The 54475-nt window shown below is 70.1% G+C and carries 63 protein-coding genes and 1 riboswitch (2 of these 64 only partly in view); of the genes, 21 read left to right on the forward strand and 42 right to left on the reverse strand.

Annotated features, from left to right (window positions below; genetic code table 11):
- The 6 genes from EDF55_RS06495 to gcvT all read right to left on the reverse strand — a co-directional run.
- On the reverse strand, positions 1 to 502 hold the 5' portion of the coding sequence (locus EDF55_RS06495; RefSeq protein ID WP_123654125.1) for an ABC transporter permease. It extends 449 nt beyond the left edge of the window; 502 of the gene's 951 nt are visible here — the first part of the coding sequence; the start codon lies at positions 500 to 502; its stop codon lies off the left edge, out of view.
- Positions 492 to 1421 carry an ABC transporter permease gene (locus tag EDF55_RS06500; RefSeq protein ID WP_123654126.1) on the reverse strand — a complete coding sequence of 310 codons (930 nt, stop codon included), beginning with the start codon at positions 1419 to 1421 and terminating at the stop codon, positions 492 to 494. The genes EDF55_RS06495 and EDF55_RS06500 overlap by 11 nt, the downstream gene beginning before the upstream one ends.
- Before the next feature lie 213 nt (positions 1422 to 1634).
- On the reverse strand, positions 1635 to 3272 hold the full coding sequence (locus EDF55_RS06505; protein ID WP_185017189.1) for an ABC transporter substrate-binding protein: 1638 nt from the start codon (positions 3270 to 3272) through the stop codon (positions 1635 to 1637).
- Positions 3273 to 3940: 668 nt separating this feature from the next.
- Positions 3941 to 6859 carry an aminomethyl-transferring glycine dehydrogenase gene (gene gcvP / locus EDF55_RS06510; RefSeq protein WP_123654128.1) on the reverse strand — a complete coding sequence of 973 codons (2919 nt, stop codon included), beginning with the start codon at positions 6857 to 6859 and terminating at the stop codon, positions 3941 to 3943.
- Positions 6856 to 7233, reverse strand: a complete 378-nt coding sequence (gene gcvH / locus EDF55_RS06515; RefSeq protein ID WP_123654129.1) for a glycine cleavage system protein GcvH — start codon at positions 7231 to 7233, stop codon at positions 6856 to 6858. The genes gcvP and gcvH overlap by 4 nt, the downstream gene beginning before the upstream one ends.
- A gap of 5 nt (positions 7234 to 7238) precedes the next feature.
- Complete coding sequence (gene gcvT / locus EDF55_RS06520; RefSeq protein WP_123654130.1) at positions 7239 to 8354, reverse strand: glycine cleavage system aminomethyltransferase GcvT; 1116 nt, start codon at positions 8352 to 8354, stop codon at positions 7239 to 7241.
- Between the two features lie 187 nt (positions 8355 to 8541).
- Positions 8542 to 8647: riboswitch (glycine riboswitch) on the reverse strand.
- Positions 8648 to 8744: 97 nt separating this feature from the next.
- On the opposite strand from gcvT, the gene EDF55_RS06525 reads away from it, so the two are divergent.
- From EDF55_RS06525 to EDF55_RS06540, 4 genes are read left to right on the forward strand one after another with little or no spacing between them, the layout of a single operon-like run.
- The gene (locus EDF55_RS06525) at positions 8745 to 9119 is read left to right on the forward strand and encodes a BlaI/MecI/CopY family transcriptional regulator (RefSeq protein WP_123654131.1); all 375 of its coding nucleotides are present in this window, start codon (positions 8745 to 8747) and stop codon (positions 9117 to 9119) included.
- 13 nt (positions 9120 to 9132) lie between these two features.
- On the forward strand, positions 9133 to 9870 hold the full coding sequence (locus EDF55_RS06530) for a M56 family metallopeptidase (RefSeq protein ID WP_123654132.1): 738 nt from the start codon (positions 9133 to 9135) through the stop codon (positions 9868 to 9870).
- 40 nt (positions 9871 to 9910) lie between these two features.
- A complete protein-coding gene (locus EDF55_RS06535; protein ID WP_123654133.1) occupies positions 9911 to 10393 on the forward strand; it encodes an FBP domain-containing protein in 483 nt (160 codons plus the stop codon).
- Positions 10390 to 10644 (forward strand): hypothetical protein, encoded by a 255-nt coding sequence (locus EDF55_RS06540; protein ID WP_123654134.1) that lies wholly within the window; start codon positions 10390 to 10392, stop codon positions 10642 to 10644. Before EDF55_RS06535 ends, EDF55_RS06540 begins: the two co-directional genes overlap by 4 nt.
- 37 nt (positions 10645 to 10681) lie before the next feature.
- Here the strand turns inward: EDF55_RS06540 and EDF55_RS06545 are convergent, their stop codons facing one another.
- The gene (locus EDF55_RS06545; protein ID WP_123654135.1) at positions 10682 to 11563 is read right to left on the reverse strand and encodes a LysR substrate-binding domain-containing protein; all 882 of its coding nucleotides are present in this window, start codon (positions 11561 to 11563) and stop codon (positions 10682 to 10684) included.
- A 68-nt stretch (positions 11564 to 11631) separates the two neighbouring features.
- On the opposite strand from EDF55_RS06545, the gene EDF55_RS06550 reads away from it, so the two are divergent.
- From EDF55_RS06550 to EDF55_RS06565, 4 genes are all read left to right on the forward strand, one after another.
- Positions 11632 to 12114: a GNAT family N-acetyltransferase gene (locus EDF55_RS06550; protein ID WP_123654136.1), complete on the forward strand. Its 483-nt coding sequence runs from the start codon at positions 11632 to 11634 to the stop codon at positions 12112 to 12114.
- 70 nt (positions 12115 to 12184) lie between these two features.
- Positions 12185 to 12529: a hypothetical protein gene (locus EDF55_RS06555; protein ID WP_123654137.1), complete on the forward strand. Its 345-nt coding sequence runs from the start codon at positions 12185 to 12187 to the stop codon at positions 12527 to 12529.
- Positions 12530 to 12533: 4 nt separating this feature from the next.
- Entirely contained in the window at positions 12534 to 12989 is a 456-nt protein-coding gene (locus EDF55_RS06560; RefSeq protein ID WP_123654138.1) for a GNAT family N-acetyltransferase, read from the forward strand.
- Between the two features lie 33 nt (positions 12990 to 13022).
- Complete coding sequence (locus EDF55_RS06565) at positions 13023 to 13226, forward strand: hypothetical protein (RefSeq protein WP_123654139.1); 204 nt, start codon at positions 13023 to 13025, stop codon at positions 13224 to 13226.
- A 29-nt stretch (positions 13227 to 13255) separates the two neighbouring features.
- On the opposite strand, the gene EDF55_RS06570 is transcribed toward EDF55_RS06565, so the two are convergent.
- Entirely contained in the window at positions 13256 to 14443 is a 1188-nt protein-coding gene (locus tag EDF55_RS06570) for a MalY/PatB family protein (RefSeq protein ID WP_123654140.1), read from the reverse strand.
- 111 nt (positions 14444 to 14554) lie between these two features.
- Between EDF55_RS06570 and EDF55_RS06575 the strand changes: the two genes are divergently transcribed.
- From EDF55_RS06575 to EDF55_RS06585, 3 genes are all read left to right on the forward strand, one after another.
- Entirely contained in the window at positions 14555 to 15346 is a 792-nt protein-coding gene (locus EDF55_RS06575) for an isocitrate lyase/phosphoenolpyruvate mutase family protein (RefSeq protein WP_123654141.1), read from the forward strand.
- A 77-nt stretch (positions 15347 to 15423) separates the two neighbouring features.
- Positions 15424 to 16041 (forward strand): HD domain-containing protein, encoded by a 618-nt coding sequence (locus EDF55_RS18715; protein ID WP_185017191.1) that lies wholly within the window; start codon positions 15424 to 15426, stop codon positions 16039 to 16041.
- 240 nt (positions 16042 to 16281) lie between these two features.
- Positions 16282 to 16569, forward strand: a complete 288-nt coding sequence (locus EDF55_RS06585) for a hypothetical protein (RefSeq protein WP_123654142.1) — start codon at positions 16282 to 16284, stop codon at positions 16567 to 16569.
- Between the two features lie 138 nt (positions 16570 to 16707).
- Here the strand turns inward: EDF55_RS06585 and EDF55_RS06590 are convergent, their stop codons facing one another.
- Positions 16708 to 17052: a hypothetical protein gene (locus EDF55_RS06590; protein ID WP_148079025.1), complete on the reverse strand. Its 345-nt coding sequence runs from the start codon at positions 17050 to 17052 to the stop codon at positions 16708 to 16710.
- Positions 17053 to 17416: 364 nt separating this feature from the next.
- On the opposite strand from EDF55_RS06590, the gene EDF55_RS06595 reads away from it, so the two are divergent.
- Positions 17417 to 17881, forward strand: a complete 465-nt coding sequence (locus EDF55_RS06595) for a helix-turn-helix domain-containing protein (protein ID WP_123654144.1) — start codon at positions 17417 to 17419, stop codon at positions 17879 to 17881.
- Between the two features lie 86 nt (positions 17882 to 17967).
- Positions 17968 to 18258 carry a HepT-like ribonuclease domain-containing protein gene (locus EDF55_RS06600; RefSeq protein WP_123654145.1) on the forward strand — a complete coding sequence of 97 codons (291 nt, stop codon included), beginning with the start codon at positions 17968 to 17970 and terminating at the stop codon, positions 18256 to 18258.
- Positions 18259 to 18261: 3 nt separating this feature from the next.
- On the opposite strand, the gene EDF55_RS06605 is transcribed toward EDF55_RS06600, so the two are convergent.
- Positions 18262 to 18528 carry a helix-turn-helix domain-containing protein gene (locus tag EDF55_RS06605; protein WP_123654146.1) on the reverse strand — a complete coding sequence of 89 codons (267 nt, stop codon included), beginning with the start codon at positions 18526 to 18528 and terminating at the stop codon, positions 18262 to 18264.
- Positions 18529 to 18596: 68 nt separating this feature from the next.
- Here EDF55_RS06605 and map point away from each other — a divergent pair, with 68 nt between their 5' ends.
- The gene (gene map / locus EDF55_RS06610) at positions 18597 to 19367 is read left to right on the forward strand and encodes a type I methionyl aminopeptidase (RefSeq protein ID WP_123654147.1); all 771 of its coding nucleotides are present in this window, start codon (positions 18597 to 18599) and stop codon (positions 19365 to 19367) included.
- Between the two features lie 18 nt (positions 19368 to 19385).
- Here map and EDF55_RS06615 read toward each other — a convergent pair whose 3' ends face one another.
- On the reverse strand, positions 19386 to 19847 hold the full coding sequence (locus EDF55_RS06615) for a phage tail protein (RefSeq protein ID WP_123654148.1): 462 nt from the start codon (positions 19845 to 19847) through the stop codon (positions 19386 to 19388).
- A 352-nt stretch (positions 19848 to 20199) separates the two neighbouring features.
- Here EDF55_RS06615 and EDF55_RS06620 point away from each other — a divergent pair, with 352 nt between their 5' ends.
- A complete protein-coding gene (locus tag EDF55_RS06620; RefSeq protein ID WP_123654149.1) occupies positions 20200 to 20517 on the forward strand; it encodes a hypothetical protein in 318 nt (105 codons plus the stop codon).
- On the opposite strand, the gene EDF55_RS06625 is transcribed toward EDF55_RS06620, so the two are convergent.
- The 20 genes from EDF55_RS06625 to EDF55_RS06715 all read right to left on the reverse strand — a co-directional run bounded on the left by EDF55_RS06625 (position 20514) and on the right by EDF55_RS06715 (position 37996).
- Positions 20514 to 20906, reverse strand: a complete 393-nt coding sequence (locus EDF55_RS06625; RefSeq protein WP_123654150.1) for a DUF2746 domain-containing protein — start codon at positions 20904 to 20906, stop codon at positions 20514 to 20516. The genes EDF55_RS06620 and EDF55_RS06625 overlap by 4 nt on opposite strands.
- 2 nt (positions 20907 to 20908) lie before the next feature.
- Positions 20909 to 21526, reverse strand: a complete 618-nt coding sequence (locus EDF55_RS06630; protein ID WP_123654151.1) for a hypothetical protein — start codon at positions 21524 to 21526, stop codon at positions 20909 to 20911.
- A 9-nt stretch (positions 21527 to 21535) separates the two neighbouring features.
- The gene (locus EDF55_RS06635; protein ID WP_123654152.1) at positions 21536 to 23281 is read right to left on the reverse strand and encodes a hypothetical protein; all 1746 of its coding nucleotides are present in this window, start codon (positions 23279 to 23281) and stop codon (positions 21536 to 21538) included.
- On the reverse strand, positions 23278 to 24237 hold the full coding sequence (locus EDF55_RS18720) for a carbohydrate binding domain-containing protein (protein ID WP_185017193.1): 960 nt from the start codon (positions 24235 to 24237) through the stop codon (positions 23278 to 23280). Before EDF55_RS18720 ends, EDF55_RS06635 begins: the two co-directional genes overlap by 4 nt.
- On the reverse strand, positions 24234 to 25784 hold the full coding sequence (locus tag EDF55_RS18725) for a hypothetical protein (protein WP_185017195.1): 1551 nt from the start codon (positions 25782 to 25784) through the stop codon (positions 24234 to 24236). The genes EDF55_RS18720 and EDF55_RS18725 overlap by 4 nt, the downstream gene beginning before the upstream one ends.
- Before the next feature lie 2 nt (positions 25785 to 25786).
- Entirely contained in the window at positions 25787 to 26299 is a 513-nt protein-coding gene (locus tag EDF55_RS06645; protein ID WP_123654153.1) for a hypothetical protein, read from the reverse strand.
- Entirely contained in the window at positions 26299 to 26688 is a 390-nt protein-coding gene (locus EDF55_RS06650) for a hypothetical protein (RefSeq protein ID WP_123654154.1), read from the reverse strand. Before EDF55_RS06650 ends, EDF55_RS06645 begins: the two co-directional genes overlap by 1 nt.
- Before the next feature lie 3 nt (positions 26689 to 26691).
- Positions 26692 to 27069, reverse strand: a complete 378-nt coding sequence (locus EDF55_RS06655) for a hypothetical protein (protein ID WP_123654155.1) — start codon at positions 27067 to 27069, stop codon at positions 26692 to 26694.
- A complete protein-coding gene (locus tag EDF55_RS06660) occupies positions 27069 to 27674 on the reverse strand; it encodes a hypothetical protein (protein WP_123654156.1) in 606 nt (201 codons plus the stop codon). The genes EDF55_RS06655 and EDF55_RS06660 overlap by 1 nt, the downstream gene beginning before the upstream one ends.
- A 34-nt stretch (positions 27675 to 27708) precedes the next feature.
- Entirely contained in the window at positions 27709 to 29397 is a 1689-nt protein-coding gene (locus EDF55_RS06665; RefSeq protein ID WP_123654157.1) for a hypothetical protein, read from the reverse strand.
- A gap of 2 nt (positions 29398 to 29399) precedes the next feature.
- Positions 29400 to 30425: a phage portal protein gene (locus tag EDF55_RS06670; RefSeq protein WP_123654158.1), complete on the reverse strand. Its 1026-nt coding sequence runs from the start codon at positions 30423 to 30425 to the stop codon at positions 29400 to 29402.
- Positions 30426 to 30529: 104 nt separating this feature from the next.
- Positions 30530 to 31846, reverse strand: a complete 1317-nt coding sequence (locus EDF55_RS06675; protein WP_123654159.1) for a hypothetical protein — start codon at positions 31844 to 31846, stop codon at positions 30530 to 30532.
- A 185-nt stretch (positions 31847 to 32031) separates the two neighbouring features.
- Positions 32032 to 32334 (reverse strand): hypothetical protein, encoded by a 303-nt coding sequence (locus tag EDF55_RS06680; RefSeq protein WP_123654160.1) that lies wholly within the window; start codon positions 32332 to 32334, stop codon positions 32032 to 32034.
- Positions 32331 to 32669 (reverse strand): hypothetical protein, encoded by a 339-nt coding sequence (locus EDF55_RS06685; protein WP_123654161.1) that lies wholly within the window; start codon positions 32667 to 32669, stop codon positions 32331 to 32333. Before EDF55_RS06685 ends, EDF55_RS06680 begins: the two co-directional genes overlap by 4 nt.
- A gap of 355 nt (positions 32670 to 33024) precedes the next feature.
- Positions 33025 to 34287 carry an AAA family ATPase gene (locus EDF55_RS06690; protein WP_123654162.1) on the reverse strand — a complete coding sequence of 421 codons (1263 nt, stop codon included), beginning with the start codon at positions 34285 to 34287 and terminating at the stop codon, positions 33025 to 33027.
- Complete coding sequence (locus tag EDF55_RS06695; RefSeq protein ID WP_123654163.1) at positions 34284 to 34550, reverse strand: hypothetical protein; 267 nt, start codon at positions 34548 to 34550, stop codon at positions 34284 to 34286. The genes EDF55_RS06690 and EDF55_RS06695 overlap by 4 nt, the downstream gene beginning before the upstream one ends.
- Positions 34547 to 34891, reverse strand: coding sequence for a hypothetical protein (locus tag EDF55_RS06700; RefSeq protein WP_123654164.1), 345 nt, complete (start codon positions 34889 to 34891; stop codon positions 34547 to 34549). Before EDF55_RS06700 ends, EDF55_RS06695 begins: the two co-directional genes overlap by 4 nt.
- A gap of 195 nt (positions 34892 to 35086) precedes the next feature.
- The gene (locus EDF55_RS06705) at positions 35087 to 36355 is read right to left on the reverse strand and encodes a recombinase family protein (protein WP_185017197.1); all 1269 of its coding nucleotides are present in this window, start codon (positions 36353 to 36355) and stop codon (positions 35087 to 35089) included.
- 16 nt (positions 36356 to 36371) lie between these two features.
- Positions 36372 to 37442, reverse strand: a complete 1071-nt coding sequence (gene ychF, locus EDF55_RS06710; RefSeq protein WP_123654166.1) for a redox-regulated ATPase YchF — start codon at positions 37440 to 37442, stop codon at positions 36372 to 36374.
- Positions 37443 to 37453: 11 nt separating this feature from the next.
- Positions 37454 to 37996: a hypothetical protein gene (locus EDF55_RS06715; protein ID WP_123654167.1), complete on the reverse strand. Its 543-nt coding sequence runs from the start codon at positions 37994 to 37996 to the stop codon at positions 37454 to 37456.
- A gap of 29 nt (positions 37997 to 38025) precedes the next feature.
- Here EDF55_RS06715 and EDF55_RS06720 point away from each other — a divergent pair, with 29 nt between their 5' ends.
- From EDF55_RS06720 to EDF55_RS06735, 4 genes are all read left to right on the forward strand, one after another.
- Entirely contained in the window at positions 38026 to 38487 is a 462-nt protein-coding gene (locus tag EDF55_RS06720) for a hypothetical protein (protein WP_123654168.1), read from the forward strand.
- An 82-nt stretch (positions 38488 to 38569) separates the two neighbouring features.
- Positions 38570 to 39205 carry an exonuclease domain-containing protein gene (locus EDF55_RS06725; RefSeq protein ID WP_243698304.1) on the forward strand — a complete coding sequence of 212 codons (636 nt, stop codon included), beginning with the start codon at positions 38570 to 38572 and terminating at the stop codon, positions 39203 to 39205.
- 94 nt (positions 39206 to 39299) lie between these two features.
- Positions 39300 to 39776, forward strand: a complete 477-nt coding sequence (locus EDF55_RS06730; RefSeq protein ID WP_123654170.1) for an SRPBCC family protein — start codon at positions 39300 to 39302, stop codon at positions 39774 to 39776.
- Between the two features lie 80 nt (positions 39777 to 39856).
- A complete protein-coding gene (locus EDF55_RS06735) occupies positions 39857 to 40615 on the forward strand; it encodes a GntR family transcriptional regulator (protein WP_123654171.1) in 759 nt (252 codons plus the stop codon).
- Positions 40616 to 40633: 18 nt separating this feature from the next.
- On the opposite strand, the gene EDF55_RS06740 is transcribed toward EDF55_RS06735, so the two are convergent.
- The 10 genes from EDF55_RS06740 to iolC form a co-directional block, all read right to left on the reverse strand.
- Positions 40634 to 41041: a tautomerase family protein gene (locus tag EDF55_RS06740; RefSeq protein WP_123654172.1), complete on the reverse strand. Its 408-nt coding sequence runs from the start codon at positions 41039 to 41041 to the stop codon at positions 40634 to 40636.
- A gap of 137 nt (positions 41042 to 41178) precedes the next feature.
- A complete protein-coding gene (locus EDF55_RS06745) occupies positions 41179 to 42291 on the reverse strand; it encodes a transaldolase family protein (RefSeq protein ID WP_221180730.1) in 1113 nt (370 codons plus the stop codon).
- Positions 42288 to 43157: a sugar phosphate isomerase/epimerase gene (locus EDF55_RS06750; protein WP_123654173.1), complete on the reverse strand. Its 870-nt coding sequence runs from the start codon at positions 43155 to 43157 to the stop codon at positions 42288 to 42290. Before EDF55_RS06750 ends, EDF55_RS06745 begins: the two co-directional genes overlap by 4 nt.
- On the reverse strand, positions 43157 to 44209 hold the full coding sequence (locus tag EDF55_RS06755; protein WP_123654174.1) for a Gfo/Idh/MocA family protein: 1053 nt from the start codon (positions 44207 to 44209) through the stop codon (positions 43157 to 43159). The genes EDF55_RS06750 and EDF55_RS06755 overlap by 1 nt, the downstream gene beginning before the upstream one ends.
- A 40-nt stretch (positions 44210 to 44249) precedes the next feature.
- Positions 44250 to 45203, reverse strand: coding sequence for a sugar phosphate isomerase/epimerase (locus EDF55_RS06760; RefSeq protein WP_123654175.1), 954 nt, complete (start codon positions 45201 to 45203; stop codon positions 44250 to 44252).
- A 31-nt stretch (positions 45204 to 45234) separates the two neighbouring features.
- The gene (gene iolD / locus EDF55_RS06765; protein WP_123654176.1) at positions 45235 to 47139 is read right to left on the reverse strand and encodes a 3D-(3,5/4)-trihydroxycyclohexane-1,2-dione acylhydrolase (decyclizing); all 1905 of its coding nucleotides are present in this window, start codon (positions 47137 to 47139) and stop codon (positions 45235 to 45237) included.
- Positions 47136 to 48071: a 5-deoxy-glucuronate isomerase gene (gene iolB / locus EDF55_RS06770; protein ID WP_123654177.1), complete on the reverse strand. Its 936-nt coding sequence runs from the start codon at positions 48069 to 48071 to the stop codon at positions 47136 to 47138. Before iolB ends, iolD begins: the two co-directional genes overlap by 4 nt.
- A 14-nt stretch (positions 48072 to 48085) precedes the next feature.
- Positions 48086 to 49597 (reverse strand): CoA-acylating methylmalonate-semialdehyde dehydrogenase, encoded by a 1512-nt coding sequence (locus EDF55_RS06775; RefSeq protein WP_123654178.1) that lies wholly within the window; start codon positions 49595 to 49597, stop codon positions 48086 to 48088.
- Complete coding sequence (locus EDF55_RS06780; RefSeq protein WP_165931447.1) at positions 49594 to 50538, reverse strand: class I fructose-bisphosphate aldolase; 945 nt, start codon at positions 50536 to 50538, stop codon at positions 49594 to 49596. The genes EDF55_RS06775 and EDF55_RS06780 overlap by 4 nt, the downstream gene beginning before the upstream one ends.
- Positions 50531 to 51523 carry a 5-dehydro-2-deoxygluconokinase gene (gene iolC / locus EDF55_RS06785; RefSeq protein ID WP_123654179.1) on the reverse strand — a complete coding sequence of 331 codons (993 nt, stop codon included), beginning with the start codon at positions 51521 to 51523 and terminating at the stop codon, positions 50531 to 50533. Before iolC ends, EDF55_RS06780 begins: the two co-directional genes overlap by 8 nt.
- Before the next feature lie 176 nt (positions 51524 to 51699).
- Between iolC and EDF55_RS06790 the strand changes: the two genes are divergently transcribed.
- The gene (locus tag EDF55_RS06790) at positions 51700 to 52950 is read left to right on the forward strand and encodes a DNA recombination protein RmuC (RefSeq protein ID WP_123654180.1); all 1251 of its coding nucleotides are present in this window, start codon (positions 51700 to 51702) and stop codon (positions 52948 to 52950) included.
- A 169-nt stretch (positions 52951 to 53119) separates the two neighbouring features.
- On the opposite strand, the gene glpX is transcribed toward EDF55_RS06790, so the two are convergent.
- Positions 53120 to 54109 (reverse strand): class II fructose-bisphosphatase, encoded by a 990-nt coding sequence (gene glpX / locus EDF55_RS06795; protein WP_123654181.1) that lies wholly within the window; start codon positions 54107 to 54109, stop codon positions 53120 to 53122.
- Between the two features lie 90 nt (positions 54110 to 54199).
- On the opposite strand from glpX, the gene fbaA reads away from it, so the two are divergent.
- Positions 54200 to 54475, forward strand: partial view of a class II fructose-bisphosphate aldolase gene (gene fbaA, locus EDF55_RS06800; protein WP_123654182.1) — the start only. Its footprint extends 753 nt past the window's final position; 276 of the gene's 1029 nt are visible here — the first part of the coding sequence; it begins with the start codon at positions 54200 to 54202; the stop codon falls past the right edge of the window.

A 54475-nucleotide genomic window follows, 5' to 3' on the forward strand; every position in this document is an offset into this window, starting at 1 on the left:
ACATGATCACGATCGCACCGAGGACGGTGGGGATCGAGAAGAAGATGTCACCGATGCGGGACACGATCGTGTCCAGCCAGCCGCCGAAGAAGCCGGCCAGGGCGCCGATCACGATGCCGACGACCGAGACCAGGACGGTCGCGACGATGCCGACGATCAGCGAGTTGCGGGCACCCCAGATCACGCGGGCGTACGTGTCGTAGCCCTGACGCGTGAAGCCGAGGATGTGCCCGGCGCGCGGGCCCTCGTCGCTGTTGTTGAGGTTCGACGCACGGGGGTCGATGTGCGTGAAGAGCCCGGGGAACACCGCGACGACGATGATCAGCACGATCAGGATCGACGAGACCCAGAAGGTCGGACGGGTGCGCATGGACTCCCAGGCGTCGGTCCAGAGCGACCGTGCCTTCTCGTCCTCGTTGACGTTGTCGATCGCCTGGAGCGGCGTCTCCTCGAGCGGCGCGACGTAGTGCGTCGCCGAGCGCGATTCGGTGTTACTTGGCATAGCGGATCCTCGGGTCCAGGACGGCGTACAGCAGGTCGACCAGGAGGTTGGCGAGCATGAAGATGATGACCATCACGGCGACGAAGGACACCACGGTGGGGCCCTGGCCGAGCTTGACGGCCTGGTAGACCGTGCCGCCGACGCCGTGGATGTTGAAGATGCCCTCGGTCACGATCGCGCCGACCATCAGGTTGCCGATGTCGATGCCGAGGTACGTCACCACCGGGATGAGCGAGTTCCGGAAGATGTGCACACCGATCACGCGGCGACGCGGGAGGCCCTTCGCCGTCGCGGTGCGGACGAAGTCGGCGCTCATGTTCTCCGCGATGCTCGCCCGGGTCAGGCGGACGATGTACGCGAACGACACCGATGCCAGCACGATCGCCGGGAGCACGAGCTCGGACCACGGCGCGTCACCGGAGACCGTCACGCGGAACAGCCCCAGGTTGATGCCGAAGACGTACTGCAGCACGAAGCCGACGACGAAGGTCGGGACCGAGATGAGCAGCAGCGACACGACGAGCGCGGTGGCGTCGAACCACTTGCCCTTCTTGAGGCCGGCGATGACACCGACGACGATGCCGGCGACGGCCTCGAAGACGAGCGACAGGATCGCGAGCCGGGCCGTGATCGGGAAGGCCTGCGCGAGCTGCTGGCTGACCGGGATGCCCGAGTAGGTCATCCCGAGGTCGCCGCGGAACACGCCGCCGATCCAGAGCAGGTACTGGATGATGAACGGCTTGTCGAGGTTGTACTGCGCGCGGATCTGTTCGATCACCTGCGGCGACGGCTGGTGGTCGCCGAAGAGCGCTGCGATGGGGTCCCCGGGGAGGGAGAACACCATGAAGTAGATGAGGAACGTGGCACCGAAGAACACGGGGATCAGCTGCAGGAGGCGCTTCCCGAGGTACCAGAGCATCAGATCTCCGCCTGGTTCGGAGCGAGCATGTGGATCACAGTCATTTCGTCAGGGTGGACGTTCCGTGCGGTGACACGGTTGCCCGACGCGGGGGCGGCGCCCGCTGTGGGTTGTGGGGAGGTGGTGCCGCCGCGGTACGGGGGCTCGGGAACCTGTGGCTCCCGAACCCCCGTCCGGTGGTGCTGCTGAGGCAGGATACCTGCTCTCAGTTGGTTACTTCTTGACCTCGACGTCGTAGTACAGCGGCACCGAGTCCCAGCCGAACTTGACGTTCGACACGTTGTCGGCAGACCAGACACCGGTCACGTTCGAGTACCAGAGCGGGATCTCCGGCAGGTCCTTGAGCAGGAGCTCCTGGGCCTGGTCGAAGATCTTGTTGCCGGCATCGACGCTGCTGGCCGACTGACCCTTCTTGAGCAGGTCGTTGTACTCGGTCGACGCGTAGCGCGAGTAGTTGTTCGACGAACCGGCGCCCATGGTCGGGCCGAGGAAGTTGTACAGCGACGGGTAGTCGGCCTGCCAACCGGTGCGGCTACCGCCCGTGAGCTTGTCGTTCGTCTGGACGTCCAGCGCTTCCTGGAAGGTCGGGTACGCCTTGCCCTCGGCCTTGATGCCCAGCGTGTTCGAGATGCTGTTCGTGACCGCGGTCACCCACGCCTCGTGTCCGCCGTCGGCGTTGTACGAGATGGTGAGGGTGTCGTTGTACGGCGAGATCTTGTCGGCCTCGGCCCAGAGCTTCTTGGCTTCGGACTTGTTGTACTTGAGGACGTCAGCGCCGTCGAGGTTCTTCGACCAGCCGTCGATGACCGGCGAGGTGAAGTCGCTGGCCGCGGTGCGGGTGCCGTCGAAGATCTTCGAGGTGATCTGCTTGCGGTTGATCGACATCGAAACGGCCTGGCGGCGGAGTTCGCCTTCCTTGCCCTTCCAGTGGTCGAGGTAGTAGGGCAGGTAGATGCCCTGGAAGATCGCCGCAGGCTGGTTCACGTTCGAGTCGGGGAAGTCCGACTTGTAGTTCGCGAAGGCCGAGTCCGGCACGGCGTCGAGGATGTCGAGGTTGCCACCCTGCGCGTCGGAGTACGCGGTGTCCTGCGAGGTGTAGAACGTGATCGTCAGACCACCGTTCTTCGGCTTGCGCTTGCCCTCGTAGTCCTTGTTGGTGACGAGCTTGATGTCCGTGTTGTGCGTCCAGGCGCTCTTGCCGTCGAGCTTGTACGGACCGTTGCCGATCGGGTTCTCACCGAAGGCCTTGGTGTCGTCGTAGAAGACGGAGGGCAGCGGGACGAACGCCGAGTAGCCGAGCGACAGCGGGAAGTCCGACTGCGCCGCCTTCAGCGTCACCGTGAACTCGGTGTCGCTGACCGTCTTGAGGCCCGTGAGCTTCGCGTCGGCGTCGGCGTTGTAGCCCTCGATGTTCTCGAAGTAGTAGCTCGCGCCCTGGGCGTTCGACTTCTGCGCCGCCCAGTTCCACGCCTTCGTGAACGACTCGGACGTGATCTTCTCACCGTTGGTGAAGGTCCAGCCCGAGTTGAGCTTGATGTCGAACGTCTTGGAGTCGTCCGTGGTGATGCTCTTCGCGACCTCGTTCACCGGCTTGCCGTCGGCGTCGTAGGAGCGGAGGCCCTCGAAGATCGAGTTGATGATCTTGCCACCACCGGTCTCGGTGGTGTTCGAGGGGATGAGCGGGTTCTGGGGCTCGCTGCCGTTCGTGGTGACGATGCCGCTCGCGTTCGTCGAGCCGGAGCTCGAGTCACTGCTGCTGCTGCTGCCACTGTTGCTGGAGCAGCCGGCCAGGGCGATTGCTGTGGCCCCGAGCACGGCGAGGGCTGCGAGCCCAGCGCGCTTCTTGATCAAAGGTTCCTCCTGGTGCATGGGACGCGCCGGGCACAGAGGTGTCGCCAGGCGCGTTTGACCTTTGCACTGTAGGCAGTGGGCTGAGAACCCACCAAACCCTGGGCCGAACGGTTACACGCTGGTAACCAACTTGCATGATCCTTGCGAGATGCTGCAAGATACCCGCGTTTCACCACGCAACATGCTGTTTTGTTGCATGCGCATGGGTTTCGTTGCACCCCTGGAGAGTTCTTCGCAGTGTGCCACCCCTTCGGGGGTCGTGTCACGCGGGCGCGCTGCCGCGCCGTCACTGGCGTGACTCGCCCGGTGCAGTGGGTGGGCTGTGCGGTCGCTGGACGCAACGATCCATCCCCTGGACGAAAGGACCGCTCCACTGGCGCGGGGCGCGGCGGCGCGGGCGGCGGGCGGGCGGCGGCGGCGCGGGGCGGGCGGACTCGAAACGACGACCTCGCTGTCGTACGACAGCGACCATGTCGTCCGAACGCGCACGCAAGTACCGGCGCGCACAACCGGTGACGAAGTGGTCGTCGTACGACAGCGACCATGTCGTTCGGGGTCGGCGGGCGCCGGAAGCCCGGGCTGCGCAGCGACATCGGCGGCCCGCACCGGGCGCGCGGAAGGCCCGGAGCCGAGGGGCTCCGGGCCTTCCGTGGTCGTGCGGCTGCGGCCTACGCGAACGCCTCGATCGGCGGGCACGCGCAGACCAGGTTGCGGTCCCCGTACGCCTGGTCGATGCGGCGCACCGGCGGCCAGTACTTCCGCTCCGCGATGCCCGGCAGCGGGTACACCGCCTGCTCCCGCGTGTAGGCGTGCGTCCACTCCCCCGAGATCACCGACGCGGCCGTGTGCGGCGCCCCGACGAGCGGGTTGTCGTCCGCGGGCCATTCCCCGCGTTCGACGGCGGCGGCCTCGGCGCGGATGGCGAGCATCGCGTCGACGAAGCGGTCGAGTTCGGCGAGGTCTTCGCTCTCGGTCGGCTCCACCATCAGCGTGCCGGCGACCGGGAACGACATGGTCGGCGCGTGGAAGCCGTAGTCCACCAGGCGCTTCGCGACGTCGTCCACGGTGATGCCGGTGGCGTCGCGGAGCGGTCGGAGGTCGAGGATGCACTCGTGCGCGACGAGGCCGGACTCCCCCGTGTAGAGCACCGGGAAGGCGTCACGGAGTCGTGCGGCGATGTAGTTCGCCCCGAGCACCGCGGTCTCCGTCGCACGGGTCAGGCCGTCGAGCCCCATCATGCGGACGTACGTCCACGTGATCGGGAGGATGCTCGGGCTGCCGTACGGCGCCGCCGAGACGGGACCGCCGGCGTGCGCCAGGCGCCCGCCCGAGGTCGACCCCGGCCGGCGGTCCTCGTCCTGGGCCATCGGGTGACCGGGCAGGAACGGCGCGAGGTGCGCCTTCGCCGCGACCGGACCGACGCCCGGGCCGCCGCCGCCGTGCGGGATGCAGAACGTCTTGTGTAGGTTGAGGTGCGAGACGTCGCCGCCGAAGTCCCCGAACCGCGCGTGCCCGAGGAGTGCGTTGAGGTTCGCCCCGTCGACGTAGACCTGACCGCCCGCGTCGTGCACCGCGTCGCAGATCTCGCGGATGTCGTGCTCGTACACGCCGTGGGTCGACGGGTACGTGATCATCAGCGCGGCGAGTGCGTCGGCGTGCTCGGCCACGCGGGTGCGGAGGTCCGCGAGCTCGACGTTGCCGTTCTCGTCGCAGGCGACCACGACGACCTTCATGCCGGCGAGCACCGCCGACGCGGCGTTCGTGCCGTGCGCGCTCGACGGGATGAGGCAGACCGTTCGGGCCTCGTCGCCACGGGACCGGTGGTACCCGCGGATCGCGAGGAGCCCCGCGAGCTCGCCCTGGCTGCCGGCGTTCGGCTGGACGGAGACGGTGTCGTACCCGGTGACCTCGGCGAGCCAGGTCTCGAGGTCGCTGATCATGCCGAGGTAGCCCTCGACGTCGGAGCGCGGGGCGAACGGGTGGATGTTCGCGAACTCCGGCCAGGTCACCGCCGCCATCTCGGTTGCGGCGTTGAGCTTCATCGTGCAGCTGCCGAGCGGGATCATGCCGCGGTCGAGCGCGTAGTCCTTGTCGGCGAGGTGCTTGAGGTAGCGCATCATCCGGGTCTCGCTCCGGTGGGAGCTGAACACGGGGTGCGTCAGGTACTCGCTCTGCCGCAGCAGGTCGGACGGGAGGCTCGGGGCCGCGTCCGCCACGGCGGTCTCGACCGCACGCTGGTCCGGACCGGTGCCACCGGCGAGGAGGCTCGCCAGCACACGGACGTCGTCGGGCGTGGTCGTCTCGTCGACGGAGGCCAGCACGGTGTCGGCGTCGACGAGGTGGAGCAGGTAGCCGGCGTCGTGGGCAGCGCTGACGACCGCCTCGGCCCGCCCGGGCATGCTGAGCGTGACGGTGTCGAAGAACGCGTCGTGGACGACACGCACGTCGGCGGCACGAGCGGCATCGGCGAGCGCCGTCGCCGTGCGGGCCACGCGGTTCGCGATGAACCGCAACCCTTCGGGCCCGTGGTAGACCGCGTACATCGAGGCCATCACGGCGAGGAGCACCTGCGCGGTGCAGATGTTCGAGGTCGCCTTCTCACGGCGGATGTGCTGCTCGCGGGTCTGCAGGCTGAGCCGGTAGGCCATCCCGCCGGCAGCGTCGAAGGACACCCCGACGAGGCGGCCGGGCAGCTGGCGCTCGAGCCCGGCGCGGACGGCGAGGTACCCGGCGTGTGGGCCGCCGAAGCCGAGCGGGACGCCGAACCGCTGTGACGTGCCGACGGCGACGTCCGCGCCGAGGTCGCCCGGGCTCGCGAGGAGCGTCATCGCGAGGAGGTCCGCCGCGACCACAGCGATCCCGCCGCCCGCGTGGACGCGCTCGATGGTCGAGGACGGGTCGACGACGTGTCCGGAGGCACCCGGGTACTGCAGCACAACGCCGAACGCCCCGTCGAGCTGGTCGTCGGACGGCCCGGCGACGGCGTCGAACGCACGCAGGGTGATGCCGACGGCTTCCGCGCGGTGTTCGAGCAGCGCGCGCGTCTGCGGCAGCAGGTCGGTGTCGACGAGGAACGCGTCGCCCTTCACCTTGGACGCGCGCCGGGCGAGGAGCATGCCCTCGACCACGGCCGTGCCCTCGTCGAGCATCGAGGCGCCGGCCGTGGCCATGCCGGTCAGGTCGGCGACCATCGTCTGGAAGTTGATGAGCGCTTCGAGGCGCCCCTGCGAGATCTCGGGCTGGTACGGCGTGTAGGCCGTGTACCAGCTCGGGTTCTCGAGCACGTTGCGCTGGATCACGGCGGGCGTGTGGGTGCCGTAGTACCCGAGGCCGATCATCGCGCGGTGGACGGTGTTCCGGGACGCTGCCGTGCGGAGTTCGGCGAGCGCCTCGGTCTCGCCGATCGCCGCCGGGATCGACGACGACGCGACGGGTGCCGCGTGGATCGCGGCCGGGATCGCGGCGCGGACGAGTTCGTCGAGCGAGCTGTGCCCGACGGTCTCGAGCATGACGCGCTGGTCGGCCGGGGTGGTCCCGATGTGCCGGTCCGCGAACGTGGTCTGGAGGTTCAGGTCGGTGTCCGTCATGCGATGGACGCCCGGTACGCGTCGTGGTCCATCAGGTCCTCGGGGAAGGAGGTGCCCTCGACCTTGATCTTCACGAGCCAGCCGGCGCCGAACGGGTCCTGGTTGACCGTGTCGGGGGCGTCGACGACGGCGTCGTTGACCTCGATGACCTCACCCTCGATGGGGGCGAAGAGCTCACCGACGCTCTTGGTCGACTCGATCTCACCGAGCTGGTCCCCGGCGGTCGCGGTGGTGCCGACGGCGGGCAGCTCGACGTAGACGACGTCACCGAGCTGCTCGGCGGCGTGGTCGGTGATGCCGACGGTGACGACGTCACCCTCGACGAGGAGCCACTCGTGGTCCTTGGTGTACTGCAGAGCGGTCTGGTCGGTCATGGGGATCAGCCTTTCGCGGGGCGGCGGTAGAAGGGGAACGCGGTGACGGTGGCGGGGATGGCCGTTCCGCGGACGTCGATGTGGAGGAGTTGTCCCCCGGTGGCGGCGGACGGGTCGACGAACGCCATCGCGACGGGGTGCCCGAGCGTCGGCGAGAGCGCGCCGGAGGTCACGGAGCCGACGACCGTGCCGTCGAGCAGCACCTGGTACCCGGCGCGAGCGGCACGGCGGCCCTCCATCACGAGGCCGACGAGCACGGGGGCGTCGTCCGCGGGCTCGACACCCGACGAACCGACGAACGCCCCGTCCTTCGCGACGACCCGGCCGAGTCCGGCCTGCGCCGGGCGGGTGGACACCGTGAGCTCGTGCCCGTAGAGCGGCATCCCGGCCTCGAGGCGCAGGGTGTCGCGCGCGGCGAGCCCGGCGGGCACCACGCCACGCGGCGCACCGGCGTCGAGCAGCGCGTCCCAGATCGCCGGCGCGACGTCGGGGTCGCTGTAGATCTCGAAGCCGTCCTCGCCGGTGTACCCGGTCCGGGCGACGAGCACCTCGGCGCCGTCGAACATCGCGTGCAGCACCCGGTAGTAGCGGAGCTCGTCGAGCGGCGACTCGGGCTGCAGCCGGTCCTCCACCACGAGTTCGTCGAGCGTCCCGGCCGCCGCGGGGCCCTGGATCGCGACGAGCGCGGTGGTGTCGGAGTCGTCGCTGACCTGCACGTCGAAGCCCGCGGCGCGTTCCTGCAGCGCGGACACGGCGACGGCACGGTTGGCGGCGTTCGCGACGACGAGGTACGAGTGCTCGGACACCCGGTAGACGACGAGGTCGTCGAGGATCCCGCCCGTCTCCTCGAGCAGGAGCGAGTACTTCGCGCGGCCGACGGTCATCGCGCCGAACGCCCCGGCGAGCGCGTGGTCGAGGAAGGCCACGGAGTCGGGGCCGGTGACGCCGATCTCCGCCATGTGCGAGAGGTCGAAGACACCCGCGGCCTGGCGGACGGCGTGGTGCTCGGCGAGGTCGGACGAGTACCGGACCGGCATGCGGTAGCCGGCGAAGTCGGTGAACGTGGCACCGGCCGACTCGTGCGCCGCTTCGAGCGGGGACGAACGGAGGGATGAGGACATTGCGGAGTTCTCCTGGCGTGCGCAGGGCCCGGCCAGCGCCGGGCGGCACCCGACGACGATCGCCGGGTGGAACTCCCCCTCTGTCATGGGCCTGAGAGTTTCACCGCGGCCCGTGAGGTCCGCGGCTTTCACCGTGGGCGAGACGACCGGCCCCGATGGAGCACGGGCGTCTGCTTTTCAGAGTGGCCTGTCCGCTGCGGTGTTGGACCTGAGAGATTGGCGGGGAGGATGCTCCTTCGGTGCCGCTCGGCCGTCGACGAGCGACGGCGGGCGGCGTCTCCCGCGGCGGGTGATCGGCCTCGATGTTCTGTTGTCCGCGGAGATCTTACCGAGATCGCGTTACGGGCATGTGAACCGTGCCACCGGTTCGACATCTCGTAGAGTGGCCACGTGGCAGGACAGAGACAGCGCCCCCGCGGGCAGCTCGAGCAGGCGGTGCTCGACGCGCTCTGGTCCGCCGACGGCGGGCTGACGGCACGACAGGTGCTGGATGCCTTCCCGGAACCCCGTCCCGCACTCACGACCGTCCTCACCGTGCTCGACCGCCTGGGCCGCAAGGGCGCGGTGGAACGGCAGGAGCACGCGGACGCCGCACTGACGTTCCGTGCCACCCACTCGCGTGAAGAGCAGACCGCGTCGTTGATGTCGACCGCACTGGCGGCCGCCTCCGACCGGGAAGCCGCACTCCTCCAGTTCACGGGTTCGCTGGCCTCGGACGACCTCGACGTCCTGCGCCGCGCCCTCGACGCCCGCGCCCGCTCCTGACGGTCCCCCTCCCGTGGTGGTCACCGGCGTCGTCCTCATCGTGCTCGCGCTGGCGGTCGTCGCCCTCGCGCCACGGATCCTGACGAGGTCCGCCTGGACGATCGACCGGCCGCGCACCGCGCTGATCTCGTGGTCGCTCGCGGTCGTCCTCGGCGCGCTCGCGTTCGTCGCGGGCATCACGCTCGTGGTGACGGCGAACCGGCCTTTCACCTATCCGTTCGCGCTCGGCGACTCCCCCTCACACGGCCTGAACATCGGGGTCGCGCTCATCGCAGTCCTGGCGTTCGTCATCGCCGTGCGGGTCCGTCCCGGTTCCGAGCACCGGGCCGTCAAGGAGGCGATGCGCTCCGGTGCCGCCCCGCACCGGGAGATCGACGGCACCCTCGTCGCCGTGGTGGAGGCCGAACACGCCCTGGCCTGCGCAGTGCCGGGGCGAAGTGGCGGCGTCCTCGTCAGCTCCGGTCTCGCAGACCGGTTGCGGACGGACGAACTGGAGGCCGTGGTCGCCCACGAACGAGCGCACCTGCACCAGCGCCACGCGGCCGTCGTCGCGGTCGCGGAGTCGATCGAGCGCGCGGTCCCGTGGATCCCGGGTGCACGCGCCATGGCGCGCTCGACGCGCGTCCTCGTCGAGTTCGCGGCCGACGACGCGGCCGCACGCCGCATCGGACGTGACGCGGTGCGCCGGGCCGTGCTGGTGGCGGACGAGACGAGCGCGCTCGCGGCGATCCGAGCCTCCCGGCTGAGGTGAACGGACACCTGTCGGAGGCGAGGCATATGGTGTTCTCACCGTGAAGCCACTGACCGAAGCAGACATCCGTTCGTCGTTCGTCAACGCCACCCAGGACGAACTCGCACAGCTCCCGATCCCCGGACTCCACGAGATGCTCTGGGACGACCGCGAGTTCCTCGGCTGGCGGGACCCGCAGGCCGCGCGCCGCGGGTACATCGTGTCCTGGATCGACGGACGAGCCGTCGGCATCGTCGTGCGCTCCGCCGGTGGATCGCTCCGCCCCGGGATCGCCGCGATGTGCTCGTTCTGCCACTCCCCGCAGCCCGCGACCCAGGTGCGCCTGTTCTCCGCGGCGCGTGCCGGTGAGTCCGGCCGGAACGGCAACACGATCGGCACCTACATCTGCGAGGACCTCGGCTGCCCGCTCCTCATCCGCACCGCGCCGCCCCACCTGAACCCGCCGGCGACGATCGCGATGCGCGGCGAGGCCCTGCTGCAGCGTGTCCAGAACTTCACGGCCGACATCATGAAGACGGCGTGACCGGACGCTTCAGCACGGCACGCTGGGTCGTCGTCGAGGAACAGGGTGACGGGCGCTGGCGCCTCGCCCTGCACGATGAGGCCGATGATGAACTCGGGGCGTTCGGGATCGGGGTCGAAGGGCCGTGGGACCCGGACGTCGAGCCGCACGTGTCGTTCGCGCTGACGCAGCTCGGGCTCGCGCTCACCGGGGCACGACCGTGGCGCGTCGACGAGCTCGGCGACCACCGCGCACCGGTCCTGCCGGCGTAGCCGGGGCGCCGGTCAGCCGGCCAGTCCGCGGCGACGCTCAGTCCGCCGCCGCGACGAAGTTGCGGAGGATCTCGCGGTCGTCGTCGGCACGCGCCGCCCAGCAGAGTTCGCTGCGGTGCTCCCCCGTGAGCGGCAGGAGCACGACCGTCTCGGGCGCGGCCAGGGTCGCACTCGCCGGAGCGACGGTGACGCCGAGACCAGCGCCGACCAGGTGGAGCACCGTCGCCCAGGTCGTTGCCTCCTGCACGACCTCCGGCACCCGGCCGTCCCGGACAACCGGCGCCAGGTTCCGCTCGGTCGCGACGGCCCCGGCCTCGGCGGGGAAGAACACGAACGGGTCGTCGAGCAGTTCCCACCCCGCGATCGAGGTCCGGTGGGCGAACCTGTGCCCGAGCGGGACCGCGGCGACGAACGGCTCGCTCCGGAACGGCCGCAGCCGCACACCCTCGGTCGGGTCGGGGTCGCGGACGATCGCCAGGTCGAGCTCGCCGCGGACGATGCGCGCGAGGAGCCGGGACGTGTAGCCCTCGGTGAGCTCCACGCGGACCAGCGGGTGGCGCTCCCGGAACCGTTGCACGCGCTCGATCGGGCCGAGCGGCAGCGCCGAGACCACGAAGCCCACGTCGAGCCGACCGGCCTCCCCGCGCCCCACCCGCACGGCCTCGTCGAGGTCCCGCTCCGCCTGGGCGAGGAGCGAGCGCGCGCGGCCCTGGAGCACGCGCCCGGCCGGTGTCAGCGCCACGCTCCTGGACGTCCGGGCGAACAGGTCGACGCCCAGCGCGCGTTCGGTGCGCCGGATCTGCTGCGAGAGCGCGGGCTGGGCGATGTGCAGGGCCTCGGCCGCGCGGCCGAAGTGCAGCGCGTCGGCGACCGCGAGGAACGCACGGAGCTGGCGGAGGTCGACGTCCAGGTGATCCATGCATCCAGCGTATCGATGGTCGCGAACGAGTATTGGACGTGACTTCGTCGTGGACCGAGGATGGGACCATGCCCGACACCGCATCCGTCACCATCAGCGACATGGCCTCGGCCGCCGACGCCGACGCCTTCCGGACACTGAACGAAGCGTGGATCGAACGCTTCTTCACGCTCGAGGACGAGGACCGCAAGCTCCTCGGCGACCCCGTCGGCCAGATCGTCGAACCCGGCGGCGCGGTCTTCGTCGCCCGGATGGACGATGCCGTCGTCGGGTGCGTCGGCATCATGCCCGTCGGCGACGGCGAGTACGAGCTCGTGAAGATGGCCGTCGCGGCCGACCACCAGGGTCACGGCACCGGCCGTCGACTCATCCAGTACGCGATCGACCGCGCCCGCGCCGTGGGTGCGCGACGGCTCGTGCTCGAGACGAACTCCGCGCTGGCGAGCGCCGTGCACCTCTACGAGACCACCGGGTTCCGGCACCTCGGCCCCGAGGAACGGCATGCGAGCCCGTACGTGCGCGCCGACGTCGCCATGGCGCTCGAACTCTGACCGCCCCCGGGCACGGCCGTCCCCCGGGCTCGGCCGTCCCTCTGGCTCGTCCAGCCCGTAGGGTGAGCGCATGGGGATCGTCGGGGTCGTGCTGTTCGCCGTCGCTGGGCTGGCACTGCTGAACGGCATGCCGCACTTCGTGGCGGGCTCGGCGGGGCTGGTGTTCCGCACCCCGTTCGGCCGGTACTCGTCCGCACGGACGAACGTGGTCTGGGGCATGGCGAACTTCGTCATCGCGATCGGACTGCTCTTCGGACGCACCGCCGTCGCCAGTCCGACCAGCGGCGACATCGTCTGGTTCGTCGTCGGGTCCCTCGTCTCGATCCTGCTGTTCGCGTTCCGCGCCGCCGACTTCTTCGACGACCGATCCGACCGTCCTGCTGACGGATCGCAGGAGTCGGCCGACAGTGCCTGAGGACATGCGGATCACCGAACGCACCGACGCCGACCTGGACACCCTCGTCGAGGTGCTCTGGCGCGTCCACACCGACGGCTACCCGGCCACCTGGCCCGACGACCCGCGCGCGTGGCTCTGCCCCGAGGGCCTCCTCGGCGCCTGGGTCGCGGTCGACGACGACCGCATCGTCGGCCACGTCGGCATCGCCGTCCCCGGCCCCGGGCGGATGCCCGAGGTCACCCGGCTCTTCGTCGATCCCTCGCACCGCTCCCGCGGGCTGGCCGACGGCCTGCTCGACGCCGCCGAGCGGTTCGCGCCGGGTCCGCACATCCGGCTCGACGTCACGGAGGAGACCCCGGCTGCCTGGCGCCTCTACGAGCGGCGCGGCTGGCGGCTCACCGGGACCGGGCTCGCGGACTGGTCGAAGCCGTCGGGCGAGACGCCGCTGCTGCGGTACTACGCCAAGCGCGTCGGCTGACCCCGCCGCGGGTGCGCTTGCTACGCTCGGCGCATGGCGACGCACGAGGTCCAGGCCGTCCGCGACGAGGGCATGTGGCAGGTGTTCATCGACGGGTTCCTCGTGACCCAGGTCACACGCTGGCCCGCCGTGGGCTTCGTCGCCCGCGAATGGGTGGCCCTCACCGAAGAGGTGCCGTCCCGTGAGGTCGACATCCACATCCGGGTCGTCGGCCGCAACCAGTTCCTCGACGCCTGACGGCCCGCTCGCCCCTCAGCGCGCCGCGGTCAGGCGACGTGCCAGACCACGGCCTCCTGCGCGCTCGACGGGTAGGCCGCCGCGATCCGCAGCACCGCCTCGCGCAGGGTGTCCGGCGAGCACGCCAGGTTGATCCGGGCGAAGCCCCGCCCCTCGGAGCCGAACGGCACCCCGGAGTTCAGCGCGACGAACGCGTGCTCCCGGAGCTGCACGGCCGGGTCGTCGCCGAGCCCGATCCCCCGGAAGTCGAGCCACGCCAGGTACCCCGCGCGCGGCCGTGCGTACACGACGCCGGGCAGGTGCTCGGCGAGGAGCTTCGCGAGCAGCCGGTCGTTCGCCACGATCCGGTCGATGACGTCGTCGAGCCACCCGACGGCGAGCGAGAACGCCGCGAGGTTCGCGTGCAGCCCGAGGATGCTCGTCCGGCAGGCGACCTCCTCCCAGAGGGTGTCGAGGAGTTCGGCGGTCGCAGCGTCGCCGGCCACGATGACGGAGCACTTCACGCCGGCGAGGTTCCACCCCTTGCTCGCCGAGGTGACGCAGACGCTCCGCGCCCCCGCCTCGGAAGCGATCGACGCGAACGGGGTGAACTGCACGCCCGGGTGGGTCAGCGGTGCGTGGATCTCGTCCGAGACGACCAGCACGTCGTACTTCGCGGCCAGCGACGCCAGGGCCTCCAGGTCGGACCGGTCGTGGACGAGCCCGATCGGGTTGTGCGGGTTGCAGAGCAGGAAGACGCGGACTCCGGAGGCGAAGGCACGCTCGAGCCCCTCGAGGTCGAGCCGGTAGACGCCCCAGCGCTCCGTGAGCGGGACCTCTTCCACCTGACATCGGGCCTCTTCGATGAGCTCGAAGAACGGCGGGTACACCGGCGGGGTGATCGCGACGCGGCCGCCGTCGGGCAGCGCGAGCCGCAGGGTCTCCACGATGCCGACGCTGACGTCGGTGGCGAGGTACACGCGGGCGGGGTCGACGTCCCAGCCCCAGCGGTCCCGGGCGAACGCGGCGAAGGCCGGTGCCAGCGGGCCTGGCCCGTCGAGGTACCCGAGGTCGGACTGCTGCACGCGCTCGACGAGCGCCTGCCGGATCTCCGGAGCGACCTCGTGGTCCATCTCGGCGACGAACAGGGGCAGCACGTCGGGCGCGTACCGCGTCCACTTGATGCTCGTCCGGACCCCGCGGAGCGTGCCGACCGGGTCCTCCTCGTCGTTCGCCATGCCCTCAGGATGCACCGACCGGGAGGCGCGGCGCGAGTCCGGATGTCATCGAGCGTCGTCTGCGGCCCGCGCTGGGGCCGGTGGCCACCCCGTCGGCCTACTGTCGGTCCCATGACCAGCAGCACAACGAGCAGTAGCACCGCCGACAAGGCGTCGACGCTGCAGACCCTCCACCAGGCACCCGAGATCCTGCGCGTCGTGAACGTGTGGGACGCGATCAGCGCGAAGACGGTCGCGGCACTGCCGGAGACCAGGGCCATCGCGACCGCCGGGCACTCGATCGCCGCGTCCTACGGGTACGAGGACGGCGGGATGCCCCTCGACCTGGCGCTCCAGGGCGCCCGGATCGTCGCCGAGGCCGTCGACCTGCCGGTGTCCGCCGACCTCGACGACGGGTACGAGGACCCGGCGGAGACGATCCGTCGTGCGATCGGATTCGGCATCGTCGGCGCGAACGTCGAGGACCGCCTCCGCCCGTTCGACGAGGCCGTCGCCCGTGTCGCCGCGATCACGAAGGCCGCGGAGCAGGAGGGCGTGCCGTTCCAGCTGAACGCCCGCACGGACGCCATCGCCCGCGGCGGGGACCGCCCGATCGACGAGAGCATTGCGGACGCGATCGCCCGCGGCAAGGCGTTCCTGGACGCCGGCGCACCGCTCGTGTTCGTCCCGGGTGCGATCCAGCGTGACGTCGTGGAGCGGCTCGTCGAGGGGCTCGGCCGCGGGAAGCTCTCCGTGATCGGCCTGCCCGGCGCCCTGCCCGCGGCCGAGTACGAGGCACTCGGCGTCGCCCGCATCTCCTACGGGCCTCTCACCCAGCGCGTCGCGCTCCGGGCACTCCGCGACCTGGCGACCGACCTGTACGACGGTGGCGTCGTGCCGGAGGACACCCCGACCCTGAACTGAACCAGCAGACGGACGGGAGGCCCGTGGCGGAGTCGCCACGGGCCTCCCGTCCGATGTGCGACCGGTACGGTCGGCCCATGGGTCTCGATGTCGACGCGCTGCTCACTCCCCCGTCACCCGTCGCCGCACGGGCGCTCGAGGTCGCGCGTGCCTGGTGCACGCCGGCGCTCGTCAACCACTGCCTGCGCTCGTGGGCGTGGGCATCCCTGCTGGCCACGGCGGAGTCCCTCGACCCGGACCGTGAGCTGCTCTTCGTCGCGACGATGCTGCACGACCTCGGCGTGACACAGTCCTTCGACGCCCACACCGTCCCGTTCGAGGACGCGGGCGGCGCCGTCGGCAGCGTGTTCGCAGTCGGTGCGGGCTGGAGCGGCGAACGAGCCCGTCGTGTCGGCGAGGTCATCGAGCGGCACATGTGGCCCTCCGTCGACCCGGTACTCGACCTCGAGGGGCACCTGCTCGAGGTCGCCACCTCCCTCGACGTCTCCGGCGCCGGCTTCCCGCGCTGGTCACCCGCCGATCTCCGCGCGGTCACGGCGGCCGTTCCGCGGCTCGACTTCTCCGGGTCGTTCCACGCGCTCGTGCACGACCAGGCCGTGCGCAAGCCCGGGTCGGCGGCGGCTCGGCTCGACGGATCGGGCAACGTCCTCGCCGGTGACGATCGGTGGATGGACTTCCTGCGGGACGTCGTGTAGAGTTCTTGTTTGGTGCATTGCAGCGAACCCATCTGACTCGCGCACACCGAACCGTCTCGAAGCCGACTCACCCGAGTCGCATTCCCACGAGACCACCGCTCCGCCGCACGTCCGTACTCCGGACCAGGCCGAGCAGCACGTCGAATGCCGACGTGCGCGTGCCCACCACACGCGACCGACGCGACTCAGTCGTCCGTCGGACCGCAGCGTGGGCCGCCAGAAGACGAGAAAGCAACAACCATGACCAGCAACGAACGAATCACCATCCTCGGGACCGCCACCGCGGCACCCGTCATCTCCCCTGACCGCATCGCAGAGTTCCCCGTGCGGGACGCCGGCACCCAGCGCGAGTACCTCGTGCGCGTGCCCGTCGACGTGCTCGACCTCTTCGTCACCCCCGGCACCCGTGTCGAGGTCGACGGCGAGGCCGGCTGGACCGTCCCCGGCCGCCCGTGGCTCGGCGAGTCGAGCCGCACCCTGCTCCAGGCGGCGAGCATCCGTCGTTCGGAGCTCGCGCTCGCGGCCTGAGCCGCTCGGCCTCGGTGCCTGGGTTGCCTGGCACCCCATTGGCCACGAGACGCCGCTGAACACACGAAACGCCGCCGATTCCGGCGGCGTTTCGTCGTTCGTGGGGCGTCTCGATGCGATCGGGGTAGCCACCGCGGCTCAGGGGCCGTCGGCTCCTTCGAACGGAGTCCGGCCGTCGGCGTTGAGCGGGCGATCGGGGCCCGCTCCCGCTGCGGCGTCGCGGAGCCGCCGGATGAACGCCTGGTCCTCCAGGTCGAGTTCGTCCTCGGGCGCCGGGGTCAGGACGAGTTCACTCGCGGGGCCGACCAGCACCGTGGTCGTCTCGATCGCGCCGTCCGCTCCGACCGTTGGCACGTGGACCGTGTCCGTGCGCCCGTTCGCTCCGAGTACCGCCGCGTAGTCAGCGAGCGCTTCGGCGATGAGGTCGCCGGTCATGATGACGCTGCCGTCGTAGTTGATGTACTTCACGTTCCACCTCCCCACGTGACGGTATGCACGGCGGTTCCGTGCACGCCCAGTGGATGCGTTCGGTGGATGAGGCGGGGTGGGCTGCGGTGCGCTGCGCTCCGGGCCGGCGGGTGTGCGTGTGCGGCGGTGCGGGTCTCTGCGAGGAAAGCGACAACCTCCAGCCAATTGCGCAACGCATTCGGCAGCGGGATGTCGCTCGATGCGCACGAATGCCTCGGGGCGACATCACGCAGGCGAAAGCGCAGCGCAAACGTGTACGCACTGTCGCATCCCCGGCGAGGGTTGGGGCACGACCGGTCTCGATCTTCCGCGACGGTTGCATCCGGCGGCACTCCGGCAGTTTCGGTCGGATATAGTCCTCGGCTATAGGGAGGCGCGCATGTTGCTCGACCGGTCATCTGAGCTCATCAAGTTCGCTCGTGAGGACATCGGCATGTCCCAGACGGACCTCGCACGCGCCGCCGGTATGCAGCAGCCGACCATCTCGGCGTACGAGAGTGGACGGAAGCGTCCGCGACCGGAGACACTGCAACGACTCCTGGCCGCAGCCCGTCTGCGGCCGAGCATCCCCTTGGAGCTCTTCGCTGACGTGATCCGTGCAGAGGCAGGACGGTTCCACCTGTCGAACGTGCGCGTGTTCGGATCGACTGTCCGCGGCGAGGACAACGAGCACAGCGACATCGACCTGCTCGTGTCGCTGGAGCCGGGGGCATCGTTGTTCGACCTCGGGGGGTTCGCGGATGCGGTCGAGCAGCTCACCGGGTTCGAGGTCGACATCCTCACCGAGGACCAGACCTTCGACGAGCACTTCTCCCACGTCCGAGACCAAGCGGTCCCCCTGTGACCGGCTCCTTCACGAGGAGACCGCGGGTCGGCGTCGGAACCGACTCCGCGACACCCGACCGCTGGCCCGCACTCCAGGAGAGCTTCGTGGATCTGCTCTCCGAGTGCGCACAGATCGTCGAGCTCGGACGCGATGCCTTCAGTGTCCCGCGGAGCCTCACCTACCGGGCAGCAGAAGCGGTGATCATCCACTTCGACGACTTGCTCGGTCGGCTTCCGGATGACCGCGCGGCACGGCTGCCATCCGCGCTGTCACTCGCCGCGGTCCGCAAGACTCGGAAAATCCTGTCCCACGACTACCGTTCCGCACGCGCGGAGATCGTCTGGGACGTGATCGAACAACGGATACCGCAGGTCATCCTCGCGGTGATCGATTGACCGTCAGGAGGCGAGTGCGGAGCGCGACGCAGCGCTGATCTCGGTCCACACCTCGTCGAGGGAGAGCCCGAGGACGTCCGCGATCGCAGCGATCGTCGGGAAGGCCGGAGTGGCCACGCGACCGGTCTCGATCTTCCGCAACGTCTCCGGCGAGACTCCCGCGTCGAGCGCGACCTCGAGCATCGACCGCTCACCACGAGCCCGACGGAGCAGTGCACCGAGGCGCTGACCGCGTTCGACGTCAGCGGGAGTGAGCGGCAGGCGGACCATGCGACCGATACTAGTACCGGTATAGTCTTGCCGGGATAGTTATTGGCAGCACGGACGGAACGCAGCACATGATCGAGATCTTCACGCCGGACGAACTCCCCCGCGCACGAGCGGTCGGTGCCCTCGTCGGCCGGATCCTGCACGCACTCCAGGGGCGGGCGCGGGTCGGGACGAACCTCCTCGACATCGACCGGTGGGCGAAGGCGATGATCCTCGAGGCCGGCGCGGAGTCCTGCTACGTCGACTACGCGCCGTCGTTCGGCCGGGGTCCCTTCGGCCACTACATCTGCACATCGGTGAACGACGCGGTCCTGCACGGGCTCCCCCGCGACCAGGTGCTCCGCGACGGAGACCTCCTGACGCTCGACCTCGCGGTCTCGCTCGACGGCGTCGTCGCGGACTCCGCCGTCAGCTTCGTCGTCGGGACGGCAGCGGTGCCGGAAGACCTCGCGATGATCGAGACCACCGAGCGGGCCCTCGCCGCAGGCATCGCCGCCGCAGTGCCCGGCGCGAAGATCGGCGACCTGTCGTCGGCGATCGGTGCGGTCCTGCACGAGGCCGGCTACCCGATCAACCTGGAGTTCGGCGGCCACGGTGTCGGCTCGACCATGCACGGCGACCCGCACATCGCGAACGACGGCCGCCCCGGACGGGGCTACACGCTCCGACCAGGGCTCCTGCTCGCGCTCGAACCGTGGGTGATGGCGGACACCGACGTCCTCGTCACGGACGACGACGGTTGGACCCTCCGGAGCGCGACGGGCGCACGGACGGCGCACAGTGAGCACACGATCGCGATCACCGAGGACGGCGCCGAGGTCCTGACGCTCCGAGGCTGACCGGCGCGAAACCGCTGATCAGTACGTGCCCTTGACGACGAAGTAGGAGCCGCGGATCTCACCCGCGAGCTTCGACCGCTGCCGCGCGAACTTGAACGCCGACAGCTCCTCGGGCACGTCCATCCCGAGCGAGAGCTTGAACCCGACCGCACGCTTGCCGCCGTCCTCGATGGCGTACATCACGTTGATCGCCAGGCCGGACTCGTAGAAGACGTAGGCCATGCGGAGTCCCCCGACCTCGAAGGCGGAGACCTCGAGTGCCGGCGACGCGATCACGATGCCGCGCTCGTCGTCGAGCACCTTCGCCACGTACGCCACGACCTCGGGCGCCTCGTCCGCGGTGCTCGTGACGAACACGTGGTCGTACTTGTTCTTGTAGTACCGGGCCTCGTTCGCGCGGAGGCCGGCGAGCGCTTCGGCGACCGGGGAGGTCTCGAGGCCTGTCGTGGAGACATCGACGAAGTCGACCCTGTACGTCATGGCGCAACGGTACCGCCGATGCGGACGATTCAATCGAACCGGCAGGCGCCGACCCCGAAGTGCTCGTGCGCAGCCACGGGTCAGTTGTTGAAGCGGAACTCCACCACGTGTCGTCACCGTTAGACCTCCGTTACCGAAACGTTACCCGCGGTATCGGTGGTCGTGTGGAGACTGCGGACATGAGCGAAACTCTCTGCCCCACCCACCATGTCCCCGTCTCCCTTGCGGAGCGAAGCGATCCGCGGCTCTCGCTGTCCAGTCACCGGCAACTCGACTACTTCTGCCCCGCTGGACGGCCTCGCGGGCACTGGATCAACCGGACCAACCTCGACCGATCGACGGGAGTCGAGTCGTGACGAGCATCGAACGCAAGCCCGCGCGGAAGTACGACGGCCCAACACGGAAGTTCCTGAAGGAGCGCGGGTGGTACTCGCCGGACTTCGTGATCGCATTCGCGACTGGCGCGAACCGGCAGGCCGGCTGGTGGGACCTCGACGACATCATTCTGAACGTCGTGAAGGCTGACGGGTTCGAGCCCGTGAGCATCTTGAACGACAGCCGACACATCATCCCCGCGAAGTACCTCGACGCGATCGTGGACGAATTCGAGAGCCGCGGAGAGCTGAAGCGTCTGGGAGTCCAAGACCTACCGACGCTCGCGGACCTCTAGCCGTCGCGGTGCCGGCCGGCCTGGAACGGGCGCCCGGGGGTCGTGTCCTCCAGCGTCGTCACCCGGCCGGCCAGCACCCCGACCGACTGCTCGATCGCTTCGGCCTTGTCGTAGACCCGGCCCAGCGACTCCTGCATGGTCGCGATCATCCGGAGCGCGGTGTCGAGCTTCCCGCTGTTCTCCTCGTGGCGCTCGTCGGACTCGACCCGGAGGTTCGTCTTGTGGTCGTTCTTGACCTCGTGCTTCACCACGCCCAGGTCCTCGCCCAGCGCCCGGAACCGCTTCCGGAGGTACAGGAACACGAGCACCGCGAGCACGACGGCGAAGATCACGAGGGCGACCCACCGGCTGAAGGGGTCGTCCACGAGCTTCCCGACGACGTCCCACATGGTCACAGCTCGTCCACCCACACGACGTCGAACGTCAGGTCGAAGGCCCAGTGCCCGAGGGTGACGGTGTTGCTGTCCACGTTCTCCTGCATCGTGTAGCACCGGAGGAGGTCGCCCGCGTTCAGCGGCACGAGGAGCCGCTGCGCGTTCACAGCCGTGTTGATGCTGTAGCCGGTCGTCGGCCGGTCGCCGCCCCACGCGTCGGCGGCGATCGTGGCCGTCGTGTCCACGCTGGTCGAGTTGCGAGTGACCTCCGCCTCCGCCTTCGCGAAGTCGTTCGAGCGGTACATCGCGTGCAGAAGCACCTGATAGACCCCGGCGCGCGGGATCGTGAGCACGCCGCCGCTCCAGGTGAACCCGCCGACGTTCTTCGTCGGGCTCGCCCACGCGCCCGCGGTGAGCTGCGTCCAGGTCGCGTGCGCGATGTTCTGCCCGTTGGTCGAGCGGGTGACGGCGAACTTGGGGGTCTTGATCGCCGCCTTCTCCAGGGCGGTCAGCCGGGTCCGGTCCGCGGCGATGTCGTCCCCGCGCTGGTTCAGGGCCACGTCCATGTCCGTCACGAGGAGCGAGTCCGCGTACGTCTTCAGCCCAGCCGCGCCAGCGGCGTCTCCTACTGCCATGATCTGCTCCTAGTTCGTGTAGCCGGCGATGGTGGTCGTGGGGCCGACCGAGCCGATGGTCTGTCCTGCCGGGGCGTTCCCGATCGAGCCCGACGTGACGGCGATGAGGGCCTTCGTCGTGACGGTCATCTCGTCTGCGCCGAGGTCCCACGTGATCGCGTCCACGTAGCCGGTCTGCACGCCGCCGTCGAGCGTGGTGATCACCGCGTCCTGCCCGGGCCGCGCGTTCACGTCGATCGCGCCGACGACGACGAGCTGACGGGTGCGCGCCTTCAGCCGACCGAGGAGGTAGGCCGCGCGGCCGGCGCCCGGGAACGGGGTGTCGGTCAGCTCCAGGACGTAGGGCTTCGTGAACCCGGCCGGCGCTGCGATGTCCGAGGCGGTCTTCGTCGCCCCGGTGATCGAGTCCTCCCACGTGTACCGGAGCACGACGGCGTCCGCGAAGAGCGGGAGGTCGTCGGTCTGCGAGGCGGTCCGGCTCACGAGGTCCGTCGCCCGGTACAGGTTGTAGCCGTAGGCCACGCGGGTCTGCTGCGACACGTCCCGGTAGCCGTTGTCCGCGAGCTTCCACGCGCCGCCGATGTCTTGGAAGAGCCGGAGCCCGACGGTCTGGAGGATCGGCTGCAGGAACTCCATCGCGTTCGTCCCGGGCTGCCAGACGAGCGTGTCCGCCTCGCGCTGCACGAGGGCGGTCCGGGTCGAGGAGGACAGGCCGGCGTCCCCGTCCCAGTCGTAGCGGTACTCCGCCGTGTCCGGGGTGTCGCCGTCGAAGTAGACCAGGGCGGTCCCGTTCGTGTCGGTGCCGTCGCCCTCGAAGATCGTGACCGCGTCGAAGTAGACGAGGTTGTTCGCGCTGGAGTTGGTCGCGCCGTTGATCAGCCGGACCGTCGAGGACTCGGCCAGCGCGGGCACGGTCCAGGTCATCGTCAGCACGCTCGTCGTGTTCAGGGTGTTCGTCCCAGCGTTCGAACGCGCCACGATCCGGGTCACGCCGCTCAGGGTCGCCGTCGCCTGGAGCTTCAGCGCGTCCCCGTTCAGGGTGCCGGTGAGCGCGACCCCGACGCGGAGGTAGGCCTGCATCGTGTAGGTCTGCCCGGGCGTGAGGTTGAGCGCGAGCGAGGCGTAGGAGCCCGTGGCCGTGCTGTTCGGGGTGATCCGGAGCGAGTAGGTGCCGGTCTGCTTCCACGTCGTGACCTGCGCGAGGGTGCACGCGACCGCCGTCCACTGCCCGCTCGAGACCTCGAAGTTGCCGTTCGGCATGAGGTTCTGCGCGTCGGCGTAGGTCTTGAACGGGACGTCCACGCCGGACACGACGGTCGCCGTCGTCGTCGCGCCGAGAGCCACGGTCAGCACTCGGTTCACGATCGCCCGGACGGACGCCTGGTACGTGCTCGCGACGAGGCTCTGCGGGCTCGCGGGGCTGTAGTCCTGAAGGCGCGCCTCGTCGTTCGCGATGTTCAGGCCGACCTCGCCGCTCTCGGCCACGATCTGCCGCGCGGTGAGGTTCAGGGTCATGGTCACCGTGCCCGACGCGTCACCGCCCTGCACAGCGGTCAGCGTGACCGTGCGCCGCGGCGTGGCCGTCGGGTCGATCAGCGCCATGATCGTCAGGCCCGGGTGCGCGATTGTCAGGGTCGCGGAGACGTACGGGCTGAACCCCTCGTCCACGGTGATCGAGGCGGTCTTCACGTCGAGCGGGTACTTCGCGGCCCCGACGTTCAGGACCGCGGTCGGGGTCAGGGTCCGGACAGTCACTGGACCTCCATGTACGAGAAGGTGACGGCCCACACGGTCCGGGCCGGGGCGTCCTGCTGAATCGTGATCTGCCCGTTCGCCAGGAACCGCATCGTCGGGAACGAGGTCGAGTCGTCGGAGAAGAGAACGACCGTCGTGCCGGTGAGCATCGTGTAGAGCGCGACCGCGTCGTCCTCGCTCTCGAAGATCGCCGCCATCGTCCCGGAGCGGGGTCCGGCCGGCTGCACGGTGACGTCCGGCCACGGGTTGCCGAGCACTTCGTGCACGATGTGCCGGGTCGTCGCGCTCGCGTTCCACTGCGTCACGAGGCGCGGGGTCACCTGCGGGTAGACGTACGTCGTTGGCGTGCTGCCGTCGAAGTAGTCGAGCGCGGTGTCGCCGGCCTGGAAGATCACGTCATCGACGTAGATCACTTCCGCGACGGTGGCCTTCGTGCTCTGCGAGTTGAGGAGCGCGAAGCTGATCTTCACGGCATTCGCCGGCACCACGAGGGCGACGGACACGCGCGTCCAGTCGGTCGCGGTCGTGAGCTGCGTCGGGGCGAACTGCGACGACACGTAGGTGGTGTTCGCGTCGTAGTAGCTCACGACCGTCGTGTACGTCGCGGTGAGGTCGGCCGGGACCATCGCCCAGTAGCTCAGCGTGTAGGCCTGCCCCGGCGTGACCGGAGGCATCGTCCCGCTGTACGAGAGACCCAGCGCCTGCGTTCCGACCGGCGCCACGAACTTCGCGGACGCGGTGCCGGAATGGAGGACAGTGGTGTCGCGCGTCGTCGTGCCGTAGCCGGCAGACGTGCTCCAGTAGGTCAGGTTCGCCTCGAAGCCCGGGTTCAGGATCTGGTTCCGACGCGTCTCGACGCCGTCGGTGTACTCGATCGACGCCGAGGCATTCGCCGCGCCGGCCCATGCGTGCGTGATCGAGCTGATCGCCTCGCTGCTGGTGAAGCTGCTGCTCACGGCACACCCATTCCCTGGCGAGTCCCGCCCATGTTGTCGGTGTAGACGCGGATGTGCGCCTCTCGAAGTCGGGTCGCGTAGGCCATGTCCGCGTTGAACGCGGAGAGGTCCGCGGTCACGTTGACGGTCTTGCTCGCGGGGCTCGCGTTGAGCTGGCCCTGGAGGCTGTTGTTGTAGGACGTGCCGCTCGTGCTGCCGAGCTTGTCCCACACATCCGCGGTCGCCTTCTGCTGCGCGAGCGGAGCCTTCACGAAGGCAGCGATAGCCGGCGCCGCGTCCGGGCCCAGGCTCTCGACGTACTGGAGCGCCTGCGAGGAGAGCGTCTGCGAGAGCGTGACCATGTTCGACTGGTAGCTCTGAATCGCCTCGAACTGGGTCTTCGCGTTGTCGGTGTACGCCTGGAGGTTGAACTTCCCGTCCTTGACGTAGTCCTCGATCGAGGAGCCGGCCTGCGCGTAGGCGTCCTGCACCCCGTCGGCGTAGTTCTGCGTCGCCTCCGCGGCCTGCTGGAGCGCCGGACCGCCGGCCTCCGCGAAGTTCTTCTGCTCGGTCGCGGCGTCCTTGGACGCCTTCTGCGCCTGCCGGAGGTACGCGATGTAGTCGTCCAGCGCCTTCGTGCGGTTGTTCGAGCTGGAGCCGAGCGCGTCGTCGGCCTCCAGGATCGCCTGCCCGCTCTGCTGCCACGCGGTCTTCTGCTCCTCGGCGCGCTTGATCTGCTTGGCGATCGCGTCGGTGTGGCCGGCCGCGGCCTGCGCGAGGTCCTTGTAGGACTCGCCGGAGCGCTCGGCCGCGGCGCGGAGGTCCTTCAGTGAGGTCGACCCGTCATCGGTCGTCGTCGCCATGTCCTTCAGCGCGTCCCCGATGTGCGCGAGGCTCGCGGACCCGGTGCGGCCGGTCTCGATCAGGTCGGTCGCGAGGTCGCTCACGCGCTGGCGGAAGACCTCCTCGTCCTCGCCCGCGCTCTGGATCGCGGCGCCGATGAGGCCCACGCCGACCGCCGCGAGTGCACCGGCCGCGAGGCCGATCGGACCGAGGTCCGCGACGACGCCGCCGAGCGTGCCCTGCACGAGGTCCACAACGGACTGCATGTCGCCGGTGAACGAGGAGGAGACCTCGGAGAGGTTCGCCTTCGCCTCGTCCTTGAACGTGCTGACGGACTCGCCGGCCTCGTGCGTGCCCTTCCGGACGTCGTCCGAGAGGTTCGTCCCGATGCCGCCCTTGCCGTCGGTGCGGGCCATGTCGCGGACGCTCTGCTTGAACGTCTTCTCCAGGGCCTTGACCGAGTCCTCGGCCTGCTCCGTCCCGTGGTCGACGCCGTCCGCGAGGTCGGTGCCGAGCTTCCGGGACTGCCGGTCGACGTCGCTTGCGGCGTCCCGGACGGCGTCGGGGATGTCGTCCAGCGAGCGCGCGGCCTCGCGGCTGCTGCGCGCCGAGTCTCGAGCGAGGTCGTCCAGGGTGTCACCGATCGAGTCGATCGCGTCCCCGGTCCGCTTCGCCTCGCGGATCGCGTCGGAGGCGTTCGCACCGATCTTGATGTTGATCGCCACGGTCAGTCTCCCTTCACGCCTTCGGCGGCTTCTGCGATGGATCGGACGGTGATCTGCGTCCAGAGGGCTGCGGCCCGCGGGATCATGTCCGCGGCCGACTTGTAGACGGGGCCGGCACGGCGACGGAGCGGGAGCTGCGCCTTCGTGCGGCGGGTGACCGAGAAGGCCTTCCCGCGCGAGCTGGTCGCCTGGTAGGTGGTCTTCTCGCCGCGGTTCGCGCCGAACTCAACGCCCGCGTACATCGACTTGGGGTCGAAGCCGCGGGTCAGCCGGCGCCCGACAGTCGCCGCCTTCAGGCTGACGTTGTTCGAGGAGACCGAGGCCCGCGCCGTGTTGCCGAGCGCCACGACCTCCAGCCGCGTGACCGACCGGCCCCGGACGGCTTCCTGCCACTCCGGGGCCAGCTCGCTCGCGGTGTACTTCCGGATCCGCTTCGCGATGGTCTGATCGATCGCCCGGAGAGCGATGAGCACCGCGCGGAGCTCGTCGCTGTTCCGGGCGTCAATCTGGAGCATCAGGCGGCGGGGCTGAGGACCGGCTTGCCGTCGATCGGGAGCGACACCGTGGACTCGGCGTAGGCGTTCACGGCGCCGCCCGCGGAGCCCGGGGTGAGCGTCACGGTCGCGGTGAACGAGGGACCGCCGTCCTTCGGTGCGAACTCGACCTCGACCTCGTCGCCCTCGTGCTCGTAGAGGTAGCGCGAGAAGCCGTCGGCGCTCCAGTCCTGCCCGAAGGTCAGGTCCGCCTGCCAGTCGGCGGCGGCGGTGTTCTTCGCCGTCGCGCCGTTGAACCCGGCCCACGTCGCCGTGGCGGTGTTCGGGGTCAGCGTGCAGCTGGAGAGCTGCGCGGCGTAGTCGTGGTCCGCGACGGTGAACGTCACGTCCTTCATGAAGATGGTGGACACGGGTTACTCCTCGGAGTCGGTGCGGGTGTAGGGGACGGTGAAGGTGACGTTCCACCCGAAGGTGCCGCTCACCGCGACGGCCTCGGCCGTCTGGACTCGAAGGCCCTCGACGGAGTTGAGCGCGGCGACCGCCTCCAGGACCTCGTCGTCCAGCGCGTCCCAGACGCGCGCGGGGTCCTTCTGCGGGTCGAGGACGGTGGCCTCGAAGGTCAGCTCGAACTCGCCCAGCGGGGTCACGGGGTGCGGCGCGATGGTCGTCGCGTGGAGCATGACGGTGACCTGCGAGAGCTGGTCGACGGAGTCGAGGTAGGGCACGAGCTTCCACGTCTTCGGCAGGAGCGGTGCGACGGCCTCGGTGATCTGTTCGCGTGCGGTCGCCATCAGAAGATCGCCCCGATCGCGCGCTTGGGACGGAGGAGGTTCTTCACGGTCCAGTCCATCGGGAACACGGTGACCGTGAGGTCACCGCCGCCGAGCGCGCCGTCGGAGTTGACGTGCCCGCTGTTCCACAGGGCGCGAGCCTGCATCAGCTGCGCCTGCCGGTAGCGGGCCGGCACGATGTCCACGGCCGGCGCGAACGCGAGGCACTGGTCCTTCGCGGACTCCAGCACGGCGAAGAGCGCCGGGTCGCCCACCGGGGCGTCCCGCCAGTCGTCGCGCGCGGAGTCGAGTGTGTGCCAGCCGTCCGGCGCCTCCACGACGACGGGCTCCGTCGCGATGGTCTCGGAGCGGAGCGTGTCGCCCGTGCCGGTCGTGAGCACGACGCGGACCTCGTGGAGGCCGGCGACGGTGAACGGGCTGGTCGCGCCGAACGGCGCGTGGAGCACGCCGTCGCCCAGCACCGGCAGCACGCCGAAGTCCACGGCCACCGTGCCGTCCGGCTTGTAGAGCTTGGCGCTCGCGGTGCCGTAGAGCGAGGAGGGGCCAGCCTCGCTCACGTCGACCTCCAGCGCATCGGCCGGGTGGTCTCCGATCACGTAGTGCATGTCCCCTCCTCTCTCAGTCGGTGCGCGGTGCGCGTCAGGCGGTGTACGGGCTGACGAGCTGGAGCGCGTCGGCCTTGTTCACGAGGACGCCGGCGTAGCCGTAGAGGCCGGAGTCGATGCCGCCGTTGGCGACGTCGAGGGCGTCCACGCGGATCGGGGCACCCGGCAGCTCGTAGACCGTCGCGGCCTCACGAGCGCCGACGAGGACCTGGCCCGCGCCGAGCTTGTTCGTCGCGCGGATGGTGAACGAGTCCAGCTCGCCCTCCTGCCCGGTGAGCGACAGGCTCGCGTTCAGGTAGCCGAGGACGTCCTGCTGCGGGGTCTTCGCGATCTGCTTCCACAGACCGGTCTCCACGAGCGCGAAGGTCGGGGTCGCGTTGGCCTCGACCACGGCGGCGGCGCCGTCGATGATCGCGGAGAAGCCGGCGCCGATCGAGAGGCCGGCCGGGTTGTCGGCCTCCATCGCGGTCGCCTCGTCCAGGATCGCGTCGAGCACGATCGTCTCGTCGGCCCACTGCGCGTAGGACTCGGCCATCGCGGCGTAGTACGCCTCGAAGAACGAGAGGTCACCGAACGCGCGGAGGTCCTGGAACTCTCGAGCGATGTCGTGCGCCCCGGCGAACCGGGAGGCGGTGCCGGTGACGGCCTGGAACTTCGGAGCGTTCGAGGGGACCGCGGACTTGTTGCCGGCCCAGGTGCCACCGGTCGGCTTCGTGAGCCACTTGTAGCCCTTGAAGTCGAGGGCGTTCAGGTCGGCGTGACCGAAGAGCGGCAGGAACTTCTGGAAGTAGCTGTTCCCGTCCCAGACCTCACCGATCCACGTCGGGAGCGCGATGCCGGTGGTGAGGCCACCGGTGCCGTCGTACTTGACGTCCGAGAGCGCCGCGAAGAGCGAGTGCTCGGGCGTACCCATCGCCTCGCCCAGCGAGGCCATGAGGGTCTGGTCGCCGCGGAGCGTGCCGCTGCGGCGGGCGCTCATGAGGGCGAAGACCTGCGACTTGGACAGGCCCTTCTTCTCGGTGGGAGCCGCTGCGTTCAGCGTCCCCGGGACGGTTGCGTTCGGCACGTCGGCCTCCTGGTTGGTGTCGTCCGGCTGTACCGGCGGGGTGACCGCGACGGTGGTCGTCGTGGTGGTCTCGGTGACCGTGCCGTCGGCAGCGGTCTCGGTCTTCTTGGTCGTCACGGTCTTCGTGGCGTTGCCCTGCTCGTCCACGGAGGTGTCCTCGGTGGTCGTCGCGTCGGTCTCGTCGGGCGTCAGGGGCTCGACGTCCTCGGGCAGCTCGCCCGCGTCCGCGGCCATGAGCGCTGCGCCGGGGAACGCGCCCTTCTCCACGACGGACGCACCGAAGATGCGGCCCGCGAGCGCCTTGCCGGCGCGGAGGACGATGCCCTTCGCCTCGACGGAGAGGTTCGTGCGCGAGCCGGCGCGGAAGTCGGTGAGGGCCTGGTCGCCCTCGTCGGTGTCCGCGAAGCGGAACGTGCCGTGGATGCCGTCCGAGTGCTCTGCGAGGAGCGTGGCGCGGCCGACGGGGGTCTCCCGGTCGTGCTGCACGTTCAGGGTCACGACCGAGGGGTCCTTCGGCAGCGTGAACGCGCCGGCCTCGACGGTGAACTTGCCGAGGTTCGTGTTCCCCTGGACGCCGAACGGCACGAGGAGGCCGGAGATTGTCCGGTCGTCGGCGGAGGCCTGGAGCGTCCCCGCCTCGATCAGTACGTCGGTCATGGTCAGTCCTCCGTGGGAGTGTCAGTCGGGTTCGGCAGCGCCGCGTAGAGCTGCGTGAAGTCGAAGCGGACGCGCTGCCCGCGGGGCACGACGTCGTCCAGGGACAGGCGGTGCTCGATCGGGCCTGCGTAGATCGGGAGCGACTGGTCGTAGAAGCTGTTCCGGTTGCCTTCCGCCGTCGAGTACGTCAGCGAGGCGGTCGCGAGGCTCGCGTCCATGACGGAGGACGGGATACCCACGAAGGCACCGATGTCGGTGCGCGAGGCGTTGCGCGCCTGAATCGCGAAGTCCGTCTCCTGCGTCCCGGGGAGCGTCAGGTCGAGCCCGTACGGCAGGAACGTCACCGTTCCGTCGGGGCTGCGCCGGTTCGTCGCGTAGTTCTCGATGATCTTCCGGACTTCGTCCTGGTCGAGGTTCGCGTCGGCGTCGGTCTGCTTGATCACGGCGGTCGGGTTCGGAACGCGGGCGCGGCCGGCGACGGCGTCCTCGATGTCGCGGGCCTGCCGGATCGAGCGGGAGCCGACGTCGAGGAGCGCGTCCGTGACGCCGGGGATGTAGACCACGGTGCGCTCGTCCACCGGCTTCTCGTCCACGAGGATCGTGCCGTTCGTGACGGTCCACCGATCCGGGCTGATCCGGTCCATCGTGATCGGGAACCCGTCGCTGCCGCGCACGACTGCGAGGAGCGCGGCACCGTAGAAGATCAGGTCGTCCACGATGTAGGTCCACATCCACTGGACGCTCGTGAGGTCCTGGTCGGTGCGGTAGAGCCATGCCGGCTGCGAGGCGACCGGCCCGTTCTTGTCGAGCGCGACGAGCGGCTGCCGGCCGATGGTCGGCGCGAGGAGGTTCCGCGCCTTCGCCACGGCCGGCACCCGCATCGCTTCGGCCCGGGTCAGCGGGAACTCGATGCCCTCGAAGATGTCGCCGAGCACGATGCCCTGGAGCTGATTCGGCGTGTAGGGGCTCGCGATCCCGTCAACGCGCACGCCCGACTGCGCGAGACGGAATGCAGTGCGAATACCCACGAGCCGGATACTACGGCATTTCTACATGTTGTAGAGCGTCTTTGGTGTATTACTTTTGTGCTACTTCCTTCGGCATTTGTAGTGCATTAGTACCACGCATTCCGTCACATCACGATCGCGTGTAGCTTCGGTCGGCTCGCGGACTGGTCGTAGGCCCGGAGCGCCATCGTCGCGGCCACGAGCGGCGTGATGTCCCCGCCGCTCGCGACTCGGCCCCACGCCCACGAGGTCCCGTCGCCCCACACGCGCTTCGCGGCGAACGCTGCGGCAGCCGTCAGCCCCTCCTGCCCGAAGTGGTGCAGCTTGCCGTCCTCCAGGTCGCGGAGGAACGTGACGCACGAGGGCGACACCCCGCCGCGCTCGACAGGGCGGAGCCGGCTCTTCGCAGCCGAGCGGGCGCGCTGTAGCTCCTCCTGAACCACCTTGTTCGTCCCGATCGGATCGAAGCCGACGGGCGCCTTGTACTTCGTCGCGAGGGCCGCGATCCGGTCCCGGACCCACGTCGATCCGGGCTCGTGCGCGATCAGCTCGACGTACGCGACCCCGTCGACCCGCCACGCGGCAACGATCGCCGCGGAGCTGCCGTTCGGGCTCACGTCGAACCCGAAGGCCACGGACTGCGGGTACGGCAGCCGTGCGACCGCTGCGGCCTCCCAGACGTGCGAGGGGATCACGGCGCTGTCTGCGGACACCGGCCAGAGCCCCATGTACTCGCGGGACCACTCCGGGTCCGCGAAGGCCCCACGACGGGAGCGCATCTTCTCCAGGGTCGTCAGCGTTCCGATGCCCGGGTGCACGCGGCACCACAGGGCCTCGTCGTTGATGTCCTCGTTCGTCGTGCCGTCCGGAGCGGCGTACTCGAGGATCGCGACCCCGGCGTCACCGTTGCGGCCCTGCTCCAGCGTGTCCCAGAGCCACCCGGCGCGGAACTCACCGGCCGTGCCGGAGAGGATCAGCTGCGCGTCGTCCCGGGTGTCCATGAGCGGCAGGGCGCCGGCCTTCAGCTCCGCGCTCAGCTCCGCGTCGAACTCCTGCGCCTCGTCGAACCACACGACGTCAGCGGCCCCACCGCGGAGCGCCTTCGCCGTGGGAGTGTTCAGCATGCGGAACACGGACCCGTTGCGGAACGTGAGCTGCATGGAGCCCGTCTGCTTGCGCACGGTGAACGGCCACTGGTCCTGAGGCGTGCCGCCCTGGTGCAGCTCCAGGTCCGCGATCCACTCGCGGAAGAACTCGGCGGACTTCGTGCCCGACTGCGCCGAGAAGGTCACCTTGTAGCGGCGGCGCCGGAGGCAGCGTCCGAGGAGCGTCGCGAGGATCGAGGTCGTCTTGCTCGATCGACGCGGGACCTCGACCACGACGGTCTCCTCGCCGCTGTTCACGACGTCCGCAATCATGAGCTGCTGCGGGTGCAGGGTCATCCCCGTCTCACGTAGACCCAGAAGCTCGGCGCCCTCCAGGAACTCCGCTCGTCCTTCCGCGTCGTCCGAGAGATTCGACACGTACAGCGGGCGAATCCCACTGTCTCGGATCTGGTCCCAGCTCTCCGGGAGGAAATCCTGGAGACGCCGAGCGAGAGGAGTCACGTCATTCTCAAAACCTGCGGTCACCACGGTCGAATCCCTTTCGTCGCGTCGGACTTCGCCCGTCGTCGGTTGTTCGTGATCTTCGCGCCGTCCTTGCCACCGGCTCGGCGGTTGCAGCTCTTGTGCGCGGGCTTGATCAGGTGGTCGGGGTAGGGCTGGTGCTCGGGCCACCCGACCAGGGACACGAGGTGGTCCGCCTCCCACTCGTCACCGCTGCGGACCGGCAGCCCGCACCGGCAGCACGGCGCCGGCAGCGTGCGCTCCAGCCGTGCACGCTGACGCTTGCCCTCGCCGTTGCGCCACTTCTCGTGGTGCCGGCTCACGGCTCGCTCACCGCCCCGCTGTCCGGCTCCTGCCCGCTGTCCTCCACGGGCTCGACCACGGGCTCCGGGTCCGGCTCCACGACCACCGTGTCCCCGGGCTCCGTGCCCGCGAGCATCGCGGCCTGGAACCGGGTGAACACGTCGCGGTCCTCCTCGCGGAGCACCCACTGGTCAGCGGGCCGCTGCCGCGCCTCGTCGCTGGCGTTGTTCCACGCCGCCACGAACTGGTCCCGCTGCGCTGCGAGGAGCGGCCGGATCGCCGTCGCCAGTCCGTCCGGCACACCGCCCAGCTCGTCGGTCAGCGCTGCTGCCAGCTTGATCGTCACGATCGCCATGTCGTCCTACCTCTCGTCTGCGGTGCCCGTTCGCACCTGTCGCTTGTAGTGGAGCGCGCACAGCCCGTGCGCCTCGTGCCGCCGCGTGCAGCCCTGCACGGTGCAGCCGACCGGCTCCTCGCCGCATCGACCGCACAGCCCCTGCTCCTCGAACCACACGAACCGCACGCCGCACTCGCCGCACAGCGGTGGTCGCTTCGGTCCTGAGGGGCCAGGAGCACGGCCTGCCTCGACACCTGCTCTTGCCCTGCTCTCCCGGGTGCTCCGTGCTCCTCCTCCCTTAGGGTCGGAGGAGCACAGGAGCACTCCCGGGCCTGCTCCTGAGGAGCACTGAGGAGCGCTCCCGGAGCACTGGTCAATCACGGCTCGACCGCCACTCTCGAAGGGCGTCGAGGGCTCGGTCGCTGCCCCACTTCATGCGGGTCTGCACGTCCCGCTGCGAGGTCGGCGGCGGGGTCAGGCCGTCGAGGAGCTGCGCGTCGGCGCTCACCCGGAGCGACTTCATCTGGTCCGGGGTCAGGGTCTGCCCCGGCACCGCGAAGTGCCACGAGCCGTCCGCCGCGTCGATCACGAACGAGGTCACGACGGGCTCGCGCACGCCTGCCGACGTCGCGGATGCGAGGTCACGCACGGAGCCGTGCCGGTCCTTCAGGAGCCGAAGCGTCGCCGTGCCGCCCGTGGTCGGGGCGAAGGGCGTGGTCGCCTCCACGCGGTAGAGCGCGCCGTCGACCGCCCGTTTCTTCGCCACGGTGCCCGTGCCACCGAAGGCTCGAGAGTCGGCGCCCTTCGCCAGGTGGTCGATCGTGAGCACCGCGATCCCGGCCTTCGCGACCCGGGCCGCGACCTGCCGGTTCACCTTCGTGTACTCGTCGGCGCTGTCCGAGCTGGCGCCGAACATCGGCAGAAGCTCACCGATCGAGTCGATCACGAAGAGCGAGTAGTCGTCGGCGTGCGCCACCACGTACTCCACGAGCGCCAGCACGCCCTCGCTGTCCTCGGGCTGCGCGAAGCTGAACCCCAGGAGGTCGAGCTTCGTCGCGCCGAACGAGTCAAGCCGGCCGCGGAACGCACGCGCCCCGTTGTGGTCGAGGTCGAGCCACACGACGCCCCGGTCCTCGTCCGCGTGCACGGTCTGGAGCGCGAGCGCGACGGCCACGAGGCTCTTGCCCTGCTCCGGGTCACCGATCAGGCCGTTCACCGCCCCGGCGTACAGGAGCCCCGGGCCGTCCACACGAGCGCCCACCGTCGCGAGCACGGGGTCGCTGGTGTCGATGTCGGTCAGCTCGATGAACATGGGCGTGGGCTCGTCGCTGCCCTCCTCGGCCGTCGCGACCGTCGTCCGGCCCGTGCCGTAGGACTCGTTGTCCCACGCCTCGACCCGGGCGTTTTCGGCGCGGAGCGCGTCCCAGAACGAGGCCGGCTGCGCCTTCCGCTCGGCCGGGGTCATCTCGTCGTACAGGTCGAGGATCGTCGTCGCCGGCCGCGGCGGGCGCTGCGCCGGCTGCACGAAGTCCTCGACCGTCGCGTTCTCGAACGCGCTCAGGTCAATCTCGATCGAGCCGTAGTGGTCCTCGGCTCCTGAGTCCTCGACGTCCCACTCGTTGCTCATCAGCGTCATGTCCTGTCCTCGTCGTCGGGCGACCACACGTCGTGACCGGCCAGCACGGGCTCGAAGCGCTCGGCGTAGCTGCCCGGGTGCCGGCTGCTCAGGCAGTCCAGCTCCATCGGGGTCAGCGGGCGACGGCGCCACTCCTCGAAGTCGCGCTCGCCACCTGCCGGCACGTAGCCGTGCACGAACACGTCGGTGTCGACGTCCTCGCACAGCGCCTGCCAGCCGGCCTCCTGCTCGGCGGTCCAGCCCTCAGGGCGCTCGGCGGTCATCGGGTCGCCGCCTTCGCGGCTGCGAACTCCGCCTGCACGGCGTCGGCTTCTGCGAGGACGGGCGCCACGTCGTCGGCCCAGTCGGCCATGCGGTCACGAAGCTCGTCGGAGACGTGAAGCACGGTCGGCTGCGCGCCGTCGATGATGCGGTGGAGGCGGTCGCGCTGCTCGCTCGTGAGCGGCGGGGCGTCGGCCACGGCGCGCTCGATGGCAGCGGTGATCTTCGCTTCGGCCAGCTCGCGCTGCGCGGCTGCGATCTTCTCGGCGCTGCCGCCGGATCGGCGCAACCCGCCCAGGCGGCGGGACGCGACCTGCGGCGCGGTCATGGTGGTTTCGGTCAAGGTCGGTTCTCCTCGAATGAGGTCGAACCGTCGGTTTGCGAACCGTGCCTTCCGCTGCCCAGTCCCCTGACGGTGGGCCTTACGCGGGTCGGATTCTTCGCCTGACGCGGTGCGGGATGTTCCCGCTGGTGACTAGCTAAGCATGACTGCTAGCAGACTGTCTATAGCCAATATGTAGCACTTTTGTAGTACAGATCAGCGCCACTCGAGCGTGACCGTGTCGGGGTCGAACCCGCGCCGTCCGCGCACCCCGCGGTGCAGCGTCACGACCAGGAGCGCGTCGATCAGCGCCCGCTGCCGGTCGAGCGAGAGGCCGGCGACGTCCGCGGCGCCGGACTCCGCGAGCACCCGCGAGGGGCCGGCCGCGGCGTCGATGCGGCGCTCCACGTCCTCGATCTGAACGGTCAGCGCGGAGGCCTGCTCCTCGACGGCGTCGAGCCCCATGAGCCCGCGAGCGAGGAGCGAGGCCAGCCCGTCCCGGCGCTCACGGAGCGAGCGCGCCTCCTCGTGGAGCGGTGCCGCGTCGTCGGCCGGACGCTCGGCATCGGGCTGCTGGAGGCGGCGCTGGAGGACGCGGAGCACGAAGTCGTCCACGGGTGCCATCGTCCGCACGAGGCCGCACGAGGGGCACCAGTACCGGCCCCCGGAGCCCGCGGTACGGACGGTCCCGCCGCACTCGCACCGGAAGAGGCTCGTGCCGAGCGCCTTCCGCGCGGTCGAGCCGGTGCGGTTCGTCTGCCGGCGCGGGTCCGCGAGGCGGCGCTGCACGAGGTCGAAGGTCGCGCCGTCCACGATCGCGTCCCACGAGCCCGTGCCGACGACCTCACCCTTGTAGACCCGGCGCCCCGCGTAGCGCGGGTTCGTCAGGATCGTCCGGACTGTCGAGGGCGTGCGGTCGTGCTCGCGCGAGAGCGAGCGGAGCGTGTCCCCGGCAGCGAAGCCCTCGAAGAGCGCGCGCACGACGCGGCCCTCGTCCTCCACGACCGAGCCGTCCGTCGCGTAGCCGGTCAGGCGGACGCCCTTCGGCACTCCCCCGCCCGCGGCGCGCTGCGCGTTCGCCCGGGTCTGGCGCTCGCCCTTGCGGCGGACCTCGAAACGCGCGATCGACGCGAGCATGGTCGCCCGGAACTCGCCGTCGGCGGTCGTCAGGTTCAGCTCGCCGTCGACCGTGATCACTTTCGCCCCGGTGTCGATCAGGACGTTCAGGTCCCGGGTCGTCCGGAGGAGCCGGTCGAGGTCGAGCGCCACGACGACGTCGAACACCCCTGCCGTCGCATCCGCGAGCATCCGGCCCCACGCCGTGCCGGCGCCCCGCGCCTTGCTCGCGCTGACGTCGTTGTCCTCGTACTCGCCCACCACGGTCCAGCCGCGGTCCTCGGCCAGCTGCCGCGTGCGCTCGCGCTGCCGGTCGATGCCGGCCTCGCTGGACTTGGACTGACGGAGGTACAGAGCTGCGCGCTTCACAGCTCCGACAATAGGTCTAGCTGTGACGGAACTCCACCACGTCGCCGTCCTGCATGACGTAGTCCTTGCCCTCGATGCGGGCCTTGCCGTGCGCACGCGCCTCGGCGATCGACCCGGCCTCCATCAGGTCGGCGAAGGAGATGACCTCCGCCTTGATGAAGCCCTTCTCGAAGTCGGTGTGGATGACGCCGGCAGCCTGGGGAGCCTTCCAGCCCTTGCCGATGGTCCACGCGCGCGCTTCCTTCGGCCCGGCGGTGAGGTAGGTCTGCAGTCCGAGGGTGTCGAACCCGATGCGTGCGAGCTGGTCGAGCCCCGACTCGGTCTGGCCGGTCGACTCGAGCAGCTCTGCGGCGTCCTCGGGGTCGAGGTCGATGAGCTCGGACTCGATCTTCGCGTCGAGGAACACCGCCTGCGCCGGGGCGACGAGTGCGGACAGCTCGCCCTTGCGTGCCTCGTCGGTGAGGATCGCCTCGTCGACGTTGAAGACGAAGATGAACGGCTTCGCACTGAGGAGGCCGAGCTCGGCGATCGGCGACAGGTCGATCTTGGTCGCGGAGAGCAGTGTGCCCTGCTCCAGGGCGGCGCGCGCTTCGCGAGCGGTCTCGAGCACGATCGGCTCGGCCTGCTTCAGCTTCACGGTCTTCTCGTAGCGCGGGAGCGCCTTGTCGATGGTCTCGATGTCGGCGAGGATCAGCTCGGTGTTGATGACCTCGAGGTCGTCGGATGGCGAGACCTTGTTCGCCACGTGCACGACGTCGTCGTCGGCGAACCCGCGGACGACCTGCGCGATGGCGTCGGCTTCGCGGATGTTGGCGAGGAACTTGTTGCCGAGCCCCTCGCCCTCGCTCGCACCCTTGACGATGCCCGCGATGTCGACGAACGACACCGGCGCCGGCACGGTCTTCTCCGAGTTGAACAGCGTCGCGAGCTGGTCGAGCCGCGAGTCGGGCAGGTTGACGACACCGATGTTCGGCTCGATGGTGGCGAACGGGTAGTTCGCCGCCAGGACCTGGTTCTTGGTGAGGGCGTTGAACAGGGTCGACTTGCCGACGTTCGGGAGACCGACGATTCCGATGGTGAGAGCCACGGGAGTAGAGCCTAACGGTGGAGGGCCCGGACGGCTGCCGCGACCGTCGCGAAGACCTCGGCCTGGGCCCGCTGCGATGCGCGCCACCCACCGGTCACCTCGAGCGAGTGGTCGGCGCCGGCGACGGTCTGGAGGCTCGCAGCCGTCCGCGAGACGCGTTCCGGCCGCCACATGCCGTCGTCCGACCCCCCGATCGCCACGTGCGTGTCCGGTGCGGTCGCCAGCGCGGCGACCACGTCGTCGTTCGTGAGCACCGGCGTCAGCCACACGCCGCGCACTCCGTGTCGCACTGCCCAGGGCAGCGCGAAGCACCCGAACGACTTGGCGATGACGAGGTCGGGCGCGCGTTCGCCGATCGCCGACCGGACGGCCGTCTCGACGAACGCGACGGGTGCACTCGACGCAGCCTCGTCCACGGTCCAGGTCGGCGCGATGACCTCGCATCCGGCGTCGGCCGCGATCTTCCGGGACCACCACAACAGCGGCGCCTGCTGTCCGTACCCGGCGCCCTGGAGCAGCAGCACGAGTGGGCGTCGCACGGTCTCGTTCCCCATGTCCCAACCGTACGTGGCAGCCTGGCTGCATGTGGTTCGAACGCGATCGGCTCGGCGTGCACTCGATGGGGCACGATGCCCGAGGACAGCGGCGGTACTTCACCTCCGACACGATCGACGCGCTCAGGGCGTTGCCCCCGCGAGAACTCGAGGACTTGCACGACGTCCTCGCGCAACTCGAAGCCGACGTCCTCGTCGAGTACGACCCGGAGGACGCGTCGATCGACCACGACGACGAGGACCGGCACCGACTCGTGACGCTCCCGGTCGACTTCGCGTTCCCGCCGACCACCGCCGACTTCGCCACGGCGTTCACCGCACACGTCCAGAGCGTCCCGCTCCGCTGGCGTCTCGACGTCGCAGCGGTCGCGTTCGAGCTCGTCGGGACCCTCCTCGACCCGTACTGGGCGGAGCAGCGGGCACGCCGGACGGCGACGTGGCGCATCACCGCACGACGCCGTCGCGGCTCCCGGCGGTCCCGACGCCGCTGAACCGCGCCGTCGAGGAGCTCGCGCCGGCGCAACGCCGTCCCGCGTTCCGACGATGTCGGCACCCCGTGCGACGATCGGTTCCGTGCCGTTGAACTTCACCGCGATCGACTTCGAGACCGCGAACAGCTCGCCCGCCAGTGCGTGCTCGGTCGGACTCGTCAAGGTCCGGGCCGGCAAGGTCGTCGAACGGGCGTCGTGGTTCATCCGACCGCCGTTCGGGCACGACGCCTTCCTCGAGTGGAACACCCGCATCCACGGCATCGTCGCCGAGGACGTGGTCCGCGCGAAGACGTGGGAGCAGCAGTACCCCGACCTCGTCGCGTTCGCCGAGGGCGACGTCCTGGTGGCGCACAACGCCCGGTTCGACATGGGCGTGATCGCGGGCGGCTGCTCGGCGACCGGCATCGAGCTCTCCGAGCACCACTCGATGTGCTCGCTGCAGGTCGCCCGGCGGACCTACACGCTCGACTCGTACCGGCTGCCGGTCGCGGCGATGGCCGCCGGCTTCGAGGGCTTCCAGCACCACGACGCCGCGGCCGACGCCGAAGCATGCGCGGCGATCGTGATCCACGCTGCCGGACGGCACGCCGCGGACACGGTCGAAGCGCTCGGCGCAGCGACACGGGTGACGATCAACCCGGTGCGGATCCGTGCCGAGAAGCCGAAGGCGGCGAACCAGCCCCGGCTCTCGAACCGCCCGATGATCTTCGCGGACTGACCAGGCCGGACCGAACCAGGCCGGACCGGGCCTGACCGGACCGGACCGACCGACGGACCCCCCGGTCGGGCCGCCACAGCGCTACGCTCACCGCATGGCGACCCCCAGCACGATCCAGCGCGAGACGGTCATCGCCGCGCGCCCGTCCGAGATCGTCCCGTACCTCGCGGACCTGCACCGCTGGGTGGAGTGGTCGCCGTGGGAGGGGCAGGACCCGGCCCTGCAGCGCGAGTACGGCGGCACCCCGGGCACGGTCGGGTCCACGTACGCGTGGAAGGGCAACCGCAAGGCCGGTGCCGGTTCGATGGCGATCACGAAGGTCGCCCCGGCAGAGGTCGACGTCGACCTGCAGTTCACCGCACCGTTCACGTCGTCCAGCGCGGTCGCGTTCCGGTTGACGGACGTGAGCGATGCCGACCACGCGGATGCGGCCACACGCCTCGTCTGGTCGATGACGAGCCCGCAGAACCTGATGTCCCGCGTGATGGGCGTCTTCGTCAACATGGACAAGTTCCTCGGCGGCGACTTCGAGAAGGGGCTCGCGAAGCTCAAGGCGGCGGTGGAGCGCTGACGGAACGGACGCCGATGGTATTGTCACGACAATCCCACGCGGCACCGATGCCGTGCACCCGCACCTCCTGAAGGACCCAGATGACCAACGAAGGCCAGCTGCCGTCCGACCTGTTCATGGACCTGGACCGGTCGGGCCCGATGCCCCTCTACTTCCAGGTCGCGTCGCGCATCGAGGAGTCGATCCGCTCCGGCGCGATGCCTCCCGGCGCCCGCCTCGAGAACGAGATCGCCCTCGGTGAACGGCTCGGCCTGTCCCGCCCGACGATCCGACGCGCGATCCAGGACCTGGTCGACAAGGGCCTGCTCGTCCGCCGCCGCGGCATCGGCACGCAGGTCGTGCACGGCCCGGTGACGCGCAAGGTCGAGCTCACGAGCCTCTACGACGACCTGGCGCAGGGTGCGCAGAAGCCGGCGACGACGCTCCTGGAACGGAACGACGTGCCGGCGCCGGACGTCGTGGCCGAGGCGCTCAGTGTCGAGCCGGGGACGACCGTCGCACACATCCGCCGGGTCCGGTTCGCCGAGGACGTGCCGATGGCCATCCTCGAGAACTACCTGCCGCCGGAGTTCCTCGACATCACGGAAGCCGACCTGCAGGCGCACGGGCTCTACCAGCTGCTGCGTGCCCGCGGCGTGACGATGCGCGTCGCGAAGCAGCGGATCGGCGCACGGGCGGTCACCGACGAAGAGGCCGGTCTCCTCGAGATCGAGGACGGCGACCCGGTCCTGACGATGAGCCGCACCGCCTACGACGCCTCGGGCCGAGCGGTCGAGTACGGCGTGCACTGCTACCGCCCGGACCGCTACTCGTTCGAGGTCACGCTCGTCGACAAGTAGGCCGTCGTCCGCTGCGCCTCACGCCAGTGCGGGCACCCCGAGCTCGCCGGTGACGTACTGCGCACGCCCGAAGCCGAACGACCAGTCCTGCGGGCCGTTCTCGACGTAGCCGATGAAGACGTCCTCCGATGCGACGCCGATCCCGGCGAGCGCGTCGTGGATCGCCGCGTAGAGCGTGGTCTTCGCCTCGTCGGTCCGGCCGCGCTGCGTGAACACCTGGATCATCACGACGCCATCGGTGCGCTCGAACCCGAGCCCCGCGTCCTCGGCGATGATCTGCTGCGCAGGGTGCTCGGTGATGATCTGGAACCGGTCGCGCAGCGGGATCCCGTAGACGTCGACGATGGCGGTGTGGATCGCGTCCGCGACGGCGCGGACGGCTTCCGGGCTGCGCCCGGTGGCGAGGTCGATACGGACGAGCGGCATGGTGCCTCCTGCAGTTCGGGACTTTGTCCTGACAAACTAACATGGATCGGCCGGCGGCACCACGACGGCCTGGAGGCTCGGTGCCAGCTGGCACCGAGCCTCCAGGCCGGTGGGGTGTCGCGTCGGACGCGCGCTGCCTAGACGGCCGGCACGATGATGTCGCGCACCAGCGCGTCGAGCTGCGCATCGGCGTCCAGGAACTGGCGGAGCGTCGTCACGGTCGCGCCGAACCGCTCGAACTCGTCGATGATCATGCCGTCGACGTCGTAGCCGCGGGCGAACTCCGGCGTCGCCTTCCGCAGCGCGTCGAGCACGTGCGCCGGGACCTCGTCGTCGATCGCGTCCGGCCGGAACGGGAACGCGTTCGCGTTGATGTCCCTCGACCACTGGAAGGGCGGGGAGACCACGAGGTCGCCGCCCTGGAACTCGGACCACTGCAGGGCGTTGCGGAACGCGGCGACGAGCACACGGGATCGGAAGCCGCGCTCCCGGAAGACCCGGTACGCGTTCTTCACCGCCGCGACGCCGGCCCACTCGAGGTACCCGGGGTCGATCATGACGTGGTCGCGCTTGACGACCGTCTTCAGCCAGTCGTCGAGGCGACCCGCCATCAGCGTCACCACGTGGCCGAACTCCTGCTCCGGCAGGCCGTCGGCGGCGCGACGGTCGAGCGCGCGCTCGATGGCCTCTCCGACGGCGACGACCTGGGCGACCGAGAACGACACCGTCGCGTTGATCGAGACACCGCGGTAGGCCGCTTCCTCGATCGCGGCGATGCCGGTCTTCGTCGCGGGGATCTTCACGATGATGTTCGGCGCGAGCCCGGAGAACCGCACCGCCTGCTCGACCAGTGCGTCCTGGTCGCGGTGGAAGCGCGGGTCGGTCTGCATCGAGAGCCGGCCGTTCCGCCCACCCGACGCCTCGAACGCGGGCAGCAGCTGTGCGGCCGCGGCGATCGAGAGCTCCTCGACGGCCTTCCAGCCGATCCAGGACTCCCCCGCGGTCGGGTGCTCGGCTGCGATCTGCCGGATCCGCGGCACCCAGGTCTCCGGGTCCTGCTTGATGCAGGTGTAGGCGATGACCGGGTTGCAGGTGGCGCCGACGGCTCCGTACTCGGTGATCGCGGTGGCGAGCTCGCGCGGGTCGGCGGAGTCGTTCCACAGCGCGGTCGGGGTCTGCTCCGCCGCCTGGCGGGTGACCGGGCGGGCGTCGGTCTCGGTGGTGACCGGTGTGTCGAGGGTGTTCGTCATCGGTGCAGTCCCTTCGTGATCGTGTCGAGCTGGAAGCGCGAGACCTCGTCGGCGTTCTCGTCCTCGGCGAAGACGCTCGACACGGCGACCGTGTCCTCACGCGCGGTGAACCCCACGCGGTCGAGCGCGGCCCAGAACCGGTCGAAGTCGACGTCGCCCTGGCCCACCGGGAGGTGCTGGTGGACACGCACGGCGTTGCCCGGCGGGTTGGTGATGTACCGGAGGCCGTGCGACCGGTTGTGGTCGAAGGCGTCGGCGACGTGGACCAGCTGGAGCGAGTCGCCGGCGGCGTCGATGATCGCGTCCATGTCCCCGCCGTAGTGGAAGGTGTGGCACGCGACGTAGACGAAGCCGACGTGCTTCGAGTTCAGCCCGCGGATGACGCGGAGCGCTTCGAGGCCGTCCTCGACGAAGTCGTCCGGGTGCGGGTCGATCAGCACGCGGAGGTCGGCGTCCTCGATGATCGGCAGGAGCTCCTCCATGGCCCAGTAGAACTGCGCCTCGGACTCCTCGGCACGCTCGGGGCGGCCGGAGAACTCGGTGTTGATCGTGTCCACACCGAGGCGCTTCGTGATCTCGATGACGCGCTTCCACTGCTTGACCGCGGTCTCGCGGGTCTCGCGGTCGGGGCCCGACCAGCGGAGCACCGGCAGGACGCTCGCCACCTGGACCCCGGCGTCCGTGCACGCCGCGGCGAAGGCGTCGACGAGGTCGTCGTCGGCCTTCGGGTGGCGGAAGAACGGGATGAAGTCCTTGTGCGGGGTGAGCTGGAGGTACTCGTAGCCGAGGTCCGCGACCTTCTGCGGGAACTCCAGCAGCGACAGGTCGTGGTGGAACGGGGTCGGGTCGAGGGCGATCTTCGGCATCAGGCCCCCGCGAGTGCGTTCGCACCGGCGTCGTAGAACGCCGGCTTCGCGGTGGCGTAGGTGACGGACTCGAGTGCGCCGGACTGCTGCGCACGGACCGCGACCTCGGCCACGACGGATGCCGTGTAGCCGTCCCAGGCGCTCGGGCCGTCGATGCCGCCCTGCTTCGCGGCGTCCACCCAGCGCTGGACCTCTTCGTCGTAGGCCGCACCGAACCGCTCGACGAACGACGGGGTCACGCCCTGGCCGGAGACCCCCTGCGACACGAGGTTCAGCGAGGTCTCCCGCCCGATGTACGCCACGCCGGACTCGAAGACGGCGTCGGTCGTCACCTGGTAGCCGAACTGGGCGTTCACGTTGATCTCGACGATCGCCATGGTGCCGGACTCGGTGGTGAACAGGACGAACTGCGGCTCGGGCAGGTCGGCCGGGGCCAGGGAGTTCTTCCGCGGCTTCTTGACCTCCACGCTCGTGATCGCCTCGCCGGTGATGAACGGGATGATGTCGATCTCGTGGATCACCGAGTCGTGGATGAGCATCGACTCGCTGAAGTTCGGCGGCGTCGTCGGGTTCCGGTGCGCGTGGTGCAGCGCGAGGAGGGCCCCGTTCGACCCGGACTCGCGGAGCGCCTTGAGCTCCTGGTAGCCCTTGTCGAAGCGGCGCATGAAACCGACCTGGATCTTCGGGCGGTCCGCCGTGGCCTGCTCGAGCTCCACGATGCGGAGGGAGTCCTCGGCGCTCGTCGTGAGGGGCTTCTCACAGAGGACGGCGAGGCCGCGCTCGAGCGCCGGCACCAGGACCGGCTCGTGCAGGAAGCCCGGCGTCGCGACGATGACGGCGTCGATCCCGGTGGCGTCGAGCGCTTCCTCGAAGGAGGGGGCGGTGATCGCACCGGGGGCCTTCGCCGCGGCGGCCGTGGCGCGCGCGGTGTCCGGGTCGACGATCGCGACGACGTCGGCGCCGGCGATGGTCGAGGTGATGCGACGGATGTGGTCGCTGCCCATCGCGCCCGCGCCGACGACGGCGACGCGGAGGTTGTCAGTGGTGCTCATGGTGTGCTCCTGCGGTGGTGGACTGCTGCTGGTGGACGGGTCAGGACGCGCGGGCTGCGGACGTCGAACCGAGGATGTGCTGGAAGGTGCGGTCGGCGATCGGGCCGGGGGCGTCGACCGAGCAGCCGTACATGTCCTGCTCGACGATGCCGAAGACGTCCGGGTTGATCGCCGCGACCGCCTCGATGATCGGCGCGAGCGCGGGGACGCCGTGCGGGGGCTCGGTCATGATGCCCTGGGACACCGCGGTGGCGAACGGCACGTCGTTCTTCAGCACGTCGAAGAGCAGGTCGGTGTCCACCTGCTTGAGGTGCAGGTAGCCGATGCGCTCGGGGTGCTCCGCGATCAGCTTGAGGTTGTCACCGCCGTAGTAGGCGAAGTGCCCGGTGTCGAGGCAGAGGTTCGTGTACTCGGGGTTCGTGACCTCGAGGAAGCGCACCGTCTCCTTGTACGTCCCGACGTGGCTGTCCGCGTGCGTGTGGAACTGCTGGTGGACGCCGTACTCCTCGAGCAGCGCCTTGCCGAGCTGGTCGTGTCCCTTGCCGAGGCGCTCCCACTGCTCGTCGGTCAGCGTGCGCGACTCGAGCACTTCCTCCGTCGCATCGGAGCGCCAGAGGTCCGGGATCGTCACGAGGTGTTCCGCGCCGAGCTTCGACGCGAGGCCGGCGACCGCCACGGCCTGGTCCCACGCGCGCTGGAACTGGTCCTCGCCCTTGTGGAACCCGGTGAAGACCGTGCCTGCCGAGAGCTTGAGCCCGCGGGACTCGAGCTCGTCGGAGAGCTGGGCGGGGTCGGTCGGCAGGTACCCGTACGGGCCGAGCTCGATCCACTGGTAGCCCGCCGCGGCCGCCTCGTCGAGGAAGCGCTGCCACGGGACCTGCTTCGGGTCGTCGGGAAACCAGACGCCCCACGAGTCCGGCGCGGTGCCGATCCGGATGGAGGCCGGCGCTGCGTCCGTCGAGGGATTGCCGATGGGGGTGGCGGTGTCGGTCATGACGTCGCTGTCGCTTTCTGTGTCGGAGGGGTCAGCCGAGCAGGGGCCGCTGGTTCGCGACCTGCTGCTCGTAGGCGGTGCGGGCGGCCTGGGTACTCGGCAGCGTCGAGGTCTGCGCGACCGGGACGTCCCACCAGCCGGCGCCGTCGGGGGCGTAGACGAGCGGGTCCGAGTTGACGTGCACGAGCGTGGTGTGGTCGTTCGCCTTCGCCTGGCACACCGCGGCCTTGAGGTCCTCGATGGCGTCGGGCCCGGGCTGGACCTCGATCACGTCGACGCCGTAGGAGCGCGCGTTCGCCGCCAGGTCGACGGGCAGCGGCTCGCCGTTCTCGAAGGACTCGGTCTCGTCGAGGTAGCGGTACTTCGTGCCGAAGCGCTCGGACCCGACGGTCTCGGACAGGTGCCCGATCGACGCGTAGCCGTGGTTCTGGATGAGCACGACGATGATCTTGATGCCCTCGGCCACGGCCGTGACGAGCTCGGTGTGCAGCATCAGGTAGGAGCCGTCGCCGACCATCACGATCGCGTCCCGGTCGGGGGCGCCACGGCGGACGCCGATGCCACCGGCGATCTCGTAGCCCATGCACGAGAACGCGTACTCGACGTGGTAGCCGAGCTCGTCCCGCACGCGCCACAGCTTGTGCAGGTCGCCGGGCAGCGAGCCCGCGGTCTGGATCACGACGTCACGCGGGTCGGAGACCTCCTGCACCGCGCCGATGATCTCCGGCTGGCCGGGCAGGGCGTTGCCGGACGGCGCGAACGCGGCGTCCACCAGGGCGTCCCAGTCCTGCTTCCGCGACGCGATCTCCGCGGCGTACTCCGCGTCCACGGTGAACGCCGGGTCCGCGAGCGACGCGGTCAACGCGACCAGGGCCTCCCGGGCGTCGGCGACCAGCGGCAGCTGCGTGCCGTGCTTGTACGCGTCGAACGCGGCCACGTTCACGTTGACGAACGTGACGTCCGGGTCCTGGAACGCGGTCCGCGACGCCGTCGTGAAGTCGCTGTACCGGGTGCCGATCCCGATCACCACGTCTGCGGAGGCGGCGATCGCGTTCGCGGCGGCCGTGCCGGTCGCACCGATGCCGCCGAGGTACTGCGGGTGGTCCCACGTGAGCGAGCCGCCACCCGCCTGCGAGGTGCCGACCGGGATGCCGGTCGCCTCGACGAACGCGGCGAGCTCGGGAGCAGCGTCCGCGTAGAGGACCCCGCCACCGGCGACGATCACCGGGCGCTTCGCGTCCCGGATCGCCGCGACCGCACGGGCCAGGGGTCCGTGCTCCGGCAGCGGACGACGGATGTGCCACTCCCGCGGCTGCAGGAACGCGACGGGGACGTCGAACTCCTCCGCCTGCACGTCCTCCGGCAACGCGATCGTCACCGCGCCGGTCTCCGCCGGGTCGGTGAGCACGCGCATCGCGGCGAGCGCGATCGAGAACAGCTGCTCCGGACGCTCGACGCGGTCGAAGTAGCGGGACAGCGGGCGGAACGCGTCCGTGACCTGGATCGAGGTGTCGTGCGGCATCTCGATCTGCTGCAGCACCGGGTCGGTGGTGCGCGTCGCGAAGGTGTCGGACGGCAGGAGCAGCGCCGGCAGGCGGTTCGTGGTCGCGAGGGCGGCCGCGGTGAGCATGTTCGCGGCACCGGGCCCGACCGACGCCGTCGAGGCGAAGGTCGCACGGCGGCGGTGCATGCGCGCGAATCCGACGGCCTCGTGCACCATCGCCTGCTCGTTGCGGGCCTGGTGGTACGGCAGGAGACCGGGCTGCTCGACGTGGAGCTGCTTGATCGCCTGTCCGAGACCCGCGACGTTGCCGTGCCCGAAGATCCCGAAGATCCCCGGGATCGTCCGTTCGCGGACGTCGCCGTCGACGGTCCACTGGTTGGCGAGGAACTCGACGAGTGCCTGGCCGACCGTCATCCGACGCGTGGTCGTCATCGGACTTCCTCCTTGCCGTACGGCAGGCGCGGGTCGAGCGTCTCGCTCGCCCACACCTGGCGGACCCAGCCGTGGGCGGGGTCGTCGGTGATGTTCCAGACGCGCTCCGGATCCGGCCCGGCCATCACGTTGAGGTAGTACATGTCGTAGCCAGGGGCCGCGACGGCCGGACCGTGCCAGCCGTACGGCACCAGGGCGATGTCGCCGGTGCGGACCTCGCGGAACTCGTCGATCGCGCGGTCGTCCGAGGCGTAGGTCCGGTGCAGCGCGAACGGGTCGGCGGTCTCCGGTGCCACCCCTTCCGCACCGCGGGTCACCGCGGACTCGTAGTAGTAGATCTCCTCGAGGTTCGACTCCTCCCCCGGCACGTTCGTGTCGTGCTTGTGGGGCGGGTACGACGACCAGTTGCCGGCCGGCGTGATCACCTCACACACGATGAACTTGACCGCGTCGAGTGCTGCCGGGGTGCCGAAGTTGTGCACCTGGCGGCTCGACTGGCCGGCGCCGCGGAGCTCCACGGGCACGTCCTGCCGGGGCAGGTACGTGGTGGGCTTGACCGTGTCGGTGGGCGCTTCCGCGACCGCCACGCGACCTGCTCCGGTGATCCGTGCCTCCGTCCCGGATCCCAGGTAGAGGACGTCGGTCGGACCGTCGAAGACGCTGGCGCGTCCTTCGAGCGCTTGCACGCCGCCGCCGTGGGTCTGCTCGCCGCCGCCGTACGTGACCGTGAAGCTGCCGGCCAGCGGCACGACGATGCGTTCCACGGCGTCGGCGTTCAGCTCGAGCGAGCTTCCGTCGGTCAGCGTCCCGGTCCGGAGACCGGTGTGCGCCCACCCCTCGATGCGACCGTCGACCACGTCGGTCCAGCCCGCGTCGGGGCGGGTGCCCCGCGGGACGAACCAGGAGTCCTGCTGCTGCTGTTCCTGCGTCATCGCCTTCGTCCGGGTCAGTTGTTCGACGGGAAGCCGAGGTTGATGCCCCCGTGCGACGGGTCCAGCCAGCGGCTCGTGATCGCCTTCTGGCGGGTGAAGAAGCTCACGCCGTCGGCGCCGTACGCCTTGTGGTCGCCGAACAGCGAGTTCTTCCAGCCGCCGAACGAGTAGTACGCGACCGGGACCGGGATCGGCACGTTGATGCCGATCATGCCGACCTGCACGTCGCGCTGGAAGCGGCGGGCGGCGCCACCGTCGTTGGTGAAGATCGCGGTGCCGTTGCCGAACGCGCCGCTGTTGATGAGCTCGAGGCCCTCTTCGTAGGTCGCCACGCGGACGATCGACAGCACCGGGCCGAAGATCTCCTCGGTGTAGACGCGGCTGGTGGTCGGTACCTGGTCGATCAGCGTCGGGCCGAGCCAGAAGCCGTTCTCGTCACCGTCGGGCTGCACGTCGCGGCCGTCGACGACGACCACCGCGCCGTCCTGCTCGGCGACCTCGATGTAGGAGGCGACCTTGTCGCGGTGCTGCTTCGTGACGAGCGGGCCCATGTCGCACCCGCGACGACCGTCGCCGATGCGCAGCGTGGCCGCGCGCTCCGTGATCTTCTCGATGAGCTCGTCGGCGACGGGCTCGACGGCGACCACGACGGAGATCGCCATGCAGCGCTCACCGGCGGAGCCGAAGCCCGCGTTGATGGCGTTGTCCGCGACGAGGTCGAGGTCGGCGTCCGGCAGCACGAGCATGTGGTTCTTCGCGCCGCCGAGGGCCTGCACGCGCTTGCCGTGCTTGGTTCCGGTCTCGTAGACGTACTGCGCGATCGGGGTCGAGCCGACGAACGAGATCGACTCGACGTCCGGGCTCGTGAGGAGCCCGTCGACGGAGGCCTTGTCGCCGTTCAGCACGTTGAAGACGCCGTCCGGGAGCCCGGCTTCCTTGAACTTCTCAGCGAGCCAGATGGCGGCGCTCGGGTCCTTCTCGCTCGGCTTCAGCACCACGGTGTTGCCCGCCGCGATCGCGATCGGCAGGAACCACAGCGGGACCATCGCCGGGAAGTTGAACGGGCTGATGATGCCGACGACACCGAGCGGCTGACGGATCGAGTACACGTCGATGCCGGTCGAGACCTGGTCGCTGAACTCGCCCTTGAGCAGCTGCGGGATGCTCGTCGCGAGCTCGACCACTTCCTGCCCGCGGGCGATCTCGCCGAGCGCGTCGTCGATGACCTTGCCGTGCTCGCTCGTGATGATCTCGGCGAGCTCGGCCTTGTCGCGGTTCAGGATCTCGCGGAAGGCGAAGAGGATCTGCTGGCGCTTGGCGAGCGAGAGGTTGCCCCACGCCGGGAACGCCGCCTTCGCGCTGGCGATCGCCGCCTGGATCTCGTCCTCGTTCGCGAGGGCGACCTGCTTCGTGGCGACGCCGATCGCCGGGTCGTAGACCGGGGCGGTGTTGCCCGAGGTGGACTCGACGCGCTTGCCGTCGATCCAGTGGCCGATCGTCGTGGTGACGGTGTCCGAGATGGTCATGCGTTGGTTCCTTCGAGAGTGGTGGTGGTCACGTCTTCGTGGTGGGTGCTCGTGCCGGTGTGGACGAGGCCCGCGGCGACGTCCACCGCGGCGGCGACGTCCCCGTCCGGCGGGTACAGCAGGGTGCGGCCGACGACGAGGCCGCGGACGCCGGGCAGGGCCAGCGCGTCCGCCCACTTCGCGTACGTCTCGAGCGGCTTGCTCGACGGGTCGCCGCCGAGCAGGAGCGTCGGCAGCGTCGTCGCCGCCATCACCCGCTCCATGTCGTCGACGACGGGGATCTTCAGCCAGCTGTAGGCGCTGGTCTCGCCGAGGCCCGCGGCGATGGCCATCGAGGTGATCACGGCATCGGCGGTCAGGTCGTTCACGACCTTGCCGTCCCGCCACGTGGACATGAAGGGCTCGAGCATGATCGGCAGGCCGTTCGCCGCCGCCTCGGTGACCGCCCGCGCCGTCGCCTCGAGCGTCGGTGCCGTGCCGGCATCGGCGAGGTTGATCCGCACGAGGAGCTTGGCGAAGTCGAGGCCGGCGTCCTTGATCGAGCGCGCCGAGTACGCGGTGTAGCGGTCGTCCATCTCGAACGACGCCCCGCGGAGCCCGCCGCGGTTCATCGAGCCCACGACGACCTTGTCGTCGAGCGCACCGAGGAGCGCCAGGTCCTCGAGGATGTCCGGCGTGCCGAGCACCCCGTCCACGCCGGGGCGGCTGACGGCGACCACGAGCCGTTCGAGCAGGTCGTACCGGTCCGCCATCGCGGACTCGTCGTCCCGCACGGCCAGGGCACCGCGTGCCGGGTGGTCGGCGGCGACGATGAAGAGCTTGCCGTCGTCGGCGAGCAGGTCGCGCTTGCGACGACCGTCGAGCGCGGCCTGCACCCGCTCCGGGTGGGCGGCGCGGACATCGCGCAGCCGGGCGAAGTCAGCGTGGCTGATCTCAGGCATGGATGGCCTCTTCCGTCGGGTTCTCCTGCAGGAACGTCTCGATCTCGTCGCTCGTCGGCATCGCCGTCGAGCACTCGAACCGCGTGGCGACGATGGCACCGGCCGCGTTCGCGAAGGCGAGGATCCGCTCGAGGCCCCAGCCCTGCAGCAGGCCGTGGGTGAGTGCCCCGCCGAAGCCGTCGCCCGAGCCGAGCCCGTTGACGACGTCGATGTGGTGCGGGCGGAGCTCGACGAACTCGTCCCGGGTCTTCGCGAGGACGCCCTTCGGCCCCTGCTTGACGATGGCGATCTCGACGCCGCGCTCGAGCAGGGCGTCGGCCGCGCGGACCGGGTCGGTCTCCCCGACGGCGACCTCGCACTCCTCGCGGTTGCCCACGGCGACGGTGGCGTGGTCGAGGGCGACCGCCACCTCACGCGTCGCGGCTGCCGGCGAGGACCAGAACATCGAGCGGTAGTCCAGGTCGAGGACGGTGTGGAGGGCTGTCGGGGCCTTCGCCTCGGTCCGCGCCTGGAAGGCGACGTGGTGCGCGCTGCGGCTCGGCTCCTCGCTGAGGCCGGTCACCGTGGTCCAGAACACCTTCGCGCGCTCGATCTCGTGCAGCGGGAGGGACTTCGCGGTGATCATCAGGTCCGGCGCCTTCGGGGCCCGGTAGAAGTAGAGCGGGAAGTCGTCCGGCGGGAAGATCTCGCAGAAGGCGACGGGGGTGTTCAGCCCCTCGACGGTGTCGATGAACGCGTTGGCGACGCCGAACTCCGGGAGCGTGCGGGCGATGTACCGACCGAACGGGTCGTTGCCCGTGCGGGTGATGACGGCGGCGTCGGCGCCGTGCCGGGCTGCGGCGATGGCGACGTTCGTGGCGCTGCCCCCGACGGACTTCGAGAACGTCGCGACGTCCTCGAGCGGGCCCGTCTGCTGGGGGTAGATGTCGACGCTCACGCGACCCATCGTGATCACGTCGTAGGCGTGGGGAGCTTCGTTCGTCATGCGACGTGAGGGACCTTCCGTGCGGCTTCATCGGCGGACGATCACGACTGTACACCTTCCTTGGCTTAATGTCATGACATGGTTTCGGACGCCGTCTCGACGGCTGCACCGGCCGGCCTGGAGGCTCGCCCCGCGTCCTGCCAGCGGGTGTCGGTGGGTCCTGGGAAGGTCTGGTCATGGACTTCCCCGCCCTGCTCATCGGCCTCCTGATCGGCGCGCTCGCGGGCGCCGCCGTCGCGTGGTCGTCCGCCCGGAGCCGCGCCGGCGCCGCCTCCGCGACGGCTGATGCGCTCCGCGCTCGCTTGGAAGAGGTCCGTCGCGACGCCGACGACCGCCTCGACGCGCAGGACACCCAGTACCGGCGACAGGTCGACTCGCTGGAACGGCGGGCGGCCGAGCTCGAGCACCTCGTGCAGCGCATGCACGGCGCCGAGTCCGCCCGGGCGCAGGACGAGTCGAAGGTGCTCACCGCGCTCAGCCCCGTCGCGGACACCCTGGACGTGATGCGCGCCAAGATCGCCGAGCTCGAACGCTCCCGCAGCGAGCAGTACGGCGCGATCTCGACGCAGCTGCGATCGGCCGCCGAGTCCGAAGAGCGTCTCCGAGCCACCGCGGAGACGCTCGCGAGCGCACTCTCCGCCAACAACACCCGGGGGGTCTGGGGCGAGACGCAGCTCCGGAACGTGGTCGAGGCGGCGGGGCTCCTGGAACGCGTCGACTTCGACGTGCAGTCGTCCGTCACCACGTCCGCCGGTGCCGCACGCCCCGACATGATCGTGCACCTGCCCGGCGGCAAGAGCATCGCCGTCGACGCCAAGGTGCCGTTCAGCGCCTACCTGCAGGCGATGGAGATCCCCGCGTCCGCCGCCGGCGCCGAGGGAGCCCGACGCACGCAGCTGATGGCGCAGCACGTCAAGGCGCTGCGCGCGCACGTGGACGCCCTCGCCGCGCGGGAGTACTGGTCCGGGTACGACGCCTCGCCCGAGCTCACGGTGGCGTTCATCCCGTCGGAGTCGCTCATCGCGAGCGCCCTCGCCGCCGACCCGGGGCTGCTCGACCACGCGTTCCGGAAGCGGGTCGCACTCGCCTCGCCCGTCACGCTGTGGTCGGTCCTCAAGACCGTGGCGTTCTCCTGGCAGCAGGACGTCGTCACCGCTGAGGCCCGTGAGCTCTTCCGGGTCTCGCGGGAGCTCTACGGCCGCCTGTCGACCATGGCCGGCCACGTGGACAAGCTCGGGCGGGCGATCCGGGGCAGCGTCGTGGACTACAACCGGTTCGTGGGGTCACTCGAACGCCAGGTGCTGCCGAGCGCGCGGCGGCTGTCACTGCTCGACGAGTCGAAGGTGATCGCGGACCCCACCACGATCGAGGACGAGCCGCGCCTGCTCACCGCACCGGAGCTCGTCGGCGCCGACCGCGACGACTAGCCGACGTCGCGCGGCGTCGCGCGTGCCCGCCCGTCGCGCGTGCCCGCCCGACGCGCGCGGTGCGGATCGCTCCCGCACAACGAAAACCGAACTGCACCGCGTGTTCACGTGGTGCAGTTCGGTTTTGGTTGTGCGAGATTCGCCGGCGGCGCGCGCCGGCGTCAGCGGATCAGAACCACTTCTCGGCGCGGTGGTCCGCCTGGATGCGGCGGATCGTGTTCGAGCGCGAGCGGAGCACGAGCGAGTCGGTGTGGATGACCCCGCGCGAGCGGCGGACACCGTCGACGAGCACGCCGTCGGTGACACCCGTCGCGACGAAGAACGTGTTGTCGCCCGTGACCAGGTCGTCCTGGTCGAGGACCTTGTCCAGGTCGTGGCCGGCGGCGATGGCGCGCTCACGCTCCTCGTCGTCCTTCGGCTGGAGCTTGCCGAGGATCACACCGCCGAGCGCCTTGATCGCGCACGCCGTGATGATGCCCTCGGGGGTGCCGCCGACCCCGACGCACATGTCGATCGGCGAGCCGGGCAGCGCCGCGGCGATGCCACCGGCGACGTCACCGTCGAGCAGCAGCCGGGTACCGGCACCGGTCGCACGGATCGCACGGATCAGCTCGTCGTGACGAGGACGGTCGAGCACGGCGATGACCATGTCCTCGAGGTCCTTGTGCTTCGCCTTCGCCAGCGCACGGATGTTCTCCCCGATCGGCTTCTCGAGGTCCAGGACCCCGCGACCGTCCGGCCCGGCGGCGATCTTGTCCATGTAGAAGACGGCGGACGGGTCGTACATCGAGCCGCGGTCCGAGACGGCCATCACGGAGATGGCGTTCTGCCGGCCGGCGGCGGTGAGCGAGGTGCCGTCGATCGGGTCGACCGCGATGTCGCAGGCCGGGCCGTGCCCGTTGCCGACGTGCTCGCCGTTGTAGAGCATCGGGGCGTTGTCCTTCTCGCCCTCACCGATGACGACGACGCCGTCGAAGTTCACCGTGCCGAGGAACTTGCGCATCGCGTCGACGGCAGCGCCGTCCGCGAGGTTCTTCTCGCCACGACCGACCCACGGCTGCGCCCGGATCGCCGCTGCCTCCGTCGCACGCACGAGTTCGAGGGCCAGGTTGCGGTCGGGCTGGAGGAACAGGGAGCCGGTTTCAGTGGTGGGAGTCACGCCCGCCAGCCTACTCAGCGGTGCCGGGGTCACACACCGGAGCGGCTGACTACGATCGGTTCGGACGCCACCGAGTCGAAGGAGATCCACGTGCCCATCGCAACGCCGGAACAGTACGCCGAGATGATCGACCGCGCGAAGGCCGGCAAGTTCGCCTACCCCGCGGTCAACGTGTCCTCGTCGCAGACCATCAACGCGGTCCTCCAGGGCCTCACCGAGGCCGGCTCGGACGGCATCCTGCAGGTCACGACGGGTGGTGCCGACTACTTCGCCGGCCACACCGTCAAGAACCGTGCCGCCGGTGCCCTCGCGATGGCCAAGTTCGCGCACGAGGTCGCCAAGAACTACCCCATCACGGTGGCGCTG

Origin of the sequence: Curtobacterium sp. ZW137, from assembly GCF_003762905.1 — a bacterium.
Lineage (GTDB): Bacteria > Actinomycetota > Actinomycetes > Actinomycetales > Microbacteriaceae > Curtobacterium.

Excerpts from the sequence above, each read along its gene's own strand:
- EDF55_RS06660 (WP_123654156.1), bottom strand. The coding sequence starts at position 27,674 with ATGCACTACGTGATCGGAGACCACCCGGCCGATGCGCTGGAGGTCGAC.
- EDF55_RS06595 (WP_123654144.1), top strand. The coding sequence starts at position 17,417 with ATGTTGCTCGACCGGTCATCTGAGCTCATCAAGTTCGCTCGTGAGGAC.
- EDF55_RS06625 (WP_123654150.1), bottom strand. The coding sequence starts at position 20,906 with ATGTGGGACGTCGTCGGGAAGCTCGTGGACGACCCCTTCAGCCGGTGG.
- EDF55_RS06565 (WP_123654139.1), top strand. The coding sequence starts at position 13,023 with ATGGCGACGCACGAGGTCCAGGCCGTCCGCGACGAGGGCATGTGGCAG.
- iolC (WP_123654179.1), bottom strand. The coding sequence starts at position 51,523 with ATGACGAACGAAGCTCCCCACGCCTACGACGTGATCACGATGGGTCGC.
- EDF55_RS06665 (WP_123654157.1), bottom strand. The coding sequence starts at position 29,397 with ATGACCGACGTACTGATCGAGGCGGGGACGCTCCAGGCCTCCGCCGAC.
- EDF55_RS06675 (WP_123654159.1), bottom strand. The coding sequence starts at position 31,846 with ATGACCCTGCACCCGCAGCAGCTCATGATTGCGGACGTCGTGAACAGC.
- EDF55_RS06545 (WP_123654135.1), bottom strand. The coding sequence starts at position 11,563 with ATGGATCACCTGGACGTCGACCTCCGCCAGCTCCGTGCGTTCCTCGCG.
- EDF55_RS06750 (WP_123654173.1), bottom strand. The coding sequence starts at position 43,157 with ATGCCGAAGATCGCCCTCGACCCGACCCCGTTCCACCACGACCTGTCG.
- EDF55_RS06500 (WP_123654126.1), bottom strand. The coding sequence starts at position 1,421 with ATGCTCTGGTACCTCGGGAAGCGCCTCCTGCAGCTGATCCCCGTGTTC.
- EDF55_RS06735 (WP_123654171.1), top strand. The coding sequence starts at position 39,857 with ATGACCAACGAAGGCCAGCTGCCGTCCGACCTGTTCATGGACCTGGAC.
- EDF55_RS06745 (WP_221180730.1), bottom strand. The coding sequence starts at position 42,291 with ATGACGAACACCCTCGACACACCGGTCACCACCGAGACCGACGCCCGC.
- EDF55_RS06645 (WP_123654153.1), bottom strand. The coding sequence starts at position 26,299 with ATGCTCCAGATTGACGCCCGGAACAGCGACGAGCTCCGCGCGGTGCTC.
- EDF55_RS06575 (WP_123654141.1), top strand. The coding sequence starts at position 14,555 with ATGACCAGCAGCACAACGAGCAGTAGCACCGCCGACAAGGCGTCGACG.
- EDF55_RS06755 (WP_123654174.1), bottom strand. The coding sequence starts at position 44,209 with ATGAGCACCACTGACAACCTCCGCGTCGCCGTCGTCGGCGCGGGCGCG.
- EDF55_RS06740 (WP_123654172.1), bottom strand. The coding sequence starts at position 41,041 with ATGCCGCTCGTCCGTATCGACCTCGCCACCGGGCGCAGCCCGGAAGCC.
- iolB (WP_123654177.1), bottom strand. The coding sequence starts at position 48,071 with ATGACGCAGGAACAGCAGCAGCAGGACTCCTGGTTCGTCCCGCGGGGC.
- EDF55_RS18715 (WP_185017191.1), top strand. The coding sequence starts at position 15,424 with ATGGGTCTCGATGTCGACGCGCTGCTCACTCCCCCGTCACCCGTCGCC.
- gcvP (WP_123654128.1), bottom strand. The coding sequence starts at position 6,859 with ATGACGGACACCGACCTGAACCTCCAGACCACGTTCGCGGACCGGCAC.
- EDF55_RS06615 (WP_123654148.1), bottom strand. The coding sequence starts at position 19,847 with ATGACGTACAGGGTCGACTTCGTCGATGTCTCCACGACAGGCCTCGAG.
- EDF55_RS06790 (WP_123654180.1), top strand. The coding sequence starts at position 51,700 with ATGGACTTCCCCGCCCTGCTCATCGGCCTCCTGATCGGCGCGCTCGCG.
- EDF55_RS06695 (WP_123654163.1), bottom strand. The coding sequence starts at position 34,550 with ATGACCGCCGAGCGCCCTGAGGGCTGGACCGCCGAGCAGGAGGCCGGC.
- EDF55_RS06655 (WP_123654155.1), bottom strand. The coding sequence starts at position 27,069 with ATGGCGACCGCACGCGAACAGATCACCGAGGCCGTCGCACCGCTCCTG.
- EDF55_RS06775 (WP_123654178.1), bottom strand. The coding sequence starts at position 49,597 with ATGACCATCTCGGACACCGTCACCACGACGATCGGCCACTGGATCGAC.
- gcvH (WP_123654129.1), bottom strand. The coding sequence starts at position 7,233 with ATGACCGACCAGACCGCTCTGCAGTACACCAAGGACCACGAGTGGCTC.
- EDF55_RS06560 (WP_123654138.1), top strand. The coding sequence starts at position 12,534 with ATGCGGATCACCGAACGCACCGACGCCGACCTGGACACCCTCGTCGAG.
- map (WP_123654147.1), top strand. The coding sequence starts at position 18,597 with ATGATCGAGATCTTCACGCCGGACGAACTCCCCCGCGCACGAGCGGTC.
- EDF55_RS06715 (WP_123654167.1), bottom strand. The coding sequence starts at position 37,996 with ATGGGGAACGAGACCGTGCGACGCCCACTCGTGCTGCTGCTCCAGGGC.
- EDF55_RS06585 (WP_123654142.1), top strand. The coding sequence starts at position 16,282 with ATGACCAGCAACGAACGAATCACCATCCTCGGGACCGCCACCGCGGCA.
- EDF55_RS06630 (WP_123654151.1), bottom strand. The coding sequence starts at position 21,526 with ATGGCAGTAGGAGACGCCGCTGGCGCGGCTGGGCTGAAGACGTACGCG.
- EDF55_RS06760 (WP_123654175.1), bottom strand. The coding sequence starts at position 45,203 with ATGACCGACACCGCCACCCCCATCGGCAATCCCTCGACGGACGCAGCG.
- EDF55_RS06555 (WP_123654137.1), top strand. The coding sequence starts at position 12,185 with ATGGGGATCGTCGGGGTCGTGCTGTTCGCCGTCGCTGGGCTGGCACTG.
- EDF55_RS06685 (WP_123654161.1), bottom strand. The coding sequence starts at position 32,669 with ATGGCGATCGTGACGATCAAGCTGGCAGCAGCGCTGACCGACGAGCTG.
- iolD (WP_123654176.1), bottom strand. The coding sequence starts at position 47,139 with ATGACGACCACGCGTCGGATGACGGTCGGCCAGGCACTCGTCGAGTTC.
- EDF55_RS06605 (WP_123654146.1), bottom strand. The coding sequence starts at position 18,528 with ATGGTCCGCCTGCCGCTCACTCCCGCTGACGTCGAACGCGGTCAGCGC.
- EDF55_RS06690 (WP_123654162.1), bottom strand. The coding sequence starts at position 34,287 with ATGACGCTGATGAGCAACGAGTGGGACGTCGAGGACTCAGGAGCCGAG.
- EDF55_RS06570 (WP_123654140.1), bottom strand. The coding sequence starts at position 14,443 with ATGGCGAACGACGAGGAGGACCCGGTCGGCACGCTCCGCGGGGTCCGG.
- gcvT (WP_123654130.1), bottom strand. The coding sequence starts at position 8,354 with ATGTCCTCATCCCTCCGTTCGTCCCCGCTCGAAGCGGCGCACGAGTCG.
- EDF55_RS06780 (WP_165931447.1), bottom strand. The coding sequence starts at position 50,538 with ATGCCTGAGATCAGCCACGCTGACTTCGCCCGGCTGCGCGATGTCCGC.
- EDF55_RS06730 (WP_123654170.1), top strand. The coding sequence starts at position 39,300 with ATGGCGACCCCCAGCACGATCCAGCGCGAGACGGTCATCGCCGCGCGC.
- EDF55_RS06550 (WP_123654136.1), top strand. The coding sequence starts at position 11,632 with ATGCCCGACACCGCATCCGTCACCATCAGCGACATGGCCTCGGCCGCC.
- EDF55_RS06720 (WP_123654168.1), top strand. The coding sequence starts at position 38,026 with ATGTGGTTCGAACGCGATCGGCTCGGCGTGCACTCGATGGGGCACGAT.